Source organism: Olsenella uli, from assembly GCF_016899935.1.
GTDB lineage: Bacteria > Actinomycetota > Coriobacteriia > Coriobacteriales > Atopobiaceae > Thermophilibacter > Thermophilibacter uli_B.
This window is the reverse complement of sequence record NZ_JACJJK010000001.1, coordinates 171,026-228,696: the sequence shown is the minus strand read 5'-3', so window position 1 is coordinate 228,696 and position 57,671 is coordinate 171,026. Positions and strand designations below refer to the sequence as shown.

At 69.3% G+C, this 57,671-nt stretch carries 48 protein-coding genes and 2 tRNA genes (2 of these 50 running past the window's edge); 39 read left to right on the top strand and 11 right to left on the bottom strand.

Going from position 1 to position 57,671, the window contains the following annotated elements; genetic code table 11:
• Positions 1-2,003, bottom strand: the 5' portion of a protein-coding gene (locus H6A07_RS01045; RefSeq protein WP_204812475.1) for a class I tRNA ligase family protein. The gene continues 22 nt to the left of window position 1, outside the view; the window shows 2,003 of its 2,025 coding nt (coding positions 1-2,003); it begins with the start codon at positions 2,001-2,003; the stop codon falls past the left edge of the window.
• 414 nt (positions 2,004-2,417) lie between these two features.
• On the opposite strand from H6A07_RS01045, the gene H6A07_RS01040 reads away from it, so the two are divergent.
• The 5 genes from H6A07_RS01040 to queA all read left to right on the top strand — a co-directional run bounded on the left by H6A07_RS01040 (position 2,418) and on the right by queA (position 6,873).
• Entirely contained in the window at positions 2,418-2,954 is a 537-nt protein-coding gene (locus H6A07_RS01040; protein WP_204812474.1) for a metalloprotease family protein, read from the top strand.
• The gene (locus H6A07_RS01035) at positions 2,951-3,703 is read left to right on the top strand and encodes a nitroreductase family protein (RefSeq protein ID WP_204812473.1); all 753 of its coding nucleotides are present in this window, start codon (positions 2,951-2,953) and stop codon (positions 3,701-3,703) included. Before H6A07_RS01040 ends, H6A07_RS01035 begins: the two co-directional genes overlap by 4 nt.
• Complete coding sequence (locus tag H6A07_RS01030; protein WP_204812472.1) at positions 3,700-4,323, top strand: epoxyqueuosine reductase QueH; 624 nt, start codon at positions 3,700-3,702, stop codon at positions 4,321-4,323. The genes H6A07_RS01035 and H6A07_RS01030 overlap by 4 nt, the downstream gene beginning before the upstream one ends.
• Positions 4,324-4,417: 94 nt before the next feature.
• Positions 4,418-5,392: a magnesium transporter CorA family protein gene (locus tag H6A07_RS01025; RefSeq protein ID WP_204812471.1), complete on the top strand. Its 975-nt coding sequence runs from the start codon at positions 4,418-4,420 to the stop codon at positions 5,390-5,392.
• 314 nt (positions 5,393-5,706) lie between these two features.
• Positions 5,707-6,873: a tRNA preQ1(34) S-adenosylmethionine ribosyltransferase-isomerase QueA gene (queA, locus tag H6A07_RS01020; protein WP_204812470.1), complete on the top strand. Its 1,167-nt coding sequence runs from the start codon at positions 5,707-5,709 to the stop codon at positions 6,871-6,873.
• Positions 6,874-6,910: 37 nt separating this feature from the next.
• Here queA and H6A07_RS01015 read toward each other — a convergent pair whose 3' ends face one another.
• The gene (locus tag H6A07_RS01015; protein WP_204812469.1) at positions 6,911-8,131 is read right to left on the bottom strand and encodes a hypothetical protein; all 1,221 of its coding nucleotides are present in this window, start codon (positions 8,129-8,131) and stop codon (positions 6,911-6,913) included.
• A 209-nt stretch (positions 8,132-8,340) separates the two neighbouring features.
• On the opposite strand from H6A07_RS01015, the gene H6A07_RS01010 reads away from it, so the two are divergent.
• The 5 genes from H6A07_RS01010 to H6A07_RS00990 all read left to right on the top strand — a co-directional run bounded on the left by H6A07_RS01010 (position 8,341) and on the right by H6A07_RS00990 (position 16,553).
• A complete protein-coding gene (locus tag H6A07_RS01010; protein ID WP_087224934.1) occupies positions 8,341-8,613 on the top strand; it encodes an HPr family phosphocarrier protein in 273 nt (90 codons plus the stop codon).
• Between the two features lie 210 nt (positions 8,614-8,823).
• Positions 8,824-9,963, top strand: a complete 1,140-nt coding sequence (gene tgt, locus H6A07_RS01005; RefSeq protein WP_204812467.1) for a tRNA guanosine(34) transglycosylase Tgt — start codon at positions 8,824-8,826, stop codon at positions 9,961-9,963.
• A 221-nt stretch (positions 9,964-10,184) separates the two neighbouring features.
• Positions 10,185-13,478, top strand: a complete 3,294-nt coding sequence (gene recJ, locus H6A07_RS01000; RefSeq protein WP_204812465.1) for a single-stranded-DNA-specific exonuclease RecJ — start codon at positions 10,185-10,187, stop codon at positions 13,476-13,478.
• Positions 13,479-13,554: 76 nt separating this feature from the next.
• The gene (locus tag H6A07_RS00995; protein ID WP_204812775.1) at positions 13,555-15,918 is read left to right on the top strand and encodes a RelA/SpoT family protein; all 2,364 of its coding nucleotides are present in this window, start codon (positions 13,555-13,557) and stop codon (positions 15,916-15,918) included.
• Positions 15,918-16,553 (top strand): MBL fold metallo-hydrolase, encoded by a 636-nt coding sequence (locus tag H6A07_RS00990; RefSeq protein WP_204812463.1) that lies wholly within the window; start codon positions 15,918-15,920, stop codon positions 16,551-16,553. Before H6A07_RS00995 ends, H6A07_RS00990 begins: the two co-directional genes overlap by 1 nt.
• A 297-nt stretch (positions 16,554-16,850) precedes the next feature.
• Here H6A07_RS00990 and H6A07_RS00985 read toward each other — a convergent pair.
• Positions 16,851-16,935, bottom strand: a tRNA-Leu gene (locus tag H6A07_RS00985).
• A gap of 109 nt (positions 16,936-17,044) precedes the next feature.
• Between H6A07_RS00985 and H6A07_RS00980 the strand changes: the two genes are divergently transcribed.
• The 11 genes from H6A07_RS00980 (at position 17,045) to H6A07_RS00930 (ending at position 28,041) form a co-directional block, all read left to right on the top strand.
• Positions 17,045-17,563, top strand: a complete 519-nt coding sequence (locus H6A07_RS00980) for a ferritin (RefSeq protein WP_204812461.1) — start codon at positions 17,045-17,047, stop codon at positions 17,561-17,563.
• 293 nt (positions 17,564-17,856) lie between these two features.
• Positions 17,857-18,429: a translation initiation factor IF-3 gene (infC, locus tag H6A07_RS00975; RefSeq protein ID WP_204812772.1), complete on the top strand. Its 573-nt coding sequence runs from the start codon at positions 17,857-17,859 to the stop codon at positions 18,427-18,429.
• A 1-nt stretch (position 18,430) separates the two neighbouring features.
• Positions 18,431-18,628 carry a 50S ribosomal protein L35 gene (rpmI, locus tag H6A07_RS00970; protein WP_204812459.1) on the top strand — a complete coding sequence of 66 codons (198 nt, stop codon included), beginning with the start codon at positions 18,431-18,433 and terminating at the stop codon, positions 18,626-18,628.
• Between the two features lie 44 nt (positions 18,629-18,672).
• The gene (rplT, locus tag H6A07_RS00965) at positions 18,673-19,038 is read left to right on the top strand and encodes a 50S ribosomal protein L20 (RefSeq protein ID WP_204812457.1); all 366 of its coding nucleotides are present in this window, start codon (positions 18,673-18,675) and stop codon (positions 19,036-19,038) included.
• Positions 19,039-19,197: 159 nt separating this feature from the next.
• Positions 19,198-20,511, top strand: coding sequence for a LuxR C-terminal-related transcriptional regulator (locus H6A07_RS00960; protein ID WP_204812455.1), 1,314 nt, complete (start codon positions 19,198-19,200; stop codon positions 20,509-20,511).
• Between the two features lie 659 nt (positions 20,512-21,170).
• Positions 21,171-22,508 carry an ABC transporter substrate-binding protein gene (locus H6A07_RS00955; protein WP_342636532.1) on the top strand — a complete coding sequence of 446 codons (1,338 nt, stop codon included), beginning with the start codon at positions 21,171-21,173 and terminating at the stop codon, positions 22,506-22,508.
• A gap of 86 nt (positions 22,509-22,594) precedes the next feature.
• On the top strand, positions 22,595-23,437 hold the full coding sequence (locus tag H6A07_RS00950; protein WP_204812451.1) for an ABC transporter permease subunit: 843 nt from the start codon (positions 22,595-22,597) through the stop codon (positions 23,435-23,437).
• Positions 23,437-24,282: a carbohydrate ABC transporter permease gene (locus H6A07_RS00945; RefSeq protein WP_204812449.1), complete on the top strand. Its 846-nt coding sequence runs from the start codon at positions 23,437-23,439 to the stop codon at positions 24,280-24,282. Before H6A07_RS00950 ends, H6A07_RS00945 begins: the two co-directional genes overlap by 1 nt.
• Before the next feature lie 16 nt (positions 24,283-24,298).
• Positions 24,299-25,348, top strand: a complete 1,050-nt coding sequence (locus H6A07_RS00940) for a substrate-binding domain-containing protein (RefSeq protein ID WP_204812447.1) — start codon at positions 24,299-24,301, stop codon at positions 25,346-25,348.
• Positions 25,345-26,844, top strand: a complete 1,500-nt coding sequence (malQ, locus tag H6A07_RS00935) for a 4-alpha-glucanotransferase (protein WP_204812444.1) — start codon at positions 25,345-25,347, stop codon at positions 26,842-26,844. The genes H6A07_RS00940 and malQ overlap by 4 nt, the downstream gene beginning before the upstream one ends.
• 18 nt (positions 26,845-26,862) lie before the next feature.
• Positions 26,863-28,041 (top strand): ABC transporter ATP-binding protein, encoded by a 1,179-nt coding sequence (locus H6A07_RS00930; protein WP_204812442.1) that lies wholly within the window; start codon positions 26,863-26,865, stop codon positions 28,039-28,041.
• A 218-nt stretch (positions 28,042-28,259) separates the two neighbouring features.
• Here H6A07_RS00930 and ilvC read toward each other — a convergent pair whose 3' ends face one another.
• The 5 genes from ilvC to ilvA form a co-directional block, all read right to left on the bottom strand.
• Positions 28,260-29,258, bottom strand: a complete 999-nt coding sequence (gene ilvC / locus H6A07_RS00925) for a ketol-acid reductoisomerase (protein ID WP_204812440.1) — start codon at positions 29,256-29,258, stop codon at positions 28,260-28,262.
• A gap of 76 nt (positions 29,259-29,334) precedes the next feature.
• Entirely contained in the window at positions 29,335-29,814 is a 480-nt protein-coding gene (gene ilvN, locus H6A07_RS00920; protein WP_204812438.1) for an acetolactate synthase small subunit, read from the bottom strand.
• Positions 29,814-31,694 carry a biosynthetic-type acetolactate synthase large subunit gene (gene ilvB / locus H6A07_RS00915; RefSeq protein WP_342636522.1) on the bottom strand — a complete coding sequence of 627 codons (1,881 nt, stop codon included), beginning with the start codon at positions 31,692-31,694 and terminating at the stop codon, positions 29,814-29,816. Before ilvB ends, ilvN begins: the two co-directional genes overlap by 1 nt.
• A complete protein-coding gene (ilvD, locus tag H6A07_RS00910; RefSeq protein WP_342636521.1) occupies positions 31,691-33,355 on the bottom strand; it encodes a dihydroxy-acid dehydratase in 1,665 nt (554 codons plus the stop codon). The genes ilvB and ilvD overlap by 4 nt, the downstream gene beginning before the upstream one ends.
• 474 nt (positions 33,356-33,829) lie before the next feature.
• A complete protein-coding gene (ilvA, locus tag H6A07_RS00905) occupies positions 33,830-35,050 on the bottom strand; it encodes a threonine ammonia-lyase (protein WP_204812433.1) in 1,221 nt (406 codons plus the stop codon).
• Positions 35,051-35,146: 96 nt separating this feature from the next.
• On the opposite strand from ilvA, the gene H6A07_RS00900 reads away from it, so the two are divergent.
• Entirely contained in the window at positions 35,147-35,959 is an 813-nt protein-coding gene (locus H6A07_RS00900) for an ABC transporter ATP-binding protein (RefSeq protein ID WP_204812432.1), read from the top strand.
• A 157-nt stretch (positions 35,960-36,116) separates the two neighbouring features.
• Here H6A07_RS00900 and H6A07_RS00895 read toward each other — a convergent pair.
• Positions 36,117-36,192, bottom strand: a tRNA-Ala gene (locus H6A07_RS00895).
• Between the two features lie 362 nt (positions 36,193-36,554).
• Between H6A07_RS00895 and H6A07_RS00890 the strand changes: the two genes are divergently transcribed.
• The 15 genes from H6A07_RS00890 (at position 36,555) to H6A07_RS00820 (ending at position 53,774) form a co-directional block, all read left to right on the top strand.
• The gene (locus H6A07_RS00890; protein WP_204812431.1) at positions 36,555-37,754 is read left to right on the top strand and encodes a glycosyltransferase family 4 protein; all 1,200 of its coding nucleotides are present in this window, start codon (positions 36,555-36,557) and stop codon (positions 37,752-37,754) included.
• Positions 37,755-37,760: 6 nt separating this feature from the next.
• The gene (locus H6A07_RS00885; RefSeq protein ID WP_204812430.1) at positions 37,761-38,729 is read left to right on the top strand and encodes a 4Fe-4S cluster-binding domain-containing protein; all 969 of its coding nucleotides are present in this window, start codon (positions 37,761-37,763) and stop codon (positions 38,727-38,729) included.
• Between the two features lie 35 nt (positions 38,730-38,764).
• Positions 38,765-39,076 (top strand): hypothetical protein, encoded by a 312-nt coding sequence (locus H6A07_RS00880; protein ID WP_204812428.1) that lies wholly within the window; start codon positions 38,765-38,767, stop codon positions 39,074-39,076.
• A gap of 9 nt (positions 39,077-39,085) precedes the next feature.
• On the top strand, positions 39,086-40,576 hold the full coding sequence (locus H6A07_RS00875) for a nicotinate phosphoribosyltransferase (RefSeq protein ID WP_204812425.1): 1,491 nt from the start codon (positions 39,086-39,088) through the stop codon (positions 40,574-40,576).
• A gap of 72 nt (positions 40,577-40,648) precedes the next feature.
• Positions 40,649-42,493: an arginine--tRNA ligase gene (locus H6A07_RS00870; protein WP_204812423.1), complete on the top strand. Its 1,845-nt coding sequence runs from the start codon at positions 40,649-40,651 to the stop codon at positions 42,491-42,493.
• Between the two features lie 154 nt (positions 42,494-42,647).
• Entirely contained in the window at positions 42,648-43,325 is a 678-nt protein-coding gene (locus H6A07_RS00865) for a MarR family transcriptional regulator (protein ID WP_204812421.1), read from the top strand.
• 218 nt (positions 43,326-43,543) lie between these two features.
• Positions 43,544-45,463, top strand: coding sequence for a transcription termination factor Rho (rho, locus tag H6A07_RS00860; RefSeq protein WP_204812419.1), 1,920 nt, complete (start codon positions 43,544-43,546; stop codon positions 45,461-45,463).
• A gap of 230 nt (positions 45,464-45,693) precedes the next feature.
• A complete protein-coding gene (locus H6A07_RS00855) occupies positions 45,694-46,800 on the top strand; it encodes a hypothetical protein (RefSeq protein WP_204812417.1) in 1,107 nt (368 codons plus the stop codon).
• On the top strand, positions 46,801-47,271 hold the full coding sequence (locus tag H6A07_RS00850) for a VanZ family protein (protein WP_204812415.1): 471 nt from the start codon (positions 46,801-46,803) through the stop codon (positions 47,269-47,271).
• A gap of 113 nt (positions 47,272-47,384) precedes the next feature.
• Complete coding sequence (locus H6A07_RS00845) at positions 47,385-48,578, top strand: ABC transporter substrate-binding protein (protein WP_204812413.1); 1,194 nt, start codon at positions 47,385-47,387, stop codon at positions 48,576-48,578.
• 99 nt (positions 48,579-48,677) lie between these two features.
• Entirely contained in the window at positions 48,678-49,550 is an 873-nt protein-coding gene (locus tag H6A07_RS00840) for a branched-chain amino acid ABC transporter permease (RefSeq protein WP_204812411.1), read from the top strand.
• A gap of 11 nt (positions 49,551-49,561) precedes the next feature.
• Positions 49,562-50,725 (top strand): branched-chain amino acid ABC transporter permease, encoded by a 1,164-nt coding sequence (locus H6A07_RS00835; RefSeq protein WP_204812409.1) that lies wholly within the window; start codon positions 49,562-49,564, stop codon positions 50,723-50,725.
• Entirely contained in the window at positions 50,712-51,572 is an 861-nt protein-coding gene (locus tag H6A07_RS00830) for an ABC transporter ATP-binding protein (protein WP_204812407.1), read from the top strand. The genes H6A07_RS00835 and H6A07_RS00830 overlap by 14 nt, the downstream gene beginning before the upstream one ends.
• Positions 51,573-52,280: an ABC transporter ATP-binding protein gene (locus H6A07_RS00825; protein ID WP_204812406.1), complete on the top strand. Its 708-nt coding sequence runs from the start codon at positions 51,573-51,575 to the stop codon at positions 52,278-52,280.
• Between the two features lie 423 nt (positions 52,281-52,703).
• The gene (locus tag H6A07_RS00820; protein WP_204812405.1) at positions 52,704-53,774 is read left to right on the top strand and encodes a hypothetical protein; all 1,071 of its coding nucleotides are present in this window, start codon (positions 52,704-52,706) and stop codon (positions 53,772-53,774) included.
• Positions 53,775-54,014: 240 nt separating this feature from the next.
• On the opposite strand, the gene thrB is transcribed toward H6A07_RS00820, so the two are convergent.
• Positions 54,015-54,923 carry a homoserine kinase gene (thrB, locus tag H6A07_RS00815; RefSeq protein ID WP_342636520.1) on the bottom strand — a complete coding sequence of 303 codons (909 nt, stop codon included), beginning with the start codon at positions 54,921-54,923 and terminating at the stop codon, positions 54,015-54,017.
• On the bottom strand, positions 54,920-56,401 hold the full coding sequence (thrC, locus tag H6A07_RS00810) for a threonine synthase (protein WP_204812404.1): 1,482 nt from the start codon (positions 56,399-56,401) through the stop codon (positions 54,920-54,922). Before thrC ends, thrB begins: the two co-directional genes overlap by 4 nt.
• Positions 56,402-56,498: 97 nt before the next feature.
• Between thrC and H6A07_RS00805 the strand changes: the two genes are divergently transcribed.
• A complete protein-coding gene (locus tag H6A07_RS00805) occupies positions 56,499-57,629 on the top strand; it encodes a homoserine dehydrogenase (RefSeq protein ID WP_204812403.1) in 1,131 nt (376 codons plus the stop codon).
• Positions 57,630-57,647: 18 nt separating this feature from the next.
• Positions 57,648-57,671, top strand: partial view of an aspartate kinase gene (locus H6A07_RS00800; protein ID WP_204812402.1) — the 5' end (the start) only. The gene runs 1,308 nt beyond the window's last position; only the first 24 of its 1,332 coding nucleotides appear in the window; it begins with the start codon at positions 57,648-57,650; its stop codon lies off the right edge, out of view.

Below are 57,671 nucleotides of genomic sequence, written 5' to 3'. Positions count from 1 at the left end.
TGCTTCTCGAAGAAGTCGTAGCGCGGGGGGAGCGGCACGATCTTGTGGCTCTCCGGGGTCTCGCCGCAGGCGGCCGCCAGTTCGGCCGGGCCGTCGAAGGCGTGCTCCCAGCTAAAGAACAGCTCCGGCGAGAAGCCCATGTGCTCGCAGATCTTCTCGCACCCAAAGGGCACGGCCGGGTGCATGAGCAGCGCCGCCGTGCGCAGCGCGCAGAAGGCGTCGGCCAGCGCGGCCTCGTAGGCGGCGTCGTCGCCGCGAGCGGCCTTGGAGGCGTCGTCCCAGCGCTTGTTGGCCGCGCGGGTGAACTCCTCGGCCACCGCGAGCGCGCCGTGGGCGTCGAACTCGTAGGCGCGCCGCTCGAAGGCCAGCGTTGCCTCGCGCGCCGCGGAGACGGCCTCCGCGCTCGGCGCCGTAGCCGGCAGGTGCGCGTCGCAGACGTTGGCCGCGCCGTAGAAGCAGCTGCGGGCCAGGCGGTTGAAGATGTTGGTGAGGAAGGCGCTCTCCTTGAGGGCGGGGTCAACCACGCGCGGGTCGTCGCGGACAAGCACGTCCTCGCCGGTCGCCTTGTCCTTGTGGGAGACGGAGGTGTCAAAGGCCTTGGGGTTGAAGGACACGGCCTTCTGGTCCAGGCCGAGCGAGAGCCAGTGCGCGCGCAGCTGCTCGGGCGTGTAGGCGTCCAGCAGCTCGGCGGCCATCGGCGGGACGATCTTGCCGGAGCTCGAGGCCTTCTTGTTCATGAACAGGATGTGGTAGTTGGCCACGGGGATGTCCTGCGTGAGGTTCCAGCCGAGCGCCTCCCACATGGCCGGCTGCGCCACACAGTAGAAGTAGATGTTGTCCTGGCCGATGAACTGGTAGACGCGGGCGTCCTCGCTGCACCACCAGTCGTGCCAGTCGCGGCTGGAGTAGCGGCCGTCCTCGGCGAGGCCCAGCACCGTCTGCGTGAAGGAGATCGGCGCCCACAGGCTCTCCGGCCAGCACCAGACCGTGAGGCCGCTCGTGCCCTCCAGGTCCGGCGCGGGCACGCCCCAGTCGATGTTGCCGGTGATGCGGAACGGCAGCAGGCACTTGCCGGTGCGGAAGCGCACGCCGGCCGCCTCGAGCTTCTCGCGCGCCTCGTCGCGCTCCTCCCAGCCGGCAAAGGTGAGCGAGAAGGACTGCTGGCCCTTTTCGGCCTCCGCGAGCGTGTGGGCGGGGAGCTGGTCGGCCACCGCGTCGTAGGCCTCGCGGAACTTGGTCTGAATGTAGATCACGGGGTCCACGAGGCTCTCGCGCACGGTCTTGGTCACGACGGCGCGGACCTGTGGGTCGGCGTCCCACTCGTCCATGAGGCGCTCGAGCTCGTGGCGGAAGGCCGGCAGGTCAAAGTACCAGTTGTCAACCGGCCGCAGCTCGGGGGTGGTGCCGGTGACCTGCGAGACGGGCGCGATCAGCTCCTCGGGGTCAAACTGGTGGCCGAGGTCGCACTCGTCGGCGTAGGCCTTCTCGGACTTGCAGCCGCGCACCGGGCAGCGGCCCTGGACCTGGCGGCCGTTGAGGAAGGTGCCGGCCTCCACGTCAAAGAACTGGCGCGTGGAGCGCTTGTGCAGGTAGCCGCGCTCGTGGAGGCGGCGGATGAGCTCGTCGGTCAGCTGGGCGTGGACGGGGGCCGCAGGCTCCAGGCCCGAGCCCGCGAAGAGGTCGAGCGAGATGCCGTAGGCGTCCAGCGCGGCCTTCTGGCTCTCGTGGTTGGCGCGCACGTAGTCGACGATCGTGCCGGTGTAGCCCTCGGTCTCGACCTTCTTGCGGTAGCCCTCGGCGATGGGCGAGCCGTAGCAGTCCGTGCCGGAGACAAAGATCACGTTCTCGGGTCCGATGCGGTCGCGCAGGAAGCGCGCGAAGAAGTCGGCCGGGACAAAGACGCCGCCGATGTGGCCGAAGTGCAGGTTCTTGTTGCCGTAGGGCATGCCGCCGGTGATGACCGCGCGGCGAGGGAAGCTCGGGCGAGAGGAGGTCTCGGGCATGGGTGCTCCTTCGTGTCTGGGTACAGCCCTCCCATTCTCGCACTTCTCGCCCGCGCCCGCTCGGGGCGTGCGCGTTTCCGGAAAAGGCCGACCTTGTCCCGGCGGCTTCTAAGAAACGGGGACCGTGCACACCCGGTGGGCTCAAAAGACGCGGTTACGCGCGACAAGAACGCGGATTTGCGGACACATCCGGTACAAGCCTGGCGATTCTCGGAGACCCTCGGAACAACCCCGCCGATTCCCGGAAGCCCCCGGAACAAGGTCGGCCCTTCCTAGAACCCTGCGGAACAACCCCGCCGATTCCCGGAAGCCCCCGGAACAAGGTCGGCCCTTCCTAGAACCCTGCGTGACAGCCCCGCCGATTTCCGGACGCTCCCGCGCCGCCCGCCATGCGGATACAATCGGGACATGCACGTGATCGAGGACATAGACATCCTGGGGGCCGCCGCGCTGCAGCGGTGCGTGGCGCGGCTGTCGTTTGCGCTGCTCGGCGCGACGGTCCTGCTCGCCGTCCTGCTCGGCCTCGCGCTGGGAGGCGAGAGGATCGACGTCTGGTGGTGGCTTGCGCTGGCGGCGGGCTCGCTCGTCGCGCTGCCCGTTCACGAGCTCGTGCACGCGGCGGGCTTCAAGCTGCTCTGTCCCGGCTGCCGGGTGAGCTTTGGCTTCCAGGACGCCTTTCTCTACACCAGGACGGACGGCGCCGTGCTGGCGCGCGCTCGCATGGTCGCCGTACTGCTGGCGCCGGCGGTGCTGGTGAGCGGCGCGCTGCTCGTCGGCGCGCTTGCCGCCGCCCGCCCGGTGCTCGCGGTCCTGCTCGCCGGCATCCACCTCTCGGGATGCGCCGGCGACCTGCTCATGGCCGCGACCGCCCTCCGCGAACGCGCCTGCTCCCACGTTCGCGACACAAATACCGGCATCACCCTGCTCTCCGACCGCGAGGAGGTCGCATGAACGAGACCATCGCCCAGCTGCACGCCCGCCGCTCCGTGCGCGCCTACACCGACGAGCCCGTGAGCGCCGACGACGAGCGGGCCATCCTGGAGGCCGCGTGCCAGGCGCCCACGGCGGGCAACCAGCAGCTCTACTCCATCATCGTGGTGCGCGACCAGGCCGAGAAGGACGAGCTCGCCGTCACCTGCGACAACCAGCCCTTCATTGCCGCCGCGCCGCTCGTGCTCGTGTTCTGCGCGGACGTGCTCCGCTGGCACGAGGCGTTTCTCGCCGCTGGCGCGGAGGCGCGCGAGCCGGGCGTGGGGGACTTCCTGCTCGCGCTCGAGGACACGGCGATCGCCGCGCAGAACGCCGTGGTCGCCGCCGAGAGCCTGGGCCTGGGCTCGTGCTACATCGGCGACATCCTGGAGCGGCGCGAGGACCAGGCGCGCATCCTGGGGTGCCCGCGCCACGTGGTGCCGGCCGTGATGCTCGTGATCGGGCATCCCACCGAGGGGCAGCGCCGCCGCACGAAGCCGGCGCGGCTGCCGCTGGAAGACGTCGTCTTCGAGAACCGCTACGAGGAGCGCGACGGCGCGCGCCTGCTCGAGGACCTGCGTCCCAAGGCCCCCGCGAGCCGCGAGCTCGCCGACTGGGCGCGCGCGTTCTGCGAGCGCAAGTGGAACTCGGGCTTCTCGCGCGAGATGACGCGCTCGGCGGCGGCGATCCTCGCCGACTTTGCGACGGACGTCTCGGGGGCCGGACGATGAGCGGGACGGGGGAGCGCACGCCGCTTCTGCTCCACGCGTGCTGTGGGCCGTGCTCGCTCGAGCCGCTGCGCCTGCTGCGCGCGGAGGGCTTCGAGCCCACGATCTGCTGGACCAACCCCAACATCCAGCCGGTCCCCGAGTGGCGGCGCCGCCTGGACACGCTGCGCGCCTGGGCGGACGAGGTGGCCCACGTGGACGTAATCGTGGCCGGCGACGACCGTGCGGCGTGGGAGGCCGCCGTCGCGCCGGCGGGCTTTGACCGCGAGCGGCGCTGCCGGGCCTGCTACGCTCTGCGCCTGGCCGAGGCGTGCCGCGTCGCGCGCGAGCGCGGCTTCGTCCACGTCTCCACGACGCTCGCGGTCTCCCCGTACCAGCTCTTCGACGCCTGCGGTGAGATCCTTTCCGCCACGGCCGCGGCCCACGGCCTCACGCCGGTCTGGCGCGACTTCCGCCCGTACTACCCCGAGGCCACGCGCGAGTCCCGCGAGCTGGGCATGTACCGCCAGAACTACTGCGGCTGCCGCTTCTCCGCCGCCGAGGCCGCTCTCGAGCGCCACGCCGCCCGCGACGCGCGCAAGGCCGCCAAGGCCGCGGCGCGTTCAGGCGCCCTTCAGGTGTAAGGGTTTTGGCAAGACCACGGGTCCTCTCGCCCGCGCGCGTCGCCGCTGCTCTATCGTGGTGGTCCCAAACCGAGACGAAAAGGACGGTGAGAACATGATCCAGTGTCTGCTGACCGGCGAGAACGGAACCATCGAGAAGGTCGCGGAGCCCAGTCCCGGCTGCTGGGTCAACGCCGTCGCACCCACGGCCGAGGAGCGCGCCTGGCTCGAGCGCGAGCTCGGCGTGCTGCCGGAGTTCGTGGGCTCCGCCCTCGACGACGAGGAGACCTCCCGCATCGACTACGACGAGGACGCGCACCAGATCTTCGTCATCGTGGACTACCCGGTCGTCGGCGAGGACGGTGCGGGCGTCCGCCCGCAGAGCCCGCTGCAGTACGACACCATGCCGCTCTCGATGGTCTTTCTCCCCGAGCGGGGCCTCTTCGTCACGATCAGCCTGCTCGAGAACGAGGTCGTGAGCGACATGGCGAGCGGCCGCGTCCGCAACGTGGACACGCGCCTGCGCACCCGCTTCCTGCTGCAGATGCTCCTGCACATCTCCCAGCTCTACCTCGTCTACCTACGGCGCATCGACCGCCTCTCGTCCAACACCGAGACGCGCCTCCACGCCTCCGTGCGCAACGAGGAGCTCATCCAGATGCTCAACCTGGAGAAGTCGCTCGTGTACTTCTCCACCTCGCTCAAGTCCGACGAGGTGACGCTCAACAAGATCGCGCAGGGCCGCATCATCCCGCTCTACGAGGACGACCAGGACCTGCTCGACGACGTGCTCGTCGAGGTGCGCCAGGCCATCGAGATGGCCACCATCTACTCCAACACGCTCTCCGGCACGATGGACGCGTTCGCGAGCATCATCTCCAACAACCTCAACATCGTGATGAAGCTGCTCTCGGTCATCACGATTGTGATGGCGATCCCCAACATCGTCTTCGGCTTCTACGGCATGAACGTGGACCTGCCCTTCGACGGCGTCCCGCTGCTGGACAGCTGGGGCTTCCCGCTGCTTCTGGCCGTGGTCGGCTGCCTCGCGGCGGCGTGGATCTTCAACCGCAAGGGGCTCTGGCGCTAGGCGCGAAGAACGGGACGGTCCGGGGCTGCACGCGCTACCAGGAATTCCTGGTAGCGCGCTCTTCTCGCCGTGCGCTAGTCGGGATTCGTGGTTATTCGGACACGTTTTCCGGCTAGCGCGTACCGTAGGCGGCGTTTTGGCGCGCGCTACCCGGGATTTATGGCAGCAGGCCGTCGCAGGGGTCTGGCGAGAAGGTCCGCCGCGAGTTCCGCAGCGCGCGTCCTGTGCGCGCGAGGCTGTCCGAGCGCCGGACCTTCTCGCCAGACGTCCCGCAGCGGTGCTATCGTAGTGCGCTGGAAAACCGAGGAGGACCCATGCGCACCGACGACTTTGACTACCCGCTGCCCGACGAGCTCATCGCCCAGGCCCCGGCCGAGCCGCGCGACTCCTGCCGCCTGCTCGTGCTGCACCGCGAGGACGGCTCCGTCGAGCACCGCCGCTTCACGGACATCGTGGACTACCTGGAGCCCGGCGACCTGCTCGTGGCCAACCGGACGCGCGTCATGCCGGCGCGCCTCGTCGGGCACAAGCGCGGCACCGGCGGCGTCTGCGAGACGCTGCTGCTCAAGCGCCGCGAGGACGTGGACCCGCTCGGCGGCGTCTGGGAGTGCCTGGTCAACCCCGGCAAGCGCCTGCGCCAGCCGGGCATCGTGATCGAGTACCGCGCGGGCGGCCTCCACGCGCCGGAGTCCGCGCCCGTGGTGCTCACGGGCGAGATCATGGACTTCGTCGAGGGCAGCAAGGGCGGCCGGCTGGTGCGCTTCTCGCCGGTGGGCGAGAAGGACGACGGCTCGCCGCGCACCCTGGACGAGGCGATTCACGCCGCCGGCCACGTGCCGCTGCCGCCCTACATCACCCAGTACGAGGGCGACCCAGAGAAGTACCAGACCGTCTACGCCATGACGGAGGAGCACTCCGCGGCGGCGCCCACGGCCGGCCTCCACTTCACGCCCGAGCTCATCGAGCGGATTCGCGAGAAGGGCGTGGGCTGGGCGACCGTCGAGCTCGAGGTGGGCATCGACACCTTCCGCCTGGTCACCGAGGACGACCCGACCCAGCACGTGATGCACACCGAGCGCTACCACGTGTCGCAGGAGGTCGTCGACGCCGTGCACGCGACCAAGGCCGCCGGCCACCGTGTGATCGCCGTTGGTACCACCTCGGTGCGCTCGCTCGAGAGCGCGTGGGAGGCCGGCGCCGCGCCGAGCGAGCCGCCTGTGTCCGCGCTCCGCTTCGAGGCGGCTGCCGGAACCGGCGACATCGTCGCGCGCGAGAACGCCACGACGAACCTCTACCTCATGCCGGGGTCGAGCTTCCACGTGGTCGACGCCATGATCACGAACTTCCACGTGCCCCGCTCCACGCTCATGATGCTCGTCTCGGCCTTCGCGACGCGCGACCAGATCATGGCCGCCTACCACGCGGCCATCGAGGAGCGCTACCGCTTCCTCTCCTTCGGCGACGCGATGCTGATCGAGTAGGGCGGCCAGCCGGGCGCGGCCGCCGGCACGCGGGGACCTATCGCGCGGTCAGCACCAGCACGACGATCACCACGACGAGCGCCACCGCGCCCACCACGGCGCCGAGCAGCGCGAGGCGGGCGCCCCGGGTCCGCGTGCGCAGGCTGCGCTCGCCCTCGGCGAGCGAGTCGACCGATGCCTGCTGCTCCGTCACCGCGGCGCGCTGCTGGGCGATGCTGCGCCGCAGGCGCACGGTCTCCTCGGGCGTGGCGTGCACGTTCTCGGCCTCGTCGAGCAGGACCCGCGCCGCGTCGTGGCGCTCCGCCGCCTCGTCGTGGGCGGCCTTGGCGTCCTCGGCATCCTCCCGCAGCGCGGCGATGCGGTCCTCGAGCTCCTTCTCCGCGCCCTGGGCCTTCGACAGGAGGGCGTCGTACTCGCCCTTGCGCTCCTCGTACTCGCGCTTCGCCTCGTCAGCCTCGCGCTGGGCCTCCTCGAGGGACTGCTTCTGGGTCCACAGGTGGGTCTGCGCCGCGTCGACCGACGCCTGGGCCTCCCGCGTGACGACGCTCACCTCGCCGCGCGCGGACTCCACATGGGCGAGCTCGGTCGTGACCTCATCGTGGAGCTGGCGCACGGCCGCGGCGTCGGCGTGGCCGCTCTGGGCGCGCTTCAGCTCGTCCTGCACCTTGCGCAGGCGGGTCTGTGAGGCGTCGACGGCGCGGTTGGCGGAGGCGATGGACTGCTCGCGGCGCTCCGTGGCGTCCTTCACCTGGCCCTCGGCGCTCCGCACGGCGCGCTTGGCCTCGCCGACCGCGCGGTTGGCCTCCTCGGAGCGCCCGCGCGCGGTCTCCATGATCTGCTTGTAGGGGCGCAGCTCGCGCTCGTGCTCGGCGCGCATCTCGGAGAGCTGGCCGTCGAGGGAGGCGGCCTCCGCCTCAAGGCGCTCGACGGTCGCCTGCTGGCGGGAGATCTCGCCGAGCGCGTCCGCGATGACGGAGCGCTGCACGGAGACGATGTCGTCGTAGCCGGCCTCGACCTCCTCGCGACGGGCGAGGGTGGCCTCGTCGGCCTCGAGCGCGGCGGTGAGCTCCTTGAGACGAGCGCGCGCGGCGGAGTGGCGCTTCGCTGCGGCGTGCACGTCGCGGACGGCGGAGATCCCGCTCCTGAGCGTCTCGGCGGCGCCGGACGCGGCGCCCCGTGCCGCGTCGAGGACGTCAGCGCCGCGGTCCTCGGCGCGTCCCGGCTCCTCCGCGGCCCCGCGGTCCTTCTCGTCCGACATCGCGGCTCCTCTCGCCCGGCGTTTCGCAATCCCCTTCATTGTGCAGCAAGCGCGCGCTCATCCCGCCGATAAATCCGTTCAGCCCCCGACTTTGCATACTCGGCGGCATCCTCATCGCCGAGATTGCGCATGTTTGCTAGGATAGACCGCGTTTACAGGGAGGCCCGCTGGCCTTCCGGTTGTTGGGAATCTGGAAAGGAAGTCTACGCATGGTTTCTAAGCAGACGAGCATCATCAACGCCACCGGCCTTCACGCCCGTCCCGCGTCCGTCTTCGTGACCGAGGCCAAGAAGTACCAGTGCAACGTCACCATCAAGAACGTCGACAAGGACTCCGCTCCCGTCAACGCCAAGTCCATCATGATGATTCTGGCCGCCGGCCTTGGCACCGGCACCAAGGTCGAGATCGCGTGCGACGGCGAGGACGAGCAGGCCGCCCTCGACGCCCTCATCGCCCTCATCGACTCCGGCTTCGGCGAGTAGTCGCACTCACAACCGAGACTCGGTACGGCCCGGCGCCCTGCGGTGCCGGGCCGTTTTGTGTACGATGGGGTGCCGTGCCCACGGACACGCAGGCCGGCGAGAAGGACCGCGTGGCCCGCCGCGAGTTCTTGCCGCGTCCCGTGCGGCAAGCTGTTTGAGCGCCGGACCTCACGGTCCTTCTCGCCGGCCGACCCCACGAGCGGAGACAACATGGACCAGAGCCTCTTCACCTATGACATCGTCGCCGAGGACCCCGCCACCCATGCGCGCGCGGGCGTCCTCCACACTCCCCACGGCGACGTCCCCACGCCCATCTTCATGCCGGTGGGCACCAAGGCCACGGTCAAGGGCCTCATGCCGTCCACCCTGCGCGAGCTCGGCACCAAGATCCTGCTCGCCAACACCTACCACCTCTCCATGCGCCCCGGCGCGGACCTCGTGGCCGAGATGGGCGGCCTGCACGCCTTCATGCGCTGGGACGGCCCCATCCTCACGGACTCGGGCGGCTTCCAGGTCTTCTCCCACGAGGAGTTCTGCAAGCTCTCCGACGACGGCGTGCGCTTCCGCGCGGTGGACTACGACGGCAAATGGGTCTCCTGGACGCCCGAGGACAACATGGCCATCGCCCAGAAGCTGGGGAGCGACATCTGCATGCAGCTCGACCAGTGCGTGGGCTATCCCGCGCCGCGCGCCAAGGTCGCGCGCTCCGTGGAGCTCTCCAGCCGCTGGGCCGAGCGCTGCTACGCCGCGCACACCCGCCCCGAACAGGCGCTCTTTGGCATCGTCCAGGGCGGCATGCACCTGGACCTGCGTCTGCGCTCCCTGCGCCACCTCGAGGAGGTCGGCGACTTCCCGGGCTACGGCATCGGCGGCTACTCGGTGGGCGAGGACCACGAGACCATGTTCGAGACGCTCGCGCCGCTGGTCTCCGAGCACATGCCGCGTTCCAAGCCCCGCTACCTCATGGGCGTGGGCAACCCCACCACGCTCGTGCGCGCCGTGGCCTGCGGCGTGGACATGTTCGACTGCGTGCTGCCCACGCGCACGGCCCGCACGGGCTCGGCGTTCTCCAGCGAGGGCCGGCTCAACTTCCGCCACGCCCGCTTCGCCCACGACCCGCGCCCGATCGACGAGACCTGCACCTGCCCGGCCTGCGCGGGCGGGTTCAGCCGTGCCTACCTCCACCACCTGGTGCGCCAGAAGGAGATGCTCGCCGGCATCCTGATCTCGCAGCACAACATCCACTACCTGCTCGACCTCATGCGCCGCGCGCGCGAGGCCGTGCTCGCCGGCACCTACGCCGCCTTCCTCGACGACTGGATGGCCTCGCCCGCCGCCCAGGACTGGTAGGTGCCTAAAAGGGGTCAGACCCCTTTTAGACAACTTTTCGGCGGCGAGGGACTGACGGGGAGGCGTCCGGGCTCTCTGCTACAATCTGAGGCGATCAACAGACGGGCGCCGGGCGTCCCACCTCATGAGAGACCGTGACATGACAAACGAGAAGAACGGCGCGCTCGCGGGCGGGACCGCGCGCGCGACCACACCCATTTCCGCAGGGGAGGGCCGCTAGCATGGCCGGGCTCGCCGAGAGCCGGCGCTGGACGGTGCTGCCGGCGGACCCCGCCGCCGAGCGCGCGCTTGCCTCCGAGCTGCAGATCCCGCCGCTGGTGGCGCGCGTCCTCGTCGCGCGCGGCCATGCGGACCCCGCCGACGCGCGGGCGTTTCTGGACGCCTCGCTCGACGCCTCCTGGGCGGACCCGCTGTGCGTCCCAGGCATGGCCGAGGCCGCCGACCGCCTCGAGCGCGCCCTGGACGCCCGAGAGGCGATCGCCGTCTTCGGCGACTTCGACGTCGACGGCATGACGTCGACCTGCCTGCTCACGCTCGCCCTGCGCGAGCTCGGCGCCACGGTCCACCCCTTCATCCCGCACCGCTTCGGCGAGGGCTACGGGCTCTCCCGCGAGGCGCTCGCGCGCGTGCGGGAGTCGTGCGACCCCGACCTCGTGGTGACCGTGGACAACGGCATCGCGGCCGCAGGCGAGGTGGCATGGCTGCGCGACTGCGGCGTCGACGTGGTCGTGACCGACCACCACGAGCCGGCCGACCTCGTCCCCGAGGGCGTGCCGGTGACCGACCCCAAGCTCTCGCCCGACTGCTCCTCGCGCGAGCTCGCGGGCGCCGGCGTGGCCCTGAAGCTGGTCTGCGAGCTCGGCCGCCGCCGCGGCGCGCCCGAGCTCTGGCGCTCCTACACCGACGTCGCGGCGCTCGGCACCCTCTCCGACATGATGCTGCTCGCGGGCGAGAACCGCGCGCTCGTGGCGGAGGGCGTCGCCCGCATGCGCCGCCACACGCGCCCGGGCCTCGTTGCGCTCGCGGCCGCGGCGGGCTGCGACCTCTCCTGCGTGCGCCCGGACGACCTGCCCTTCTCGCTCATCCCGCGCCTCAACGCCGCCGGCCGCATGGGCTCCACGGACGTGGCGCTCGACCTCCTGCTCACCGATGACCCGGCCGAGGCCGCCGTGCTCGCCGCGCGGCTCGAGGCGGTCAACGCGGAGCGGCGCGAGGTGGAGGGGGCGCTCGCCGAGGCGGCGCTGGCCGAGGCGGCGCGCACCTACGACGGCGGGCGCGTGGTCGTCGTGGGCGGCGAGGGCTGGCACGAGGGCGTGAAGGGCATCGTGGCCTCGCGCCTCGTGAACCGCTACCACGTCCCCGCGATCGTCTTCTCCGTCTCGGACGGCGTCGCGCGCGGCTCCGGGCGCTCGGTCGGCTCGGTCGACCTCTTCCACGCCGTCGAGCAGTGCTCGGACGTGCTCGTGCGCTTCGGCGGGCACGCCGGCGCGGTGGGCGTCACCTGCGAGGCGTCGCGCCTGGACGAGTTCCGCGCGCGCCTGGCCCGCGTCCTCGCGGAGCTCCCCGCCGAGCAGTTCGAGGACGTCGGCGAGATCACGGCCGTGGTCTCCCTCTCCGAGCTCACCGTCGAGACAATCGACGCCCTCGAGCGGCTCCAGCCGTTCGGCCAGGGCAACAAGCGGCCGCTCCTCGCGGTCCGGGGCGTCACCACGCGCAACCGCGCCCTCGTGGGGGCCGACGGCGCCCACCTGCGCTTCGTTGCCACCGACGGCGTGAGCTCCGTCCCCGCCATCTACTTCCGCGCGCCGGACGCCGAGCGGGCCTGCGCTTGGGACGGCGTGGTGGACGTGGTCTTCGAGGCGGTCAACGAGACCTGGCAGGGGCGCACCAAGCCCAAGCTCATGGTCAGGGACCTTCTGCTGCGCGACGGCGGGGACGGGACGGCCGCCGCGCCCGAGGAGGGGCCCGCGCCGGGCGAGAAGGACGGCGCCGCCGAGCCCCCCGCGCCGGTCGCGCACGAGCGCCGCGCCGAGCTCGCGCGCCTCGGGGAGACCGGGCTCACCGACGCGCTGCGCCGCGACCTCATCGGCGACCGTCCGCTCCTGCCGGCGCAGGCCCGCGCGCTCGAGACGCTCGCCGCCGGCCGCTCGTGCCTGGCGGTCATGGCCACCGGGCGCGGCAAGTCGCTGGTCTTCCACCTCCACGCCGCCCGCGAGGCGATCGCGCGCGGCCGGGCGAGCGTCTTCGTGTACCCGCTCCGCGCCCTTGTCGCCGACCAGGCCTTCCACCTGCGCGAGCAGCTCGCGGGCGCGGGCGTGGTCGCCGAGGTCCTGACCGGCGAGACCCCCGGCCCCGAGCGGGAGCGCGTCTTCGGCGCTCTGGCCTCCGGCGCCGCCGACATCGTGCTCACCACGCCCGAGTTTCTCGCCATCCACCGCGCCGACTTCGCGCGCTCGGGCCGCGTGTCCTTCCTCGTCATCGACGAGGCCCACCACGCCGGCCTCGCCGCCCCCGGGACCCGGGGGGCCTACCTGGAGCTGCCCGCCATCCGCGCCGACCTCGGCGACCCGGTGACGCTCGCCGTCACGGCGACGGCCGCCCCGGACGTGGCGGAGCGCATCTGCGCCCTTGCCGGCATCGCGCGCGACGACGTGGTCTGCGACCTCGAGAGCCGGGAGAACCTCCTCGTGGACGATGGGCGCGACCTGCGCGACCGCGAGGCCGCGCTCGTGAGCGTCGTCGCCCGGGGCGAGAAGTGCGTGGTCTACGTGCCGTCGCGCGACCAGGCGGTCTCGCTCGTGCGGACGCTGCGGCACCGCGTGCCCGAGCTTGCCGCCCGGACGGCCTTCTATCACGCGGGGCTCTCCCGCGCGGTGCGCGGCCGCGTCGAGCGCGCCTTTCGCGGCGACGACCTGACCTGCATCGTCTCCACGAGCGCCTTCGGCGAGGGCGTGAACCTCCCCGGCATCCGCCACGTGGTGCTCTACGGCCTTCCGCTCGGCCGCGTGGAGTTCAACCAGATGAGCGGCCGCGCGGGGCGCGATGGGGCCGCCGCCACGGTGCACCTGCTCTTCGGGTCGCGCGACGTGGCGCTCGGTCAGCGCATCCTCGCCTCGGCCGCCCCCTCGCGCGACGACCTGGTGCTCGTCTACCGCACGCTGACGCGGCTCTTCCGCGCGGACGGGCCCGTGGCGCTCGACGACGCCGCGATCGCCGAGGTAGCCACCAGCCGCGCCTCGATCTCGCCGATCGACGCGCGCGAGGTCGCCACGGCGCTCTCGATCTTCTCGGAGCTGGGCTTCTGCTCGGTCGCGGGCTGGGGGGAGGCCCGCACGGTGAGCATGGCGCCCTCCCCGGAGCGCATGGAGCTCACGCAGTCCGCCTGCTACCTCGAGGGGCTCCGCTCCCGGGAGGCCTTCGACGAGTTCTGCGCCTGGGCCCTCCGCTCGCCCGCCGAGGAGCTTCTCGCCGGCATCCGGCGCCCCATCTCTCCGGACTTCGGTATCATCGTCTGATGGGGAAAGGGGGAGCGCGATGAGCATGAGCGAGAACGAGGTCCGGGCGCCGCAGCCCGCCTCGATGCAGGACGCGATGGCGAGGCCCTCGGCGCCGCAGCCCCTGTCCGAGCGGCCGCCCGCCAAGAAGGCGGCGCCCGACGCCGCGAACTTCCGCCTCCTCCAGTCCGCCTGCGCCGGCTACCTCGACGAGGAGGGCTGCGAGAAGGTCGACCGCGCGTACCGCTTTGCGGCGGAGTACCACCGCGACCAGCGCCGGCGCTCGGGCGAGCCCTACATCAACCACCCCGTGGAGGTGGCGCTCATCCTGGCGCACGACCTGCGCATGGACGAGGACACGATCTGCGCCGCGCTGCTCCACGACACGGTGGAGGACACCCCCGCGACCAAGGACCAGGTCGGCGAGCTCTTTGGCCCCACGGTCGCCGAGCTCGTGGACGGCGTGACCAAGCTCACCTCGATCCAGGTGAGCTCGATGGACGCCAAGCAGGCCTGGAACCTCCGCAAGATGTTCCTCGCGATGAGCCGCGACATCCGCGTCGTCATCATCAAGCTCGCGGACCGCCTGCACAACATGCGCACGCTCGCCGCACTGCCGCCCGACCGCCGGCTCTTCAAGGCGCGCGAGACGATGGACGTCTACGCGCCGCTCGCCGACCGCCTGGGCATCTCGTCGGTCAAGTGGGAGCTCGAGGACCTGGCGTTCTTCTGGCTCGAGCCCGAGGAGTACCAGCGCGTGGCGCGCATGGTGCAGGACTCGCGCGCCCAGCGCGAGGAGGACACCGAGGCCGCCATCAAGACGCTCGACGACGAGCTCAAGTCCGCCGGCCTCACCGGCTACCAGATCACCGGGCGCCCCAAGCACCTCTGGAGCATCTACCAGAAGATGACGCGCAAGGGGCGCGAGTTCTCCGACATCTACGACCTCATCGCCCTGCGCGTGATCACGCAGTCGGTGGGGGACTGCTACTCCGCGCTCGGCGCGGTCCACTCGTTGTGGAACCCGCTGCCGGGACGCTTCAAGGACTACATCGCCACGCCCAAGGCCAACCTCTACCAGAGCCTGCACACCACCGTGGTGGGCCCGGACGGCAAGCCCATAGAGATCCAGATTCGCACGGTCGAGATGCACGAGGCCTCCGAGTACGGCATCGCCGCGCACTGGCTCTACAAGAAGGAGGGCAACTCGCGCGGCCGCATGAGCGCCGAGGACCGCGCGATCGACTCCACGATCAGCTGGATCCGTAAGACCCTCGACTGGGCCGCCGAGGACGACATCGATGACCCGCACGAGTTCCTGGACAACCTGCGCGTGGACCTCTTCGAGCACGAGATCTTCGTCTTTACGCCCAAGGGCGAGGTCATGAGCCTCCGGCGCGACGCCACGCCGCTCGACTTTGCCTACGCCGTCCACACCGAGGTGGGCAACCACTGCGTAGGCGCCAAGGTCAACGGCTCGGTGGTGCCGCTGTCCTACAAGCTCAACATGGGCGACCGCGTGGAGATCCTCACCAACAAGAACGCCAAGCCCAGCCGTGACTGGATGCAGCTCGTGGCCATGCCGTCGAGCCGCGCCAAGATCCGCAAGTACTTCTCGACCCAGACCAAGAACGACGACGCCGAGCAGGGGCGCACCGAGCTCGCCCACGAGCTGCGCAAGCGCGGCTACGGCATCTCCACGCGCCGCACGGTCAAGGCCATCGAGCGGGTCTGCGAGTCCTTCGAGCTGCGCAGCGCCGACGACCTCTTCGCGAGCGTCCACACCGGCAAGGTTTCCGTCAAGCAGGCGGCCAACCGCATCGAGGAGATCCTCGAGGAGGGCTCGCCCGAGCAGCTCGCCGCCCAGGCGGCGCAGGCGCAGAAGCAGGCCGAGCACGAGCGCGCGATGACCTCCGGCGCGCCCGTCATGCAGTCCTACGCCATCACCCAGACCGCCAAGGGCAAGCGCAAGCGGAGCAACTGCGGCGTCGTGGTCAAGGGCGACCCGGACCTGCTCGTCCACCTGGCGCACTGCTGCAACCCCGTGGCCGGCGACGAGATCGTGGGCTTCGTCACGCGCGGGCGCGGCGTCTCGGTGCACCGCGCCAACTGCCCCAACGTGGCCGACCTCATGCGCAACCCCGACCGCATGATCGAGGTCGCCTGGGACACCTCAGGAGCCACGGAGTTCCGCGTGGAGATCGTCGTGGAGGCCACCGACCGGATGGGCCTGCTCAAGGACATCACCGTCGCGATCGGCGACGCGGGTGCCAACATCCTCTCGGCGGCCACGCAGACCAGCTCGCAGGGCGTGGCGCGCCTGCGCTTCCTCGTGGCGATCTCGGACGCGAGCCTGCTCGACGTGCTGCTCGCCGCCGTGAGCCGCGTGCCCTCGGTCTTCGACGCCCGCCGCATCATGCCCGGCGAGGGCGCCAACCAGATGAAGCAGAGGGTGAAGTGATGGGCGAGAAGAACGACGAGCTGCGGCGCTACGTGGTGACGCCGCTTGCGACCAACTGCTACGCCTACGTGAGCGCGGGGGAGTGCCTGGTCGTCGACCCCGGCGGCTCCGGCGACCAGCTGGCCACCGTCCTCGACGACGTGCGCGTCACCTGCGTGGCGGCCACCCACGGCCACGGCGACCACGTGGGCGGCGTCGCGGCCCTCGTGCGCGCGACCGGCGCCCCCTTCGCGATCAACGCCGCCGACGCCGAGCTCGCGCGCCACGCGGGCGAGATGAGCGAGGTCGGCCGCAGCTACGACGAGAACGCCCCCGCTCCCGACCGCACGCTCGCCGAGGGCGACGTCATCGCCGTGGGCACGGCCACCTTCACCGTGATGGAGACGCCGGGCCACACCCCGGGCGGCGTCGTGCTCGTGGGCGGCGGGTCCGCCGAGGGCGTGGCCTTCGTCGGGGACACGCTCTTCCCGGGCAGCCACGGCCGCACGGACCTCAAGGGCGGCGACGAGGCCACGATCATGGCGTCCCTCGCGCGCATGGCGGCCCAGATCGCGCCCGAGACCACGCTTTTCTGCGGCCACGGCCCGGCCACGACGATGGCCCGCGAGCTCGCCACGAACCCCTTCCTGCGCTAGCCGTCCTTCTCGCCGGCCCCTTCTTGGCCCGTCGGTCCTTCTCGCCGGTTCTTCTCGCCCGCTCCTCACCTGATCCGGGTTTGTCTGGGCAAAGATTCTCAACCATATCGACCCAGATAACGCCTCTCGGGAGCGTTTTCCCAGCTCAGGGCGACCCAGATAACGCCTCTCGGGAGCGTTTTCCCAGCTCAGGGCGACCCAGATAGGGAGGACGGGGCGAGTTGGTTTGAACTGTTTGCCCAGACAAGCCGGGGTCAGGGCCGGGGCTAGGGCCAGGGGGAGGCGAGAAAAAAGAGATGGTGCCCGAGGCGGGGCTCGAACCCGCACGAGTTTCCCCAACGGTTTTTGAGACCGTCGCGTCTGCCAATTCCGCCACTCGGGCAAGGGCGCGCACCAAACGCAAGAGGAACTATACCAGACCGCAGGTTTTTGTCGCCTGCGGGGTATATAGTGGGCGTGTTCGAACAACCTCCGACGAGAAGGGAACCCCCATGGCGCTGACGAGCGAGGTCACCTCGGTCCTGAACGAGCAGATCAACAAGGAGCTCTACTCCAGCTACCTCTATCTCACCTTCGCGGACTACTACGACGACCGCGGCCTCAAGGGCTTTGCCAACTGGTACGAGATCCAGGCCAAGGAGGAGATGGACCACGCCCTGGCCATCCGCCGCTACCTCCTGGACAACGACTTCAAGCCCACGATGGAGGCCATCGCCAAGCCGGACAAGACCTTCGAGAACGACCTCCAGCCGTTGGAGGCGGGCCTGGAGCACGAGGAGTACGTCACGGGCCTCATCCACCACTGCTACGAGGTGGCCCACGCCGCCCACGACGTCCGCACGATGAAGTTCCTGGACTGGTTCGTCTCCGAGCAGGGCGAGGAGGAGACCAACGCGCGCGACATGATCACCAACATGAAGCTCTTTGGCTGCGATCCCAAGGGCCTCTACGACCTGGACCGCGAGTACCAGGCCCGCACCTACGTGCAGTCCGCCTCCCTCAACCTCTAGGGGCATGCGGGGCGCCGGTCGCCCTCGGCCTGTGAAGAGTTTCTGAATCACGCGCGCGCCGGCCCCGGGCGAGAAAAACCTCTTGCCCGGGCCCGGCGCGCGTGCTATCTTTCTCCAGTGTGCGTTTTGCGAAGCGGGGCGAGAGCCCCCACCTACACGGCGCCTTCCGGCAGCTGTCTGGTCAGACAACGTAACCTCAGCCCGCGCACGGGCCCGCGATGTCTCCTGGATGCTGCATGGCGCCAGGGGCTTTTTTGTGCGGCGCGAGCCGCGACGAGAGGAAGGTGTGAACGATAGCCAGAAACGACGGTCCTCGCATCAATGAGGAGATCACATCCCGCACGTGTCGCCTGATCGGCGTCGACGGCTCCCAGCTGGGCCTGTTCGGCGTGCGCGACGCCCTGCGCATCGCGGGCGACCAGGGTCTCGACCTCGTGGAGATCGCGCCCAACGCCGAGCCTCCCGTCTGCAAGATGCTCGACTACAAGAAGTACAAGTACGAGCAGGACCGCAAGGCCAAGGCGGCGCGCAAGAACCAGTCCAAGGTCGAGGTCAAGGAGATGAAGTTCCGCCCCAAGATCGACGTGGGCGACTACGAGACCAAGAAGGGCCATGTCCTGCGTTTCCTGCGCAAGGGCGCGCGCGTCAAGATCACGATCATGTTCCGCGGTCGTGAGATGGCCCACCCCGAGCAGGGACGTCTCGTGCTCGACCGTCTGGCGGAGGACCTCAAGGACGTCGCCACCATCGAGCAGAAGCCGCTCATGGAGGGTCGCAACATGCACATGACCATCGCCCCGATCAAGGGAGCCTTCGAGAAGCTGGACGAGAAGGGCGACGAGCAAGTCACGGAGAAGGAGAACTAGCATGCCCAAGATGAAGACCCACAAGGGTACGGCGAAGCGCTTCCGCCGCACCGGCTCTGGCAAGATCATGCGCGCCAAGGCGTTCAAGAGCCACATCCTCACCAAGAAGTCGCCCAAGCGCATCCGCGGCTTCCGTCAGGAGACCGTCCTCTCCGACGCCGACGTCAAGACCGTCTCCCAGCGCATGGGCTCCAAGTAGCCCGCGCCCCCGAGTGAAGTTTCCCAGCAAGGAGTTGATCAGATATGGCACGAGTCAAGCGCGCCGTCGCCGGCCGTAAGAAGCGCAACACGCTCGTCGAGCGCACCAAGGGCTACTACGGGGTCCGTTCCCGCACGTTCCGCGGCATGAAGGAGCAGGCGCAGCACTCCGGTCAGTACGCCTACCGCGACCGCCGCAACAAGAAGCGCGACTTCCGCGCCCTGTGGATCCAGCGCATCAACGCCGCCGCCCGCATGAACGGCCTGTCCTACAGCAAGCTCATGCACGGCCTCAAGCTCGCCGGCGTCGAGCTCGACCGCAAGGTCCTCGCCGAGATCGCCTACTCCGACGAGGCCACCTTCGCCGACATCGCCGAGGTCGCCAAGAAGGCCCTCGCCGACGCCGAGTAGCGCCGCGCACCACGGCATTGTCGACGCCCCGGACTCCGGTCCGGGGCGTTTTTTTGCCGAGAAGGACCGTGTCGTGGGCACGTGCATAGCGTCCGTGACGTGACAGGCGCGCCCTGCGGCGCCTACGATGCTCCCGACGAGACGCGGATGGGAGGCGGCATGAGCGTGAAGAGGGCGATGCGCGTGGCGGTGTGGGTGCTGTGGGGAGCGGTCCTGCTGCTCGCCCCGGGCGTCGCGAGGACGATGGGGGAGGGCGCGCACCTCCCGTTCGAGTACTACCTCTGGACGTCGGCGATCCCGCTCGCGCTCGTGGCCGCCGCGCTCGGATGGGCGCTGCGCGAGCGTCTGGGGCGCCGCCGGCGGGCGCTCGTCGCTGCGGGCGTCGCGGCGCTTCTCAGCTACCTGGCCGTGCTGTTCGCGAGCTGCTCGGGGAGCATGAGCCTCGGCGCGGCCCTGCGCTGGCCCGAGTGGGCGCTGCGCTACGCGGCGTGGCTGCTCTGGGGCGTCGGGCTCGCGGCGTGGGCGCTCCCGAGGGCGTCGTCCGACGTCCCCGCGTCCCCGCTCGCGGGACGTCCCGGCGCCGAGGCGCTCACGGAGCGCGAGCGCGAGGTCGTCGAGGCGCTCGCCACGGGCTCAACGCAGGCGCAGGTCGCCGAGGCGCTGGCGATAAGCCCCTCGACGGTCGCCACCTACCGGGCCCGCGCATGCGAGAAGCTCGGCGTGGGCTCGCTCGAGGAGCTCGTGCCGCATGAGGTCGGGGCGGCCGCCGTGCCGCCCTCGCTGGACGTCACCTCCGCCGGCGCGCCCGCGCTCATGGTGCTCGCGCTCTGCGCGGGACTGACCCTGCGCCTGCTCACGCGCGTCCTCATGACGAGCGACCAGGCGCTCGCGCAGGCGACCGGCATCCTGCTCGTCCTGGCGGCGCTCGTCGTGCCCTGGCTCGTCCTTCTCGGCTACGCCCGCCTGCACGGGCTGCGGGTGCGTCCCCGCCGGCTCACGGTGGGACTCGCCGCGGTCCTGCTCGCGCTCGTCGTGGCAGGGGCGCTCGTGGGCGGCGGCTGGTACGGGCTCGAGGTGCGCCTTGACTCGGTCTCGATGAGCGTGAACGCGCTCGCGCCGGTGGGCTACGCGGTCGCGCTCGCGGCGCTCGCGCCGCACCTGCTGTGGCCCACGTCGCGCGAGGCGACGCGGCTCGACGAGGAGCGCTGCGTGCTCTACCTGCGCGGGCGCGGCGCCGGCGAGCTACAGGCGCACGTCCTGCTCAAGATCGCGCTCGGGCTCAGCACGCCCGAGGTCTGCGAGGCCCTGCACGTGGCGCCGGGGACCGTGAACGCCTACCGGGCGCAGGGCTACGAGCTTCTGGGCGTGCACACGAGCCGCCAGCTCGCCGATATTCTCGCCCGTGACGTGGGGCATGTGCCGTCCGCCGGCAAAAACCGACCGTCTGCGGACGACCCCGACACAAGTGCGTAAGGACGGCGCGCGCGGGAACAAGGTGAGTAAGCACAGGAACCGTCGCTACAAGCAAGCGACCGTCAGGAGGAGGCGAGTCCAGTGAACAGCGAAGAGAACGCGCAGTTTGGGCCCGCCGACCGTGCGACCGAGGTCCTATAACATCTGGGGCGAGCGCACTCGCCAACGTTCTCCGAAACGCATTTCGGAACGGACTGATGACAGGAACACTCGAAGCGGGTCCAGGTTGAATACCCAGTTGTCCGACATCAATACGCAGAGACACGGGTGATTCCAAAGTACAGACGAGGCGGGGCGGCGCAATGGGGCGCCGCCCCTTTTTGCGTGCGCGGAGACGGTCTCCCGCGCGGGCGCCCGGCCCGAAATAACGTACAGAATCAAGCACCACTATCTATATCCGCAGGTAAAAATAACGTACTTGTCGAATTCTGTACGTTATTTCTGGGCAGTCGGCGGGTCGCCGCTTGGAACCCTTTCCAATTTAGGCCGTTGTTTCGTGAGTGGTAGCAAATCGCCGCCAGCCGGTTCCTGAAAGAAATACCAGTTGAACGTCGTACTTTGGCGTGCCATAGTACAGCCAACGGAAATGAAACGTTTCCAAATCAAACGAGAAGAACCGGGAGCGTTTCGACAGAGACGGCAGGAGGGAGCACGTTATGTTGATGAAGCGGCGTCAGTTCGTGCAGGCGGGCCTCGGGCTCATGGCGGGCGCGGGCGCGCTCGCGCTCGCGGGCTGCGGCGGCGACCAGAGCAACGGCGGCGACAAGCAGGCCGCCGGCAAGGTCTACTACCTCAACTTCAAGCCCGAGCAGGACGCGCAGTGGCAGGAGCTCGCCGAGGTCTACACCGAGGAGACCGGCGTGCCCGTGACCGTCATGACGGCCGCATCCGGCCAGTACGAGACCACCCTCAAGTCCGAGATGGCCAAGACGGAGGCCCCGACGCTCTTCCAGGTGAACGGCCCGGTGGGCCTGGCGTCCTGGAAGGACTACTGCTACGACCTCGACGACACCGACATCATGGGCCAGCTCACCAAGGACGACTATGCCCTCAAGGGCGACGACGGCAAGACCAAGGGCATCGCCTACGTCATCGAGTCCTACGGCATCATCTACAACAAGTCCCTGCTCGAGCAGGCCGGCTACAGCGCCGAGGACATCACCAACTTCGATAGCCTGAAGAAGGTCGCCGAGGACATCACCGCCCGCAAGGACGAGCTGGGCTTCTCGGCCTTCGGCTCGGCCGGCATGGACGGCTCCTCCGACTGGCGCTTCAAGACGCACCTCGCCAACCTCCCGATCTACTACGAGTACAAGGCCGACGGCATCGACACCACCGACGCCATCAAGGGCACCTACCTGCCCGAGTACCGCCAGATCTGGGACCTCTACATCAACAACGCCACCTGCGACCCCACGCAGCTCTCCACCAAGACCGCCGACGACGCCACCGCCGAGTTCGTGACCGGCCAGTGCGTGTTCTACCAGAACGGCACGTGGGAGTACGCCAACGTCGCCGACGTCGGTGACGAGAACCTCGGCCTGCTGCCGATCTACATCGGCGTGGACGGCGAGGAGGACCAGGGCATCTGCACGGGCTCCGAGAACTACTGGTGCGTGAACAAGAACGCCTCCGAGGACGACATCAAGGCGACGCTCGACTTCATCAACTGGTGCGTCACCTCCGACACGGGCGTCAAGGCCATGTGCGGCTCCGAGGGCGCGATGCCCTCCGGCGAGGCCGGCATGGGCTTCGTGATCCCGTTCGAGGCCAACCTCGAGTCCACCAACGTCCTCAACAACCTCGCCGACGAGATCAACGCCGACAAGACCCCGGTGAAGTGGTGCTTCTCGACCATGCCCTCCGAGGAGTGGAAGAACGGCGTTGGCTCGGCGCTGACCACCTACGCGGCCGACCAGACCGACGCCAACTGGGACGCCGTCAAGACCGCCTTCGTCGACGGCTGGGCCACCGAGGCTGCGGCGGCCAAGGCATAAGCCCGTCCGCCCAGCGTTCCCGTCCCCTTTTCGGGCGGTGGGTGCTCCCTTCACCCACCGCCCCTTCCATAGGGAGAGGAGGTCCCGTGGAAAAGGCGATCAAGAAGTACCTGCCCATCTTCGTGCTGCCCACGCTGCTGGCGTTTCTCATCGGCTTCGTGGCGCCGTTTTTGCTCGGCCTGTGGCTGTCGCTGTGCGACTTCACCACGGTCACCGACGCGCAGTTCGTGGGCTTCTCGAACTTCGTCCTGGCGGTGCAGGACACCGTCTTCCAGCACTCGTTCTGGTACACGGCGCTCTTCACCGTCGTGTCCGTCATCGTGATCAACGTGGTGGCGTTCGCGATCGCCCTCGCGCTCACCAAGAAGCTGCGCGGCACCAACCTGTTCCGCACGGTCTTCTTCATGCCCAACCTCATCGGCGGCATCGTGCTCGGCTACATCTGGCAGCTCATCTTCAACGGCATCCTCGCGCAGTACTCGCAGGCGCTGAACCTCAACGAGTGGTACGGCTTCGTGGGCCTGGTCATCCTCGTGGCGTGGCAGCAGATTGGCTACATGATGATCATCTACATCGCGGGCCTGCAGTCCATCCCCGGCGACGTGCTCGAGGCGGCCGAGATCGACGGCGCGAGTGCGTGGCGTCGGCTCGTCGACGTCACCATCCCGATGATGATGTCGTCGATCACGATCTGCATGTTCCTCTCGCTGACCAACGGCTTCAAGCTCTTTGACCAGAACCTGTCGCTCACGGCCGGCGAGCCGTCCAAGATGTCCGAGATGCTCGCCCTGAACATCTACAACACGTTCTACGGCCGCGTCGGCTGGGAGGGCGTCGGCCAGGCGAAGGCGGTCATCTTCTGCCTCATCGTCGTGGCGATCGGCCTCATCCAGCTCCGTGCGACGCGCTCGAGGGAGGTGCAGCAGTGATGGCAACCAGGAAGGAGCGCCGCGCCCTCAACTGGGCCGGCTCGGGCCTCATGGCGTTTCTGTGCGTCGTGTGGCTGCTGCCCGTCGTGGTGGTGCTGTTCAACTCGTTCAAGAACAAGCTCTTCATCAACCTCGAGCCCTTCACGCTTCCCACCGAGGAGACGTTCATCGGGGCCGAGAACTACCTGACGGCGATCGACAAGTACGGATTTCTCGACTCCGTTGGCTGGACCGTGTTCATCACGGTGGGCTCGGTCGCGGTGATCCTCATCTGCTGCTCGATGTGCGCCTGGTACATCACGCGTGTGCAGAACCGCTTCACCAAGGCCGTCTACTACCTGTGCGTCTTCTCGATGGTCGTGCCGTTCCAGATGGTCATGTTCACGCTCTCCATGATCGCCGACCGCCTGGGCCTCTCCACCCCGTGGGGCATCATCGTCATCTACCTGGGCTTTGGCGCGGGGCTCGCGGTGTTCATGTTCTGCGGCTTCGTGAAGACCATCCCGATAGAGATCGAGGAGGCGGCGCTGATCGACGGCGCGGGCCCGATTCGCACGTTCTTCACCGTGGTCATCCCCATCATGAAGCCCACGTTCATATCTGTCGGCATCCTGCAGACCATGTGGATCTGGAACGACTTCCTGCTGCCGTACCTCGTGCTCGACACCACCGAGTACAAGACGATATCCATCGTGATCCAGTTCATGAAGGGCTCCTACGGCCGCGTGGACATGGGCGCCATCATGGCGGCGCTGATCATGGCCGTCATCCCGGTGGTCGTGTTCTACCTGTCGTGCCAGAAGTACATCATCAAGGGTGTCGCGGCGGGCGCCGTCAAGGGCTAGGACGAGAGGGGGCGTCGTGGACATCAGGGACATCGCGCGGCTGGCCGGCTACAGCGTGGGCACCGTCTCCCGCGTGCTCAACGACCACCCCGGCGTCAGCGACCGCGCCCGCGACCGCGTGCTCGAGGTGGTGCGCGAGGTGGGCTACGAGCCCAACACCAACGCGCGCCATCTCAAGATGCGCGGGCGCGCCTCCTTTGCCATCATGGTCAAGGGCATGCAGAACATGCTCTTCAACGACCTGATCGAGAAGGCCGAGGGCCTGTTCGCGGCGGCCGACGAGGAGGTCCGGGTCCACTTCGTGGACGAGGACGCCGACGAGGTCGCCCGCGCGGCGCATCTCGACCGGATCCGCCATCCCAAGGGGTTCCTCTTCCTGGGCGGCGACCCGAACAACTTCCGCGCGGGCTTCGACCAGATCGGCGTCCCCTGCGTGCTGCTCACCAACACGGCGGAGGACTGGGGGCTCCGGGGCCTCTCGAGCTTCTCGACCAACGACGTCGAGGCGGCGGGCGCCGTCATCGACTACCTCTGGGAGTGCGGGCACCGCCGCATCGGCATCCTGGGCGGCAACCGCGAGCTCAGCGAGGTCTCCACGCACCGGCTCGCGGGCGTCGAGCGCGCCTTCGAGCGCCACGGCGCCACCTTCGACGCCGAGCGCTGCTACGAGCCCTGCCGCTTCTCGATGGGGGAGGGCTATCAGGCGGCCATGCGCCTTCTGGAGCGCGCGGACGACCTGACGGCGGTCTTCGCCTTCGGCGACGTGATCGCCCTCGGCGCGCTGCGCGCGATCTCCGACCGGGGGTTCCGCGTTCCGGTCGACATCTCGCTCGTGGGCTTCGACGGCGTGGACGTCTCGCAGTACTGCGTCCCGCGGCTCACGACGGTCCGCCAGGACACCGGGCTTCTCGCCCGCAAGGGGGTGGGCGCGCTGCTCGCGGCCGCTCGAGAGGGCGAGCCCGCCGGCGTGCACGAGGCCGTGCCCTTCCGGCTGCTGCGCCGCGAGAGCGTCCTCTCCCTGGCGCCTGCGGCGCCCCGTCCCGCCCGTCAGGAGGTGGCGTCATGAGACGAGCCGGCATCCTGATGAGCGTGACCTCGCTGCCCTCCCCGTGGGGGATCGGCACGCTGGGCGCCGCCGCGCGCGAGTTCGTGGACTTTCTCGCCGCGGCGGGGCAGAGCGTGTGGCAGCTCCTGCCCGTCGGTCCCACCGGCTACGGCGACTCGCCCTACCAGACCTTCTCGGCCTACGCGGGCAACCCCTACCTCATCGACCTCGACGACCTCGCCGCCGAGGGCCTGCTCGAGCGCTCGGAGTACGAGGGGCGCCCCTGGGGCGACGACCCGCTCCGCGTGGACTACGGGACGCTCTTCCGCGAGCGTTGCCCGGTCCTGGAGCGGGCGGTCCGGCGGCTGCGCGAGACGCGCGCCGGCGAGCTCGCGGCCTTCTGCGCTCGCGAGGCGGCATGGCTCGAGGACTACGCCCTCTTCATGGCAATCAAGGACGGCCAGGGCGGGGCGAGCTGGGACACGTGGCCGGACGGCCTGCGCCGTCGCGACCCGGACGCGCTCGCCGCCGCACGCCGCGAGCTCGGCGAGAAGATCGAGTTCTGGAAGGGCGTCCAGTGCCTCTTCTTCCGGCAGTGGGAGCGCCTCCGGGACTACGCCGGGCGCGCCGGCGTCCTGCTCATGGGGGACATCCCGATCTACGTGGCCCCCGACGGCGCGGACGTGTGGGCGCGTCCCGAGCAGTTCCAGCTCGACGAGCGCCTCGTCCCAACGGAGGTGGCCGGCTGCCCGCCGGACGGCTTCGCGGCGGGCGGGCAGCTCTGGGGCAACCCGCTCTACGACTGGGCGCGCATGGCCGAGGACGGCTACGCGTGGTGGGTCGCGCGCGTCGCGCACCAGCTCAAGCTCTACGACATCCTGCGCATCGACCACTTCCGGGGCTTCGACTCCTATTACGCCATCCCCTTCGGCGCGCCGGACGCGCGCGACGGGCGCTGGCGCGAGGGGCCGGGCATGGAGCTCTTCGAGCGGCTGCGCGCGACGTGCGGCACCGAGCGCCTCGTCGCGGAGGACCTCGGCTACCTCACGGACTCCGTGGCGCGCCTGCGCGAGGAGACGGGCCTGCCGGGGATGCGTGTCCTGGAGTTCGCCTTCGACAGCGTGGACGGCAGCGGAAGCGTCTACCTGCCGCACTCCTACCCGCGCGACTGCGTGGCCTACGTGGGCACGCACGACAACGACACCGCGCTCGGCTGGCTTGGGCACGCCTGCGCGGACGACGCGGCGCGCGCCCGCAGCTACCTCGGCCTCAGCGAGGCCGAGGGCGAGGCCTGGGGCATGATGCGCGGCATCTGGACGTCGGTCGCGGACACCGCGATCGTGCAGATGCAGGACGTCCTCGCCCTGGGCGGCGAGGCGCGGATGAACACGCCCTCCACGGTGGGGGACAACTGGAAATGGCGGGCGCCCGCAGGCTACGCGACGCCCGAGCTCACGCGGCGGCTGCGGCGGCAGATGGAGCTCTGCGAGCGCATCCCCGCGCCCGGCGACCGATAGGGAAGGAGAGGGTCACACATGGCTCAGGTATCCATCAAGCACGTCGAGAAGGTCTATCCCGCCGCGACGGGCCACCGGCACAAGCCCAAGAAGGGCGCCAACCTCAAGGTCACCGACGAGGGTGTCCTCGCGGTCGAGGACTTCAACCTGGAGATTGCCGACGGCGAGTTCATCGTGCTCGTGGGCCCCTCGGGCTGCGGCAAGTCCACGATGCTGCGCATGGTGGCCGGTCTCGAGGAGATCACGCGCGGCGAGGTCTGCATCGACGGGCGCGTGGTGAACGACGTCATGCCGCGTGACCGCGACATCGCGATGGTCTTCCAGAACTACGCGCTCTACCCGCACAAGACGGTGCGCGGCAACATGGAGTACCCGCTCAAGCTCCGCAAGGTGCCCAGGGACGAGATGAACCGGCGCGTGGAGGAGGCGGCGCAGATTCTGGGCATCACCGCCCTTCTCGACCGCAAGCCCAAGGCCCTCTCCGGCGGTCAGCGCCAGCGCGTGGCCATCGGGCGCGCCATCGTGCGCGAGCCCAAGGTGCTGCTCATGGACGAGCCGCTCTCCAACCTGGACGCCAAGCTGCGCAACCAGATGCGCTCGGAGATCATCAAGCTGCGCCAGCGCATCAACACCACGTTCATCTACGTGACCCACGACCAGACCGAGGCCATGACGCTCGGGGACCGCATCGTGGTCATGAAGGACGGCATGGTGCAGCAGATCGGCACGCCGCAGGAGGTCTACGACTCGCCGGCCAACGTCTTTGTGGCGGGCTTCATCGGCGTGCCGCAGATGAACTTCTACGACGCGCGCCTCGTGCGCGACGCAGACGCCTATCGCGTGGAGCTCGACGGCATCTCCGTGCCGGTCTCCGCCGAGAAGTGCGCGCGGCTCGCGGCGCAGGGCGTGGGCGACTGCGACGTCACGCTCGGCGTGCGCCCGGAGAACATCGAGCTCGCTGATGCGGGCGACAGAAGCGCGCTCACCGGCACCGTGGAGGCCACCGAGATGATGGGCAGCGCCGTGCACCTGCACGTCAACGTCGACGGCAAGGACTCCATCATCATCCTGCAGAACGTCGAGGAGGACGGCCGGCACCCCTCCGACATCAAGGTGGGCGACAAGGTGTCGTTCGCCTTCGGCGGCTCGGTCGTGCACCTCTTCGACCGCGAGGCGGGGACCAACCTGGAGCTCTAGGATTGCGGGCGGCCCTTCAAGAGTGTCGGCCGGGAGTGTCGGCTCAGCTGACAGATTATGAGCGGGAGTGTCGGCCGGTTCTCGCCTTTCGTCAAGGAGTGTGGGGCCCGGTGCCCGCAGATGCCGACACATATGTGTGCGGGCAGGGAATCGACCGAAAAGGGGCCCGGTGCCGTGCGGCGCCGGGCCCCTGCGTGCCGAGAGGACGTTCTTATCGGCTAGTCCTTCTTGATCCAGCTGAACATAGAGCGGATCTTCTCGCCGGTCTTCTCGATGGGGTGGGAGTTGATCTCCTCGCGCTTCTCGAGCAGCCACTTGTGGCCGTTGTTGCAGTCGTCGACGAACTCCTGCGCGAAGGAGCCGTCCTGGATGCGGGCCAGGATCTCCTTCATCGCGGCGCGGGACTGCTCGTTGATCACCTTGGGGCCGGCGTAGTACTCACCGTACTCGGCGGTGTTGGAGATCGAGTAGTTCATGAAGTGGATGCCGCTCTCGTACATGAGGTCGACGATCATCTTCATCTCGTGGTAGACCTCGAAGTAGGCCAGCTCCTCGGGGTAGCCCGCCTCGGTGAGGGTCTCGAAGCCGGCCTTGACCAGCTCGACGAGGCCGCCGCAGAGCACCGCCTGCTCGCCGAAGAGGTCCTCCTCGGTCTCCTCCTTGAAGGTGGCCTTGATGATGCCGGAGCGGGCGCCGCCGACGCCCCAGCAGTAGGAGAACACGATGTCCCAGGCGTCGCCGGTGGCGTCCTGGTAGACGCAGGCGAGGTCGGGCACGCCGGAGCCCTCGGTGTACTGGCGGCGCACGATGTGGCCCGGGCCCTTGGGCGCGCACATGATGACGTTGACGTCCTCGGGGGCCTTGATGTAGCCGTAGTGGATGTTGAAGCCGTGGGCAAAGGCGAGGGTGTCACCGGGCTTGAGGTGGTCCTTGATGTGCTCCTCATAGACCTTGGGCTGGGTCTCGTCGGGGACGAGCATCATGATGACGTCGGCCTCCTCGGCGGCGTCGTCCATGCTCATGACCTTGAGGCCGGCCTCCTGGGCGGCCTGGGCGGACTTGGAGCCCTCGCGCAGGCCCACGCGGACGTCCACGCCGGAGTCCAGCAGGTTCAGCGCGTGGGCGTGGCCCTGCGAGCCGTAGCCGATGATGGCGACCTTCTTGCCCTGGATGACGCTCGGGTCCACGTCCTTCTCGTAGTAGATGTCGACGGCCATGTTCTTCTCCTTTGCTTGAGCCGTTGATGCCATTTCGTCCGCCGAGAAGATCGACGGGTGGTGCCGTTTTTGCGCCCTACTGCGCGCCGCGCGACATCGCGATCTTGCCGGTGCGCGTGAGCTGCTTGATGCCGTAGCTGCGGAAGAGGTCCTCCATCGCGTCGAGCTTGCTCGCGGTGCCGGTGGCCTCGATCGTGAGCGTGTTCTTTCCCACGTCGACGACCTTGGCGCGGAAGACATTGGCGATCTCGATGACCTCGTGGCGACGCTCCGGGGCGGCCTGCACCTTGAAGAGGACGAGCTCGCGCTCGACGGCCTCCTCGTAGGTGAGGTCGGAGATCTTGTAGACCGAGATGAGCTTGTGCAGCTGCTTGGTGATCTGCTCGAAGCCCACCTCGTCGGCCTCCACGATGATCGTCATGCGCGAGAGGCTCTCGTCCTCGGTGGGGGCCACGGTGAGCGACTCGATGTTGAAGCCGCGACGGCTGATGAGGCCCGTGACGCGGCTGAGCACGCCCGGCTTGTTCTCGACAAGAACCGAGAGCAGGTAGTTCATCACTCATCAACTCCTTCGTGGGACGGCTTGACGCGCGGGCGCCCGGCCTCGCCGAAGCCCTTCTCGCTGACGCGGACGCCGCCGAGCGTGACGTCGAGGGCGCCGATGATGTCGTCGATCGGGGCGCCGGGGGCGACCATCGGGTAGACGGTCTGCTCGGCGGGGATGCGCACGTCGAGGAGGTAGGGCTCCTCGGAGGCGAGCATCTCGTCGAGGGCGGCGTCGACCTCCTCGGGCTTCTCGATGCGCCGCGCGCGCCAGCCGTAGGCGTCGGCGAGCTTCACGAAGTCGGGGTTGTCGGCGAGCTCGGTGAACGAGTAGCGGTCGTGGTAGAAGAGGTGCTGCCACTGGTGGACCATGCCGAGGGCGCGGTTGTCGATGATGAGGACCTTGACGTTCACGCCGTTGATCTTGGCGGTGGCCATCTCCTGGCTGTTCATCTGGAAGGAGCCGTCGCCGGCGATGCAGACGACCTGCTCGTCCGGGCAGCCGATCTTGGCGCCGATGGCGGCGGGGAAGCCGAAGCCCATCGTGCCGAGGCCGCCGGAGGAGATGAACGTGCGGGCGTGCTCGCGGTGGATGTTCTGGAGGGCCCACATCTGGTGCTGGCCCACCTCGGTGGTCACGATGGACGCGTGCGGGTCGAGCTTGTCGGAGAGCGTCTCGAGAAGGACCTCGGGCGCGATCTTGCCCTCGTAGTCCGCGAAGTCAGGGGTGTAGAACGGCCAGCGCTCGCGCCAGGAGAAGACCTCGTCGCGCCAGGCCTCGCACGTCGAGCGGGCGTCCATCTTGGCCAGGCGCTCGTTGACGGCGCCGAGGACCACCTTGACGTCGCCGACGATCGGCACGTCGGGGTTCACGATCTTGCCGATCTCGGCCGGGTCGATGTCGATGTGGATGATCTTGGCGTGCGGGGCGAACTCGTCGACCTTGCCGGTCACGCGGTCCGAGAAGCGCGCGCCGCAGGCGATGATGAGGTCGGACTCGGTGACGGCCATGTTGGCGTACTTGGAGCCGTGCATGCCCACGGGCCCGAGGTTGAGCGGGTTGGAGCAGGGGATGGCGGCCTTGCCCATGAGGGTCGTGACCACGGGGATCTGCATGCGCTCGGCGAGCTCCACGAGCTCGGGGCAGGCGTGCGACGCCACGACGCCGCCACCGGCCATGATGAGCGGGCGCTCCGCCTCGCAGATGAGCTCGGCGGCCTGCTTGACCTGCTTCGCGTTGCCCTTGTAGGTGGGGCGGTAGCTCGGAATGCTCACGGTGTCCGGATAGTGGAAGACCATCTCGGAGCCGGAGAGGTCGCTCGGAATGTCGATGAGCACGGGGCCGGGACGGCCCGTCGAGGCGATGTAGAACGCCTCACGGAAGGTCCTGGTGAGCTCGTCGGTGGACTGCAGCAGGAAGCTGTGCTTGACGATGGGCATCGTGATGCCCACGATGTCGGACTCCTGGAAGGCGTCGGTGCCGATGACGCCGCGCGTGACCTGGCCCGTGATGACGACGAGGGGCACGGAGTCCATGTAGGCGGTGGCGATGCCCGTGACCGTGTTGGTGGCGCCGGGGCCAGAGGTGACGAGCACCACGCCGACCTTGCCCGTGGCGCGCGCGTAGCCGTCGGCCATGTGCGTGGCGCCCTGCTCGTGGCGGGCGAGCACGTGGTGGATCTTCTTGGAGTCGTAGAGGGCGTCGTAGATCTTGATGGCCTGGCCGCCGGGGTAGCCGAAGATAGTGTCCACGCCCTCGGCCTCGAGGCTGGCGATGATGGCCTGCGCCCCGGTCATGGTCTTGCCCTCGTGCTCGGTGTGGCTGCCCGGCCCGAACGGGCGCCCCTCGATGGCGCGCCGCCGCCGGGCGATCTTCTCCTCAACGGTGATCATGAGAGGTAGGCCCCCTTGTCTGCGCTCGTGACCAGCCTTGCGTAGCGGGAGAGGACTCCCGTGGTGTACTTGGGCGCGGGCGGCTCCCACGCGGCGCGGCGCTCGGCGAGAACCTCGTCGGGCACGTCCAGCGTGAGCGTGCCAGCCTGGATGTCGATGTCGATGACGTCGCCCTCCTGGACGAGCGCGATCGGGCCGCCGGCCGCCGCCTCGGGGGAGACGTGGCCGATGCACGGGCCCTTGGAGGCGCCGGAGAAGCGCCCGTCGGTGATGAGGGCCACCGAGCTCGCGAGCCCCATGCCGCAGATGGCGGAGGTGGGGGTGAGCATCTCGCGCATGCCGGGGCCGCCCGAGGGGCCCTCGTAGCGAATGACCACCACGTCGCCCGGGTTGATGGCGCCGCCGAAGATGGCCTGGCAGGCCGCCTCTTCGGAGTCGAAGACGCGCGCGGGGCCGCTGTGCCGCCACATCTCGGGCGCGACGGCGCTCTTCTTGACCACGCCGCAGTCCGGCGCGAGGTTGCCGCGCATGACCTTGAGGCCGCCGTCGGGGGAGTAGGCGTTGTCCACGCTGCGGACGACCTCGCCGTCCACGGGCGGGCAGGCGGCGACCCACTCGGCCATCGTGCCGTGGCAGGTCACGGCAGAGAGGTCGAGGTGCCCGGTGCGGCCGAGCTCGCCGATGATGGCCGAGACGCCGCCCACGTCGTTCAGGTCCTGGATGTGGAGCGGGCCCGCCGGCGCGATGCGGACGATGTTGGGGGTCTCCGCGCTGGCGCGGTCCCAGTCCTCCATCGTGACGGGGCAGCCGGCCGCCTGCGCGATGGCCGTGAGGTGGAGCATCGTGTTGGTGGAGCCGCCGAAGGCCATGTCGAGCACCATGCCGTTGTGGATGGCGGCCGGGGTGAGGATCTGGCGGGCGGTGACGTTCTTCTCGACCAGCTCCATGACCTTCATGCCCGTCTTCTTGGCGAGCCGGATGCGCTCGGAGTAGACGGCGGGCACCGTGCCGTTGCCGGGAAGGGCGATGCCCAGGGCCTCGGCGAGGCAGCAGATGGAGTTGGCGGTGAACATGCCGGAGCAGGAGCCGCAGGTGGGGCAGGCCGTACCCTCGAGCCAGTGGCACTCCTCCTCGGTCATGGTGCCGGCCGTGACCTGGCCCACGGCGTCGAAGAGGGAGTTGAGGTCGGTCTGGCCGCCGTCGCGGCCGCGCCCGGCGAGCATGGGGCCGCCGGAGACGAGCATTGTGGGGATGTCCAGGCGCGCGGCGGCGATGAGCATGCCGGGGACGATCTTGTCGCAGCTGGGGATCAGCACCATCGCGTCGAACTGGTGGCCCTGGACCGCGCACTCAACGCTGTCCGCGATGACCTCGCGGCTGGTGAGGCTGTAGTGCATGCCCTCGTGGTTCATCGCGATGCCGTCGCACACGCCGATGGTGTTCACCTGCAGCGGCGTGCCGCCGGCCATGCGAACGCCGGCCTTGACGGCGTCGGCGATCTGCTGGAGGTGGAGGTGCCCGGGGATGACCTCGTTCTGGGCGGAGATGACGGCGACGAGCGGCCGGTCGAGCTCCTCGTCCGTGAGGCCGTCGGCCTTGAGGAGGCTCCGGTGCGGCGCGCGTGCCAGGCCCCGCTTGATGGCGTCGCTTCTCAGTTCCACGTGTCCCTCGCTTTCTCTTGCGCGTGTCCTGCGTCTGGCGAGAAATGCGAGGCGTGGCCTCGAAGCCCGTCACGGTGGGCGCCGGCGCGCGGTACTTCTCGGCGCGGTGGCGGGGGTGGCCCGCCGGGCGGCGCGGAGGTTCTCGCGAGCTGCTCGAGGGAGTGTTCGGGGCCGTCCGGCGCGGGTTCTCACGCTGCCCGCTCGCTGTGGGACGGATGCGGCCCGTACTGGCCCTGTCATCGCATTTGCTCAGTGAGGGGTACTCTACGCGCGCCGTGTTTCCGGGACGTGACCATCCGTGAACGGCTTGTTTCCTCCCGCGAGCGGCGCCCGGGCCGCGCGCCCTTCTCGCCTGCGGTTTGTACCGGTGGCCCCTCCCGAGCATTCAGTCTGGCGAGAAAAACGTCCGTTTGGGAGGGGCTATCGAGATGCCAGGTGGAGTGCGGACCCAAGAGCGCCGCTGCCCCCGTTGCCTCACAGCGAGGTCTGCACCAGGGTGGGCGAGAAGCCCGCCGCCTCGAGGGCGTCCACGATCTGGGCCTTGTGGTCGGTGCCGAAGGCCTCGATCGTCACGCGCAGCTCCACGGCGGCGTTGCGGTTGGTGCTCACGAACTGGTTGTGCTCCAGCTTGATCACGTTGCCGTTCTTCTCGGCGATGACCTGCGCCACGCGCACGAGCATGCCCGGGCGGTCGGGGAGCAGCACGCTCACCGTGAAGATGCGGTCGCGCATGATGAGGCCGTGCTGCACCACCGAGCTCATCGTGATGACGTCCATGTTGCCGCCGGAGAGGATCGAGACCACGCGCTTGTTCTCGGCCGGCAGGTGCTTGAGGGCGGCCACGGTGAGCAGGCCCGAGTTCTCCACGACCATCTTGTGGTTCTCCACCATGTCGAGGAAGGCCACCACGAGCTCGTCGTCCGGCACGCAGACGACGTCGTCGAGGTTCTCCTGCAGGTACGGGAAGACCTTGTCGCCCACCTCGAGGACCGCCGTGCCGTCGGCGATCGTGTTGGCGCTCGGCAGCTTCACGGGATGGCCCGCCTCGAGGGCCGCCGTGAGCGAGGCCGCGCCCTTGGGCTCCACGCCGATCACGCGGATCTTGGGGTTGTAGAGCTTGGCGAAGGTCGCCACGCCGCAGGCCAGACCGCCCCCGCCCACCGGCACGAGGATCGTGTCCACGAGCGGCAGCTCCTGCACGACCTCCATCGCGATCGTGCCCTGGCCGGTGGAGACGCACGGGTCGTTGAACGGGTGGATGAACGTGTAGCCTTCCCGCTCGGCCAGGCGCAGCGCCTCCTCGCAGGCCTCGTCGTAGACGTCGCCGTGCAGCACGACCTCGGCGCCGTAGCCCTTGGTGCGCTCCACCTTGATGAGCGGGGTGGTCTCGGGCATCACCACGATCGAGCGGGCCCCGGCGCGCGTGGCGGCAAAGGCCACGCCCTGCGCGTGGTTGCCGGCGCTCGCGGTGATGATGCCGCGCGAGAGCTCCTCGGGAGAGAGGGTGGAGATCTTGTAGTAGGCGCCGCGCACCTTGTAGGCGCCCGTGCGCTGCATGTTCTCGGGCTTGAGCCAGACGCGGTTGCCCGTCTGCGCGGAGAAGTGCGGGCTCTCCACGAGCTTGGTCTCGAGCGTGACCTCGCGGACCTTCTCGGAGGCCTCCTCGAACGCCTCGAGCGTGAGCATCTCTGCCATGTGCAACTCCTTTGTGACGGCCGTCCGCGCCCAGGCGCGATTTACCTATAGTAATCCTTGCGACGCCGACGGGCGCCGCCGGACGAAGGGAGCCCCATGAGCGACAGCGACACCGAGCAGCCGACCCCGCTCTTCCAGATCCACGACGCGAGCGTGGTGCGCGGCGGCAAGACCATCCTGCACGTCTCGGACTTCTCGCTCGCGGAGGGCGAGCACGTGGCGCTCCTGGGCCCCAACGGCGCGGGCAAGTCCACGTTCATCCAGCTGCTCACGCGCGAGGTCTTCCCCCTCTGGCGCGAGGAGCCGCCGGTGCGCTTTCGCGGCCAGGCGCGCCCGCAGCTCGCCGACATCAAGCGCACGCTCGGCATCGTGAGCTCCACGATGCACGACCAGGTGCGCGTCCACCTGCCGGTGATCGACATCGTGGTGGGCGGCCTCTTCGGCACGCTCGGGGTGCCGCTGCGCGGCGAGGTGAGCGCCCAGGACCGCGCGCTCGCCACCGACGCCCTCGAGCGCCTGGGCATCGCCGAGCTCGCGGGCCGCGACGTGATGACGCTCTCCACCGGGCAGGTGCGCCGCGTGCTCGTGGCGCGCGAGCTGGTGCGCGACCCACAGGTGCTGATCTTCGACGAGCCGTGCACGGGCCTCGACCCGGAGGGCATGTACCACGTGCGCAGGACCATGGGCACGCTCGCCGCCGAGGGCCGCTCGGTGGTCCTGGTGACGCACTACCCCGAGGACATCATCCCGGAGATCGGTCGCGTGCTGCTCATCAAGGACGCCGAGGTCTTCGCTGACGGCGCCAAGACGGACCTGCTCACGAGTGAGGTCATGAGCGGGCTCTTTGACGTGCCGCTCGTGGTGGGGGAGTCGGACGGCTGGTACTCGCTGCGCGGCGCGTACGCGTGAGGCGTGCCGTCGCCAGCGGCCAGCCAAAAATAACGTACATAATTCGACATGTACGTTATTTTTACCTGCAGATATAGAAAGCGGTGCTTGATTCTGCACGTTAACGCCGGCACGAAAAAGGGCGGACGTCGAGAAGGACGCCCGCCCGTCACGTTCATGGTGGAGACGAGGGGATTCGAACCCCCGGCCTCTGCCTTGCGAAGGCAGCGCTCTCCCAGCTGAGCTACGTCCCCGTGCAGTGCGGTGGATATTGTGGCAGCGCCGACGAGGCGTGTCAAGCAGAAATCCTCCGCGACGGAACGTGGAAAAGGGACGGTCCCCTTTCCACATAAAAAGCCGTCCCCTGCGGTGCGTCAATGAACCCACCTCTCAGAAGGTGGGTGTCCCCATCGCGCGTTCCGGCTTTCCCAGCAACGGGGAATCTCCGTACTGAACACGAGATATCGGACTCCCAAGTAACGCTTGTCGGTTCACCCAGTTAGCCCGCAGGGGAACGACAGCTCAACTATAGGTCTGTGGACGAGAAATACCAGTCTTGACTTGTGTGGCGCACTCGGCAAAAGTGGGTGTGTACGTGCGTCTGGCGGAAGGGAGCATGGTGGTTCCGAACGGGGTTCCCTACCTCTGTCTCTTCTGCGCGGCGCTGCTCGTCTCGATGGCCACCACGCCGATCGCCCGCCGCATCGCCGTCCGCGTGGGCGCCGTCGACTACCCCAACGCCCGCCGCATCAACAAGACCCCGATCCCGCGCATGGGCGGCATCGCCATCTTCTGCGGGATCGTCGCCGCCTTCGTGGTCCAGTACCTTGGGACCACGTATCTGGGCTGGCCGGTCGTGCTCGTGCCCTCGCCGCGCCTCGCGGTCAACTACTGGCTGCTCGTGCTCGCCTTCGTCATCATCTTCACCACCGGCGTCCTCGACGACTGCCTCTCCCTGAGCCCGCTCAAGAAGCTCGCCGGGCAGACGCTCGCGGCGGTGGTCGCCGTGGCCGGCGGCCTGGTGATCGGCGACATCTCCAACCCCCTGGGCGGCGGCTTCGTCAGCCTCGGCTGGCTCGCCTATCCCGTCACGGTGGTCTACCTCGTCGCCTACACGAACATCATCAACCTGATCGACGGGCTCGACGGCCTGGCGGCCGGCATCTCCGCGCTCGCGAGCCTCACGATGTTCGCGCTCTCCGTCCTGGCGGGCCGTCTCGACGCGGCGGCGCTCTCCATCGCCGTGGCGGGCTCGGCGCTCGGCTTCCTCCGCTACAACTTCAACCCCGCGTCCATCTTCATGGGGGACTCCGGCGCGCTCACGCTCGGCTTCGCGCTCGGGTCGGTCTCCCTGCTCTCGGTGACGCGCTTCGCCGGCCTCACGACGATCATCGTCCCGCTCGTGATCGCCGCCGTGCCGATCATCGACACCTTCTCCGCCATCGTGCGGCGCCTGCGCGGGCACACCGGCATCAGCCGCGCCGACCGCGGCCACATCCACCACCGCCTGCTGGCGGAGGGCTTCGACCAGCGCCAGGCGGTCCTGCTCGTCTACGGGTGGACCGCGCTGCTGTGCGTGGGGTCGCTCGTCATGACGCAGGTCGACACCATCCCCCGGATCGTCATCTTCGTCCTGCTCCTGGTGGTGTCGTTCGCCTTCGCCCATCACCTGCACCTGTTCGACCCCGTGCTGCTGCACCACTACGACCCCAAGACGGGCGAGGACGAGCTCGTCACGCCCGCGGACGCCGCCTTCGAGGAGGAGGCCGAGCGCCTGCGCGAGCACGGCCCCCTCCACCGTCGGGGCAGGCGGTAGGGCGACATGGCGCCCGCGCTGACGCATGCCGCCTACGAGGCGTGCGAGCTCTGCCCGCGTCGCTGCGGCGCGCGCCGCGCCGAGGGGCGGCCGGGGCTCTGCGGCATGAGCTCCGAGCTCAGGATCGCGAGAAGCGCGCTGCACCTGTGGGAGGAGCCCCCGATCTCCGGCGAGGCGGGCTCGGGCGCCGTCTTCTTCTCCGGCTGCCCGCTGCGCTGCGTCTTCTGCCAGAACCACGAGATCTCGAGCGAGGGCTTCGGCCTGCCGGTCACGACGGCGCGCCTGGCCGAGATGTTGCTCGAGCTGCAGGGCCAGGGCGCCCTCAACGTCAACCTCGTCACGCCGCTCCACTTCGCGCCGCACGTCTGCGAGGCCGTCTCGATGGCGCGCGCGGCGGGCCTCACCCTGCCGATCGTCTGCAACACGTCCGGCTACGAGCGCGTCGAGGTGGTCCGCGCGCTCGCGGGCGTCGTGGACGTCTGGCTCACCGACTTCAAGTACGCGAGCGGGACGCTCGCCGGCGAGCTCTCGGCGGCCCCGGACTACCCGGAGGTGGCGGCCGCCGCGCTGGCGGCGATGGTCGAGTCCGTCCGGGCGGCGGGCGGGCGCCTTCTCGCCGAGGACGGCGCGATGCGGCGCGGCGTCATCGTGCGCCACCTCGTGCTGCCCTCCCACGCGGACGACTCCTGCGCGGTGCTCGACCGCGTGTGGGAGATCGCCGGCAACGAGGTCGACCTCTCGGTCATGAACCAGTACACGCCCAACGAGGCCTGCCGCCGCGCCGGCGGGGCCCTCTCCCGCGCCGTCTCGGACGAGGAGTACGAGATCGTGCTCTGCCACGCGGACGACCTCGGGTTCGAGCGGATCTGGTGGCAGGAGGGGGGCACGGTCTCGGAGAGCTTCGTGCCCGCCTTCGACGCCACGGGCGTGGAGGGCCCCGAGCTCGCGTGCCCCGCTGGCCCGCAAGCGCTATAACTATGGGGACTGCCGACCCGACGGACGGAGGAGACATGGCGGACAACTCTGGCCTCACCGACCAGGAGCGCGCCGAGCTCGAGGAGCTGCGCGCCGAGAAGGCCGCGCGCCAGCAGGCCGAGAAGGACGCCGCCGAGCGCGCCGAGCTGGAGCGCCTGCGCGCGCAGCGCGCCGAGAGCGAGGCGGCCCGCGCCGCCGAGGCCCGTGACGCGGCGGCACGCGAGCGCGGCCGCAAGCTGATGCAGCCCGACGAGGACGACCTCCGCATGCCCCTGGGACAGAAGATCGTCATTCTCGCCGTCGTGGGCGTCGCCGCCATCTGGCTCGCCGTCACCGTTCTCGGATAGGAGCGCGTCATGTCCCTCACCGATCGCACCAAGCCGACCGACGTCTGCCTCAACACCGACCTCTACGAGCTCACCATGGCCCAAGGGTTCTGGGAGGCAGGGCTCGTCGACGCCCAGGCGTGCTTCAACGCGTTCTTCCGCGACTGCCCGTTCGAGGGCGGCTACGCGGTGTGCTGCGGCACGGGGCAGATCGCCGACCTCGTGGAGAACTTCGTCTTCGAGGACGACGACATCGCCTACCTCGCGAGCATCCAGGCGCCCGGCGGCGGCCCGATGTTCAAGCCCGCCTTCCTGGAGTACCTGCGCGACCACCACCTCGACCTCACGATCCACGCCGTCCCCGAGGGGCAGGTCGTCTTTGGGCGCGAGCCGCTGGTGCGCGTCGAGGGCCCCGTCATCGACTGCCAGCTCATCGAGACGGCCCTGCTCAACCTCGTGAACTTCCAGACGCTCGTGGCCACCAAGACCGCCCGCGTCGTGCGCGCCGCCGAGGGCCACCCGGTCTCCGACTTCGGCCTGCGCCGCGCCCAGGGCCCCGACGGCGGCCTCGCCGTGGCGCGCGCCTCCTACATCGCTGGCGCGTCCTCCACGTCCAACGTGCTCGCGGGCAAGATCTACGGCATCCCGGTCTTTGGCACGCACGCCCACTCCTGGGTCATGGCGTTCCCGAGCGAGCTCGAGGCCTTCCGCGCCTTCGCCAAGTCGAGCCCCAAGAACTGCGTGCTGCTGCTCGATACCTATGACGTCCACCAGGGCATCGCCAACGCCATCACCGTCGCCAAGGAGATGGAGGCCGCCGGCGAGCGCCTCTCCGCCGTGCGCCTGGACTCCGGCGACCTCGCCCGTCTCTCCAAGGAGGCGCGCGCCGCCTTCGACGAGGCCGGCCTCCCGTACGTCAAGATCTCGGTCTCCAACGACCTCGACGAGTACACGATCCAGTCGCTCTTCGCCCAGGGCGCACCGATCGACTCCTTCGGCGTGGGCACCAAGCTCGCCACCTGCGACCCGCAGCCCTCGCTCGGCGGCGTTTACAAGCTCTCCGCCGTGCGGCGCGGCCCCAATGACCCGTGGGCGCCGGTAATCAAGCTCTCCGAGCAGTCCTACAAGCGCACCATCCCCGGCATCCAGCACGTCCTGCGCTACTACGACCAGGCCGGGCGCCCGACGGCGGACATGCTCGTCGTGGACGAGGCCGCCCGCGGGGGCGTCGCCCGGGAGATGGTCGACATCGTCGACCCCTATCTCGTGCACCGCCTCTCCGGCGAGCCGGAGGAGCTGCTCGTGAGGATGGTCGAGCACGGCGCGCGCTGCGGCGAGCCGGAGGGCATCGAGGCGGCCCGCGAGCGCTGTCGTGAGGCGCTCATGCGCCTCGACCCGGCGGTCGCGCGCTTCCTCAACCCGCAGACCTACCCCGTGGGCCTGGAGGAGGGCCTGGCCGAGCTGCGCAGCCGCCTCGCCCGCGAGGAGCGCGCGGAGTCCGGTCGCCCCACGGCGCAGTAGCGCGCCTGGCGCCCGCTCTCCCGAGTCTGCTACACTGGGCCGGTTGCAACGAGCCTTTGAACAGGAGACAAGATGCCCGAGAAGATCGAGGAACTCGTACGCGCCGCCATCGCCGCCGCCCAGTCGGCCGGCGAGCTGCCGGAGTTTGACGTTGAGGACCTCGGGCTCGAGCGCCCGGCCGACCCGACGAACGGCGACTGGAGCTCCACCGTGGCCATGCGCTCGGCCAAGCTCGCCCGCCGCGCGCCGCGCCAGATTGCCGATGCCATCGTCTCCCACATCCCCGCTGACCCCTCGATCGAGCGCGTCGAGGTCGCCGGCCCCGGCTTCATCAACTTCTACCTGGCGACCGCCTCGGCCAACGAGGTCTTCCGCACCGTCCGCGAGCGCGGCCGCGACTTCGCGCGCTCGGAGATGGGCGCGGGCGAGAAGGTCCAGGTCGAGTTCGTCTCGGCCAACCCCGTGGGACCGCTGCACGTCGGCCATGGGCGCTGGGCCGCGCTCGGCGACTCGCTCTGCCGCGTCCTGGAGCTCGCGGGCTATGACGTGGAGCGCGAGTACTACATCAACGACCACGGCTCCCAGATGGACGTCTTCGGCCACTCGGTCTCGATGCGCTACCGGCAGCTTCTCGAGGTGATGGGCGAGCGCGGCTGCGACCTCGACGCGGCCCGCGCGGCGCTGCTCGCCGACCGCGAGGCCTTCGTCGCGGACGAGAACGACGAGCGCCCGGAGACCCACCCGCTCACGGACGCCTTCAACGAGGCCCTCGGCGGCAACGCCTACGGCGGCGACTACATCGTGGACATCGCGGTGCGCTTCCTGCGCGAGGACGGCGAGAGGTGGGCGGACGCGTCCGAGGACGAGCGCATGGCGGAGTTCCGCGAGCGCGGCTACCGCTGGATGCTCGACTCTATCCGCGACACCTGCCACGAGGCGCGCTGCGACTTTGACGTCTGGTTCTCCGAGCGCAGCCTCTACGTCAAGGACGAGACCGGCACCTCCGCCGTGGACCGCGCCCTCGCCGCGCTCGACGAGCTGGGCCACCTCTACCGCGACGAGGCGGGCGCGCTGTGGTTCCGCTCCACCACCTTCGGGGACGACAAGGACCGCGTGCTGATCAAGACCAACGGCGAGTACACCTACTTCGCCTCCGACGTCGCCTACCACTGGAATAAGTTCCAGCGCGTGGACCACGTGATCGACATCTGGGGCGCCGACCACCACGGCTACATCCAGCGCGTGCAGTCCGCCTGCGAGGCGCTCGGCTACCCCACGCAGTTCGAGGTTCTTCTCGGCCAGCTGGTGAACCTGCTGCGCGACGGCCAGCCGGTGCGCATGTCCAAGCGCAAGGGCACGATGGTCACCTTTGACGAGCTGCTCGCCGAGGTGGGCGCCGACGCAACGCGCTACACGCTGATCTCCAAGTCCTCCAACCAGATGATCGACTTCGACATCGAGCGCGTGAAGCGCCAGGACAACACCAACCCGGTCTACTACGTGCAGTACGCGCACGCGCGCATCTGCTCGATCCTGCGCCGCGGCGCGGGCGTCACCGTGGAGGAGGCCGCCGAGCTGGGCATGGACGAGGTCGCGCGCCGCGCGGTGGGGGAGACCTACGACCTGGGCCTGCTCGCCGAGCCGGCCGAGGCGGCGCTCGCCCGCAAGATCGCCGAGCTGCCGGGCCTCGTGGAGAGCTGCGCGCGCGACCGGGCGCCGTTCCGCCTCACGCACTACGCCGAGGAGCTGGCCGCGGAGTTCCACTCGTTCTACGCCGCCTGCCAGGTCCTTCCCGGCACTGGCCGGCCGCTCGACGAGGGCCTCTCCCACGCGCGCCTGGCCGCCTGCGACGCCACGCGGCGCGTGCTCGCGCTCACGCTCGAGCTCGTGGGGGTGTCCGCGCCGCAGAGCATGTAGGGGCGCGTCTCTGTCGGTTTTATAAAAGATGTGATTGCGCTATCGTGGGAACGATTTCCTCCGCTATACTCCGCTCATCGGCGCGACTGGTCCGGAGGGGTCCGTGGCCTGCGCTTCGTTGACACTATCGGTTCCGTGAAGCAGGGGGCGCAACTTGGACCTCAAGGAGTACATGTCCGTTCGCAGGGCGTATAACGTCGTACGTCAGATGGTCGGGTCCGAGGAGCGCCTCACCTTCGAGGAGTTCGCGATCATCTGCCACCTCTGCGACGCCCCGGAGCCGCTCAAGACCTCCGCGATCGCCGAGTACCAGGGCGCGCTGCGACCCACGATGACGCACCGCACAAACCACCTCGAGGGGCTCGGGCTAATCGAGCGCAGCGAGGGCTCGAGCGACCGCCGCAACGTCGTCTGCTCGGTCTCCGAGCGGGGCCGCGAGCGCGCCTTCGAGCTCGCCCGCATGACCTGCGAGCAGATCCCCAACGGGCACGCCCTCTCGCGTACGACGCCCCAGCGCCTCCTCAAGTACGTGGACGCGATGGGCGCCTTCTTCTGCAAGGCGGGCGACCTCGTCCTTCTCGGCCTGCGCTCGCTCGAGGGCGAGCAGGTCACCATCATGCGGCTCGTCGACGTCCTGGGGCTCCTGCAGCCCACGGTCTCGATGTCCGTCGCGACCCTCGCGGACCTCGGCCTGGTCTCCCGCGACCGCTCGGCCGCCGGCGCCCACACGACGAGCGTCCGCCTCACGCGAGAGGGGTCGCTCGCGGCCGACGAGCTCGTGAGGACCATCGACTCCCTCGTCGTGCGCCGCAAGCCGCGCGCCTCCGCCTAGCCTCAACCCCGCTCGGGACGCCCCGGGCGGGGTTCTTTCGTTTTTGACGGGGTCGTGCTATACTCTGCGCTGCTCAGGCGACCGAGGGCGTCGCCGAGAAACCCCGTACTTCTGCGAGCAGAGCTCGAACGCGCGTCGCGGCGACCAGGTCGCCCCGGCCGACCCCGCCGTGTCGGGGCGGCGCCGCGCGCACGCAACCAACGAGAGGTAGACAACACATGACGGATGACGTGACCCCCGCTTCCCCCGAGGCACCCGAGGCCGCCGCCGAGGCGCCCGTCCAGAAGCCCAGGCGGAAGCGGCGCACGAAGGCCGAGATGGAGGCCGCCCGCGCCGAGGAGGCAGCCGCCCGCGCGGCCGCCGAGGCGGCGGGCGAGCCGTGGCCGCCCAAGCGCCGTCGCGGCCGCCCGCGCAAGACCGAGCAGGTCGAGGCCGCCGAGTCGACCCCGTCCGCCGAGGCCGCGCAGCCCACGCCTGCCGGCACCGCCGACGCGACCGCATCCGTGTCCGCTGAGTCCGCGCCCGCCGAGGCCGCTCCCGAGGCCCCCAAGCGCCGTCGCGGCCGCCCGCGCAAGTCCGAGCAGACGGCGGCGACCGACGAGATGACCAAGATGACGAGCGACGCCACCGTGGCGAGCTCCGAGCCCACGGCCGCCCCCTCCCAGACGCTCGACGCCCCCGCCGAGCCCGGTGAGCCCGCCGCCCAGCAGGCCGAGGGGGGCCGCTCTTCCCGGCGCCACCGCCATCCGGGCGACCGCGCCGCCGCCCCGGCCGCGTCCGGCGCCCCCCAGAAGGGTCAGGGCCGCCGCCAGAACGGCCAGGGCCGCCGTCGCAACCGTCACCAGCAGAACGCCGTCTCCGAGCCCTCCGTCTCTCGCGAGGAGCTCGCGGCGATGAAGGTCGCGGAGCTGCGCGCCAAGGCGGCCGAGCTCGGCGTCGAGTACGCCGGCGTCCGCAAGGGCGACCTCGTCGAGGCCGTCTACGAGGCCGCCGCCCGCGCCGAGGGGTTCCGTCCCGTCGAGGGCGTCCTGGAGATCGGCAACGAGGGCTACGGCTGGATTCGCACCGGCAACTACATGGAGGGCGACGAGGACGCCTTCGTCCACCAGCAGCTCATTCGCTCGCTCGGCCTGCGTGCGGGCGACCTCGTCTCCGGTACCGTGGGTCCCGGCCGTGCGAACGGCAAGTACCCGCCGCTCCAGAGCGTGATCGCCGTGAACGGCCGGGCGCCCGAGGGCCTGAAGGCCCGCCCGCGCTTCCGCGACCTCACGCCCGTCTATCCCAACGAGCGCCTGTCCATGGAGTGCGGCAAGGAGTCCATCACCGGGCGCGCCATCGATCTGGTCTCGCCGATCGGCAAGGGCCAGCGCGGCCTCATCGTGAGCCCGCCCAAGGCCGGCAAGACCACGGTCCTCAAGAAGATCTGCCAGTCCATCGCCGCCAACAACCCCGAGGTGCATCTCTTCTGCCTGCTCGTGGACGAGCGCCCCGAGGAGGTCACGGACATGGAGCGCTCCATCAAGGGCGAGGTCGTGGCCTCGACCTTCGACATGCCGGCGGACAACCACACCCGCGTCTCCGAGCTCGTGATCGAGCGCGCCAAGCGCCTCGTGGAGCTCGGCGAGGACGTCGTGGTGGTGCTCGACTCCATCACGCGTCTCGCGCGCGCCTACAACCTCGCGCAGCCGGCGAGCGGTCGCATCCTCTCCGGCGGCGTGGACTCCGCCGCGCTCTACCCGCCCAAGAAGTTCCTCGGCGCCGCGCGCAACATCGAGAACGGCGGCTCGCTCACGATCATCGCCTCCGCGCTCGTGGACACGGGCTCCAAGATGGACGAGGTCATCTTCGAGGAGTTCAAGGGCACCGGCAACATGGAGCTCAAGCTCGACCGCGAGCTCGCCGACAAGCGCATCTTCCCGGCCATCGACCCGGTGGCGTCCGGCACGCGCAACGAGGACCTGCTCATCGAGCCGGACTACCAGCCGCTCGTCTGGGGCATCCGTCGCGTGCTCGCCAACATGAACAACGTGGAGCGCGCCGCCCGCGCGCTGGTGAACGGCCTCAAGGGGACCGAGAACAACCGGGAGTTCCTGATCAAGAGCGCCCGCAAGGCACAGCAGTCCGACTACATCGCCTAGCGACGAGGGGCGGGTCCGAGCACGCGGGCCCGCCCCTCAACTTTGCCGGAAAGACGCTTGCCTTTCTCGGGGGGCAGCGGGTATATTCAAGACTGTCCGAGCAATCGGGCAAGGTCACGGTACACACACCTGAAACGCAGCCTACGCCGTTGACGCATCCAGTGGTCCCCTTGGGGGCCGGTCTCTTGGTATAAGGCTCGTTTCTCCGTTTTCGGGAGGGCGAGAAGATCATGGGGGAGAGAAGGCACCCTGTCGTTGCCGCCGGGCTGCTCGGGGCGACGCCGCTCGCGCTCGCGCTTCCTGACGCCGCGCAGGGCCTCTCGCTCGTCCAGGTCGTCGACGACGCGTTCGTCTCGCCCTCCGCAGCACTGCTCGTCGGCGCCGTCGGCGGGGCCGCGCTCACCGGGGCCTCGGTCGCCGTCGTCTCGGCGGTCCGCCGCTCGCGCGCCCGCGCGCGCGAGGAGGCCCCCGCCCGACGCCCGCCGCGCCACCTGCGCGTCGCGGACGAGGCCCCGGCCGCCGAGGAGCGTCCCGCGCACGGGCCGAGCCATGCGGCGACCAGCTACGAGCAGATCGCCGAGAACTACGTCGGGCGCGCCACCTTCCGCGAGCGCATGGCCCGACGCGCCGAGGGCGTCGCCGCCACGCTGCGCGAGCGCATGGGCGCGAACATGATGGACGGCCTGCCGGTCATCGAGCGCGCCGACGGGTCGGTCGGCGACGTCGGCACCACCTGGTGGCGCGACGCGGTGGGCGCGGGCTCGATCATCCGCGACTCGGGCTTTGCCGCCGAGGCCGACTCGGCCATCCCCTCGGACTTCTCCGTCTCTGACCGCGACCGCCTGGTCGCCTCCGCCAGCGGGTGCCGCGCGAGCATCGCCGATCGCATCGCCTTCGTGGACGAGGGCGCCTATCCTGAGCGCAGGACCCTCGAGGACCTCGACGGCAACGACGCGTGGGAGCGGGCGCTGCGCTCGCTCGACGAGAAGATCGCGTCGGTCGCCCCGCCGCAGGACCCGATCGGCTTCATCGACAGCGTCGGCGGGCCCGACTCGCTCGACGAGCCGGACAACATGGAGCCCAACACCGCGTTCATCCCGTTCAAGACCCCGGGCGGCCACCCCGAGGTCGTGGACACGGAGACCTACGTCGACTACCTGATCGAGGACGAGTTCTCCAAGAACTCCTCGACGGCGGCCCGGCGGAGCTCCCGCCGCTTCCTGCGCCTGCTCGAGGGCGGCACCCAGCCCACCTCGCGCCACCTCGCCGACACGGCGGCGACGCGCCCGTCCTACGCGGGGAAGCACTTCTCCGTCCCGTGCGCCGCAGAGGCGTAGATGGGCCCCGGCTCGCACGACTCGGCGCGACGGCCCACGCTCGTCCGGTGGGTCGTCGCGTTCTGCTGCTGGGTCCTTCTCGTCTGGGGGCACTCGCTCGTCCAGGGCCCGCAGTCCTCGCTCGAGAGCGGGATGGTGGTCGCGCTCGTGCGGCCGCTCTTCGAGGCGCTGGGCGTGACCGACGTCGACCTCATGACGCTCATTGTGCGCAAGGGTGCGCACTTCTCCGAATACGCCGTGCTCGGCGTCCTCGCCTGGGGGCTCTTCTCGGCCCGTCTGCGGGAGCGGGGCCGCGCGCCCCTTCCCGCCGCGTACCTGATCGCCCTGGTGCCGGTCTGCGACGAGTGCCTCCAGCTCCTTGTCCCCGGCCGCTCGGGCCGGCCGACGGACGTCCTGATCGACCTCGCGGGCCTGTGCGCCGGCGTGCTTCTCGCCACGGCCGTCTCCGCGCTGCGGCGACACCGAATTTGACCATCTGGTTACAGCTTACTTAACAGTTTCTCCATATGCGTGACGTTATGTCGCTCTGGGGCTAGCCTAGGTCGCATCTCCCCGGCAGAGGGGAGCGACGGGAGGAGAAAGCTATGTTCGAGAACGTTTCCAGGCGTCAGTTCGTGACCGGCTCCGCGGCGGCTACCCTGGCCCTCGGCCTTGTGGGCTGCGGCGGCGGCAACGGGGGCGGCTCCAGCGACGGCGCCATCAAGGTCGGCATCATGGGCCCGCACACCGGCGACAACTCGTCCTACGGTCTCGCGTGCCTGAACGGTGCCCAGCTCTACTTCAAGCAGCTCAACGCTGACGGCGGCGTCAACGGCAAGCAGGTCGAGCCGGTCGTCTACGACGAGAAGGGCGACGCCACCGAGGCCGTCAACGCCTACAATCGTCTTGTCCAGGAGGACGGCGTGACCGGCATCGTCGGCGACGTCACCACCGGCCCGACCATTGCCGTCGCCAAGGCCTCCGTGGCCGACAACATGCCCTGCGTGACCCCGTCCGCCACGGCCGCCGACGTCGTCACCTACGGCTCCAACTACTTCCGCGCCTGCGTGACCGACCCCGAGCAGGGTCGCGTCATGGCCAACTTCGCCGCGGAGCAGGGCTACAAGAGCGTGGCCACGCTCTACCTCAACGGCTCCGACTACTCCGAGGGCGTCAACGCCGCCTTCTGCGAGGAGGCCGAGGCGCTCGGTATCGCCATTACCGCGCAGGAGTCCTATGCCGAGGGCGACGTCGACTTCAACTCCCAGCTCACCAACATTATCGGCACCAACCCCGACGCCATTCTCGTCCCCAACTACTACCAGGACGACGGCATGATCGTGAACCAGGCACGCGCCCAGGGCTACGACAAGGTCTTCCTCGGCGTCGACGGCTGGTCCGGAATCTACGGCGGCTCCGAGAACTACGCCGACGCCGCCAACCTCCACGACTGCTACTACTGCTGCGCCTTCAGCTCCTCCAACGAGTCCGAGACCGCGACGAAGTTCGTCGAGGACTACGAGGCCGAGTACGGCGAGACCCCCACGAACTTCTGCGCGCTCGGCTATGACGCCGCCATGGTTCTTGCGAACGGCCTCGCCGCCGCCGAGGAGGCTGGCCTCGAGCCCGGCTCCGAGGACTACAAGCAGGCCGTGATCGACGGCATCGCCGACGGCACCGTCGAGGGCGTCACGGGCTCCATCGCCTACGAGGGCACCGGCGACCCCGTCAAGTCCTCGCTGATCATTACCTTCGCCGAGGACGGCGCCGAGGAGACCTTCGAGGTTCTCGAGGCGTAAGTCTCGTCCTTCTCGCCCCATTCGGGGCAAGGCCGTGCGCCTTGCCCCGATTTTTGCTAGACGCGGTCTCTCCCGCGCAGATTTGAGAGGAGCTCTTCCTTGTTCATCACGCAGGTGCTCAACGGCCTGCAGCTCGGCAGCATCTACGCGCTCGTCGCCCTGGGCTATACGATGGTGTACGGCATCATCCTCCTGCTCAACTTTGCCCACGGTGACATCATCATGGTCGGCGCGTATGTGTCGTGGCTGGTCATGGCCCAGCTGGGGCTTCCCCCCGTGCTCGCGATCGTGCTGTCGGTCGCGGCGTGCACGCTCATGGGCGTGCTCATAGACAAGGTCGCCTACGCGCCCTTGCGCAACGCGCCGAGGCTCTCGATCCTCATTACCGCCATCGGCGTGTCGTACTTCCTCGAGAACGGCGCCCAGCTCGTCTTTGGCGCCGACGCCAAGGTGGTGCCGGCCTACACCGACCTCACGACGATCCAGCTCGGCGGCCTCTCGCTGTCGTTCCCGTCGGTGCTGACGGTCCTCGTGACCATCGCCGCCACGGTGGCGCTCACGCTCGTCGTGCAGAAGACCAAGCTGGGCAAGGCCATGCGCGCGGTCTCCGAGGACATGGGCGCGGCTCGTCTCATGGGTATAAACGTCAACTCCACGATTTCGTTCACCTTCGCCGTGGGCTCGGCGCTCGCGGGCATTGGTGCGGTCCTCTACGCCATGGCCTACACGCAGGTGAACCCGACGATGGGAATGATGCTTGGAACCAAGGCGTTCGTCGCGGCGGTCCTCGGCGGCATTGGCTCGATCCCCGGCGCCGTCGTGGGTGGCCTGCTCGTCGGCTTTGCCGAGGTCTTCGTGACCGCGATTGGCCTTTCCGTCTGGAAGGACGCGGTCGTGTTCCTACTGCTCATAATCGTCCTCGTCGTGCGCCCGACTGGTATCTTCGGCCGCACCATGAGCGAGAAGGTCTAGGGGGTGTGAGCATGAGACACGAAAAGACCGAGGATAAGCCCGTCATTTCCGCCAGCGCCTCCAAGGGCGACACCGGCGTGTACCGCCGCCTCCCAATGCCCGCGCGCTATGCGATTAACGCCGTCGTGGTGCTCGTCCTTCTCGTCCTGGGCGAGCTCATGATCGACGGCGGTGCGATCAACCGCTACCAGTCCACGGTGCTCGAGCAGGTGGGAATCTACATAATCCTCGCTGTCTCGCTGAACATTGCGACCGGCTACCTGGGCCAGCTGCCGCTCGGCCACGCCGGCTTCATGTCAATGGGCGCCTATGGCTGCTCGATCTTCATAATCCGCATGAGCGAGGTGCTCGGCGTCGGCGCGCGCGACTTCGTGACCGGCACGCCCATGGCGCTGGTCCTCGTGATCGGCGGCCTTGTCGTCGGCGGTTTGTGCGCGGCGGTGGCCGGCATCGTCATCGGCATTCCCGCCCTGCGTCTGAAGGGCGACTACCTCGCAATCATTACGCTTGCCTTTGCGGAGATCATTCGCGTCGTCATGCTCAACATTGACGACGTGCTGGGCTTTGAGCTCACGGGCGGCGCGGCCGGCCTCACGGGCATTCCGGGCTTCTCGAGCTTCCTGCTCGTGTTTGGCTGCGTCGCGGTGGTGTGCTTCCTGATCCACACCATGATGAAGTCCCGGCACGGCCGCGCGATCCTGGCGATTCGCGACAACGAGATCGCGGCCGAGGCCACGGGCGTCAACACCACGTACTACAAGACGCTCGCCTTCGTCGTGTCCGCGTTCTTTGCGGGCGTGGCCGGCGGCTTGTACGCGGGCTGCGTCGGCGTGCTGCAGCCGGCGGTCTTTGGCTTCATGAAGTCGATCGAGATCCTGGTCATGGTGGTCCTCGGTGGCATGGGCTCCATGCTCGGCTCTGCGCTCTCCGCCACGGTCCTCACGATCCTTCCCGAGGCGCTGCGCGCGTTCTCCGAGTACCGCATGATTGCCTACGCCGTGGTGCTGATCATAGTCATGATCTTCCGGCCGCAGGGTCTTCTCGGCTCCTACGACTTCTCGCTCTCCCGCGTGATCGAGCGCGTCATGAACCGGGACTTTCCTTGGAGAAAGCGTGACGACGCTCCCGCCGATGCGGCGGGGGAGAAGGAGGTGAGCGCCGATGCCGAGCGATAAGGGCACCAAGCGGCACCGTCCCGTCCTCGTGCAGGTCGAGACGCCCAACCTCATCCCCGAGCGCGACCTCGGCAGCATTCCCGTGCTGCAGGCCGAGCATCTGGGCATCGACTTCGGCGGCCTCACCGCCGTGGACGACTTCAACATCGCGATGGGCAGGACGGAGATCTCCGGCCTGATCGGTCCCAACGGCGCCGGCAAGACCACGATCTTCAACCTGCTCACCAACGTCTACAAGCCGACGCGCGGCACCGTGCTCATCGACGGCTACGACACGGCCGGCAAGTCCGTGGCCGAGGTCAACCGCATGGGCATCGCCCGCACGTTCCAGAACATCCGCCTGTTCTCGCAGATGACGGTCGAGCAGAACGTGCTCGTGGGCTTTGGCAACACGATGAAGACGCACCTGCTGACCGACATGCTGCGCCTGCCCGGCCACTGGAGGCAGGAGGCGGAGTTCCACGACCGCGCGCTCGAGCTGCTGGACATCTTCGATATGCGCAAGTACGCGGACACGCAGGCGGGAAACCTCCCGTACGGCGCCCAGCGCCGCCTGGAGATCCTGCGCGCGCTGGCCACGGGCCCGAAGGTGCTGCTGCTCGACGAGCCGGCGGCCGGTATGAACCCGGCCGAGACCGAGGAGCTGATGGAGAACATCCAGAAGATCCGCGACGAGTTCCAGATCGCCATCCTGCTGATCGAGCACGACATGTCGCTCGTCATGGGCGTGTGCGAGGTCGTGGGCGTGCTGGACTACGGCAAGATCATCGCCAAGGGCACGCCCGAGCAGATCCAGAACGACCCGCGCGTCATCGAGGCGTATCTCGGCAAGCAGGGGGTGAAGTAGATGGCCCTTCTCTCCGTACATGACCTGCACGTCTCCTACGGTGCGATCAAGGCGGTGCGCGGCATCTCCTTCGACATCAACGAGGGCGAGATCGTGACGCTGATCGGCGCCAACGGGGCGGGCAAGTCCACCACGCTCAACACCATCGCGGGCCTCATCAAGCCCGAGTCAGGCTCCGTCGAGCTCGAGGGCTCCTCGCTCGTGGGGCTGCGCGCCCACAAGATCGTCGAGCGCGGGCTTGCCCTGTGCCCCGAGGGACGGCGCGTCTTCACGCAGATGTCCGTGGCCGAGAACCTCGAGATGGGCGGCTACACCCGCTCCGACGCCGAGAACAAGGAGACGCTCGAGAAGGTCTACGCGCACTTCCCGCGCCTCAAGGAGCGCCGCAGCCAGGTGGCCGGCACCCTCTCCGGCGGCGAGCAGCAGATGCTGGCGATGGGCCGCGCCCTGATGAGCCGCCCGCGCCTGCTCATGCTCGACGAGCCCTCCATGGGCCTCGCGCCCATCCTGGTGGAGGAGATCTTCGCCATCGTGAAGCAGCTCAACGAGGCTGGGACCACGATCCTTCTGGTAGAGCAGAACGCCAACATGGCGCTCTCCATCGCGGACCGCGCCTACGTGCTGGAGATCGGCACGATCAAGAAGACCGGCACCGGCGCCGAGCTCCTCGTCGACGACGACGTGCGCAAGGCCTACCTCGGCGGCTAGCGTCGGGACACATACGGCGTCAGGCGGCGACGGACCTATCCTCCTCCCAGGTCCGTCGCCGTTTTTTTTTCTATGTCGAGGTTCTTCTCGCCTGCCGACGTCCTTCTCGCCTGTCCTGTCCCCCTCGCCACCTCCCCCTCTCGTTATCTGGGCAAACAACTGAAACCATCTGACCGCCGGGGACTTATCTGGGTCGCCCTGAGCTGGCCTTCTCTAATCGGATGGGCTTATCTGGGTCAAACTGGTTCCATATGTTTGCCCAGGCAACGAAGGGGGAGGGTGGCGAGGGGAGGGGCGCGGGCGGCGGACGAGAAGAACGTCTTGCTGTTCCCTGACACGAAGCTGTCGTTTAGGTTTGCGTCGGTTTGGGACGTCGGCGACCTGAGCGGCTTTCTCCCGCACCGTTATGGGAGGGAGGCTGCCATGGACGAGCTCTGCATCGGATATCACAGCGGCGTCGCGCTCTGGAGGGAGGCCCGCCGTGCCGTGGATCGCCAGACGCGCTGCGATACGCTCATCGACCTGCTCTTTGACGAGGGAGCGCTGGTCGACCGCTCGGCGCTGCCCGTCCCCACGTCACTGATCCGCGCGCCGGAGCGCGTCAACGGCGGCGTGCTCGGGCGCGTCCTTGATTCGGAGCGGCTCCTGCTCGACGGTCCCGTGGACTGTCTGGTGTCCCGGCAGGCCGGTCGGGCGCACGTCCCCGGGGCGGTGCGCCACCTCTGCGGCGGCGCCTACCCCGCCGGCTCGTTCTGTCGGACGGCGGAAGGCGCGCTCGTCGCGTGTGCGCCCCTCTGCATCGTGCAGGTCGCGCCCGCGCTGGGCGACGTCGCCGTCATCGAGCTGCTCAGCGAGTTCATGGGCTACTTCGTGCCGGATGCCGCGTCCCCGACCGGCCTTCGACACGCGCCTCCCGCGTTCACTGCGGCCGAGTTCAGGGCCTGGTTCTCCGAGCTGGCCCGCGTGCGGGATGCGGCCGGACAGCGGCTTCCCCGGGGCGCCCGGCGCGTCCGCTCGCTGCTCGAGCTGGCCGTGCAACGCGCCGCGTCCCCCGGCGAGGCTCGCGTGGCGCTCGTGCTCTCCCTCCCGACCAAGATGGGCGGCTACGGCCTCCCCGTGCCCCGGCTCAACGCCGCGATCTGGCTCCCGGCGGCCGCGACCCGCGCGTACGGGGTGGACCGCTTCGTGTGCGACCTCATCTGGGACGACGGGACCATCGTGGAGTACAAAGGCGAGGCCGTCCACAAGCAGCCGTCCCGGCGGGCGACGGACGCGCGGAAGGAGAACATCCTCAACCACGTGGGCAACCGGGTGATCGTGGTCGAGAAGTACCAGCTCGCGTCCAAGGCGATGACCGATGAGGTCGCGCTCATGGTGTCGGAGCGGCTGGGGGTCCCGGTCGACCTGGAGGACCCGGACTTCCGGTGTCGGCAGCCGCTTCTGCGCCGCGACCTTCTCAGCTCCTGGGTGACCTGCGAGCGCCCCGCCGCGTGACGGCGCCGTCGATTCCGTGTTGGCGGCCACCCCCGCCGTCCTTCTCGTTGTCTGGGCAAACATGTGGAACCACTTCGACCCAGATAGCGCCAGCTTTTCAAGAAAGGCCAGCTCAGAGCGACCCAGATAGCGAAAGGGGCAGGAGATGGTTTCAGATATTTGCCCAGACAAGGAGGGGCGGGAGCAGAACGGGGGGCGGGAGAAGGACAGCCGAGAAGGACGGCCGAGAAGGACGGACACCTAGTGGACCTCGACGGTGGTGCCGAGAGTGTTGGCGGGCAGGGTGCGCAGCCAGTAGCCGGGGCACGTCGCGGCGAGCGCGTCGGCCACGTGCGCCGCCGCCTCGTCGCCGTCGGCCACGGCGAGCATCGTGGAGCCCGAGCCGGAGATCATGAACGCGCAGGCCCCGGCGCCCAGGGCCGCCGCTCGCAGCGCCTCGTAGTCGGGGATGAGCTGCGCGCGGTACGGCTCGTGCAGCCGGTCGTGGCACGCCGCGCCGAGCAGCACCGCGTCGCCGAGCTCGAGCGCGCGCACCGTGGCCACGACCCGGCCCATCTGCCAGACGGCCGTCTCGCGCGAGACCTCCTCGGGAAGCACGCGGCGCGCGTCGGCCGTGCGGACCTCGTAGGGCGGCGCGATGGCAACGAAGCGCAGGTTGTCGGCTACGTCCATGCGGGTCGAGGTGGTTGCGTCGCCGTCGACGAACGAGCTCACGAGCCCGCCGAGAAGCGCCGGCGCCACGTTGTCGGGGTGACCCTCCTCCGCGCAGGCGAGCTCGAGCGCTCGCCTGCGGTCAAAGCCGTCGCCGGCGAGCGCCATCGCGGCGGCGATGCCGGCAATCACGCACGCGGAGCTCGACCCCAGGCCGCCGGAGAGCGGGATGGGGGAGAGGATCGTTATGTGGAGCGGAAACGCCTCCACGCCCAGCCGCTCGCAGGCGCCGAGGTAGCTCTGCCAGACGAGGTTGTCCTCGCCGCGAAAGCGCTCCTCGCAGCCTACGATCTCCAGACGCTCGGCGGGCGCCATGAGAAAGGTCGCCGTGAGGTCGAGCGCGATGCCCAGGCAGTCAAAGCCCACGCCCACGTTCGCGCTCGTCGCGGGCACGCGCACGATCGCGACCGGGCGCTCCTGTCCGTCGGCCCCGATCACAGAAACACCCGCGCGCAGGCGGACTCCACATACGCGCCCACGCGGTCGGGGTCGCAGACGTCGTCGTGCAGGACCTCACCGGCGCGCAGGCCCGAGAGCTGCGGCGGCGCCACGGTGCCCGTGAGGCGCTCGAGGGCGTCCATGCAGGCAAAGCCGTTCATGCCGTCGGTGACCTCGCCGAGCGCGGCCAGGACGTCGGCGCAGAACTTGTAGGGACTCGCCGTGGAGAGGCAGACGCGCTCCGTGCCGTCGCTCGGCGTCGCGTCCAGCACGTGCTTGGCCACGGCCGTGTGCGGGTCGATGAGGACGTCGAGCTCGCGCCAGGCGTCGCGGATGGTCGCGCGCGTGGCCTCGTCGTCGGCGCGCCCGCAGGAGAAGACGGAGCGAATCTCGTCCATGACGCGGTCGGGCACGGTGTAGACGCCCTTCTCGGCAAGGTCGGCCATGAGGGAGGCCACGAGCTCGCAGTCGCCGTCGGAGGCAAAGTAGAGCAGGCGCTCCAGGTTGGAGGAGACGAGGATGTCCATCGAGGGCGAGATGGTCTTGTGGAAGTCGCGCCGGCGGTCGTAGGTGCCGGTCGTGAGGAAGTCCGTGAGCACGTCGTTGGCGTTGGAGGCCACGATGAGGCGGCGCACGGGCAGGCCGAGGCGCTTGGCGTAGTAGCCGGCGAGGACGTCGCCGAAGTTGCCGGTGGGCACGCAGAAGGTGACCTCGTCGCCGGGGCGGACGGCCGCGCGGCGCACGAGCTGCGCGTAGGCGTCGAAGTAGTAGGTCACCTGCGGCGCGAGGCGGCCCACGTTGATCGAGTTGGCGCTCGAGAGCGCGACGCCGCGCCCGGCGAGGCGCGCCGCGAGCTCGCGGTCGGCGAAGACGCGCTTGACCTGGCCCTGGCAGTCGTCGAAGGTGCCGTTGACGGCGCACACGGCCACGTTGCCCCCGAGCTGGGTCACCATCTGGAGGCGCTGGATGTCGGAGACCTTGCCGGCGGGGTAGAACACCGTGACGCCCATGCCCTCCACGCCCGCGAAGCCGTCGAGCGCGGCTTTGCCGGTGTCGCCGGAGGTGGCGGTGACGATCATAATCTTCTCGCCGTCCGCGCCGCGCGCCACGCGCATGAGCTGGGGCAGCATCTGCAGCGCCACGTCCTTGAAGGCGCAGGTGGGGCCGTGGTAGAGCTCGAGCAGCCAGTCGGTGCCGAGCGGCGTCACCGGGCAGACGGCCTCGTTGTCCCACTGCGCGCCATAGGCCGCCTCCACGCAGCTCGCGAGCTCGTCTTCCGTATAGTCGTCCAGGAGCGTCCCCAGCACGAGGCGCGCGGTCTCGTGGTAGGTCTGGCCGCACACGGCCTCCAGCGAGAGGCGCTTCTCGCCCAGCTCGTCGGAGACGTAGAGGCCGCCGTCCGGGGCGATCCCGGCGAGGATAGCTTGCTTGCTTGTTACGGAATTCGCGCCCGAGCGCGTGCTGTGATAGAACGACATGGTGCTCCTTGCGTCGAGGCGTGCCGGCACCTAGCTATCATAGCCGCAGCGCAGGGCGCACGCCCCGACGGACACACACTCGAAAGATTGGACGCCCATGAAGATTGCCATCCTCGGCTACGGGACGGTCGGCCGCGGCGTTGACCGGATCATCGCCGAGCGCGTGGACGGCGTCGAGGTGACGCGCATCCTCGAGCTGCCGGACCGTCTGAGCGACCCCCGCATGACCGCGAGCTACGACGAGATCCTCGCGGACGAGAAGATCGAGCTTGTCGTCGAGTGCATGGGCGGCCTGGAGCCGGCGCGCACCTACGTCATGGCCGCGCTTGAGTCCGGCCGGCACGTGGTCACGTCCAACAAGGCCGTGGTCGCGGCGCACTTCGCCGAGTTCGCGGCGGCGTCGGCGGCCTCCGGCGCGGGCCTCTACGTGGAGGCGGCGGTCGGCGGCGGCGTGCCGTGGATCGCGAGCGTCGAGAAGGTCCGCAGGATCGACGAGGTCACGTCCTTCTCGGGCATCATGAACGGCACGACCAACTACATCGTCGACGCCATGCGCCGGCAGGGCGCGGAGTTCGACGCGGTGCTCGCCGAGGCGCAGCGCCTGGGCTACGCCGAGCGCGACCCCTCTGCCGACATCGACGGCATCGACGTCCTCAACAAGACGATCATCTCGGCCTCCGTGGCCTTTGACGTGGCGTGCGAGAAGAACCTCCCCGCGTCGGGCATCCGCAACCTCACGAAGGCCGACCTCGAGCTCTTTGCCGCGCACGGGCGCACGGTGAAGCTGCTCGGCCACGGCCTCGCCTCCGAGGGGCGCTACGCCGCCGCCGTGGAGCCGGTGGCCGTCGCGGCCGACTCGCTCGAGGCCAACGTCCCCGGCAACTTCAACCTGCTCACGCTCGAGGGCACGACGGTCGGCGAGCTGAGGTTCTACGGACAGGGGGCGGGCAGCCTCCCCACCGGCAACGCGATCGTCCAGGACGTGCTCGACTGCGCGACCGGCGCGCGCCGCCCCGTCTACGACTTCTCGCGCCCGCTCGCCTACGACCCCACGCTGCTGCGCGCGGACTACGTGCTGCGCACGACCGCCGAGCTCGGGGACGCCGAGGCATACGGGTCGGGCGCCCTTCTCGTCCGCGACCTCACCGCCGAGGCGGCGCGGGCCCTGCTCGACGAGGCGCTCGCCGCCGACCCCACCACGTTCATGGCCGCGCTCCCCGCGGCATAGAAAGGCCAGGTTCACCGCATGATCAAGATCGCCAAGTTCGGA

What these genes read in the sequence shown, in the direction of transcription:
- H6A07_RS01035 (WP_204812473.1), top strand. Translation starts at nt 2,951, where the DNA reads ATGAACGAGACCATCGCCCAGCTGCACGCCCGCCGCTCCGTGCGCGCC.
- H6A07_RS01030 (WP_204812472.1), top strand. Translation starts at nt 3,700, where the DNA reads ATGAGCGGGACGGGGGAGCGCACGCCGCTTCTGCTCCACGCGTGCTGT.
- H6A07_RS01025 (WP_204812471.1), top strand. Translation starts at nt 4,418, where the DNA reads ATGATCCAGTGTCTGCTGACCGGCGAGAACGGAACCATCGAGAAGGTC.
- queA (WP_204812470.1), top strand. Translation starts at nt 5,707, where the DNA reads ATGCGCACCGACGACTTTGACTACCCGCTGCCCGACGAGCTCATCGCC.
- H6A07_RS01015 (WP_204812469.1), bottom strand. Translation starts at nt 8,131, where the DNA reads ATGTCGGACGAGAAGGACCGCGGGGCCGCGGAGGAGCCGGGACGCGCC.
- H6A07_RS01010 (WP_087224934.1), top strand. Translation starts at nt 8,341, where the DNA reads ATGGTTTCTAAGCAGACGAGCATCATCAACGCCACCGGCCTTCACGCC.
- tgt (WP_204812467.1), top strand. Translation starts at nt 8,824, where the DNA reads ATGGACCAGAGCCTCTTCACCTATGACATCGTCGCCGAGGACCCCGCC.
- recJ (WP_204812465.1), top strand. Translation starts at nt 10,185, where the DNA reads ATGGCCGGGCTCGCCGAGAGCCGGCGCTGGACGGTGCTGCCGGCGGAC.
- H6A07_RS00995 (WP_204812775.1), top strand. Translation starts at nt 13,555, where the DNA reads ATGGCGAGGCCCTCGGCGCCGCAGCCCCTGTCCGAGCGGCCGCCCGCC.
- H6A07_RS00990 (WP_204812463.1), top strand. Translation starts at nt 15,918, where the DNA reads ATGGGCGAGAAGAACGACGAGCTGCGGCGCTACGTGGTGACGCCGCTT.
- H6A07_RS00980 (WP_204812461.1), top strand. Translation starts at nt 17,045, where the DNA reads ATGGCGCTGACGAGCGAGGTCACCTCGGTCCTGAACGAGCAGATCAAC.
- rpmI (WP_204812459.1), top strand. Translation starts at nt 18,431, where the DNA reads ATGCCCAAGATGAAGACCCACAAGGGTACGGCGAAGCGCTTCCGCCGC.
- rplT (WP_204812457.1), top strand. Translation starts at nt 18,673, where the DNA reads ATGGCACGAGTCAAGCGCGCCGTCGCCGGCCGTAAGAAGCGCAACACG.
- H6A07_RS00960 (WP_204812455.1), top strand. Translation starts at nt 19,198, where the DNA reads ATGAGCGTGAAGAGGGCGATGCGCGTGGCGGTGTGGGTGCTGTGGGGA.
- H6A07_RS00945 (WP_204812449.1), top strand. Translation starts at nt 23,437, where the DNA reads ATGGCAACCAGGAAGGAGCGCCGCGCCCTCAACTGGGCCGGCTCGGGC.
- malQ (WP_204812444.1), top strand. Translation starts at nt 25,345, where the DNA reads ATGAGACGAGCCGGCATCCTGATGAGCGTGACCTCGCTGCCCTCCCCG.
- H6A07_RS00930 (WP_204812442.1), top strand. Translation starts at nt 26,863, where the DNA reads ATGGCTCAGGTATCCATCAAGCACGTCGAGAAGGTCTATCCCGCCGCG.
- ilvC (WP_204812440.1), bottom strand. Translation starts at nt 29,258, where the DNA reads ATGGCCGTCGACATCTACTACGAGAAGGACGTGGACCCGAGCGTCATC.
- ilvN (WP_204812438.1), bottom strand. Translation starts at nt 29,814, where the DNA reads ATGAACTACCTGCTCTCGGTTCTTGTCGAGAACAAGCCGGGCGTGCTC.
- ilvB (WP_342636522.1), bottom strand. Translation starts at nt 31,694, where the DNA reads ATGATCACCGTTGAGGAGAAGATCGCCCGGCGGCGGCGCGCCATCGAG.
- ilvA (WP_204812433.1), bottom strand. Translation starts at nt 35,050, where the DNA reads ATGGCAGAGATGCTCACGCTCGAGGCGTTCGAGGAGGCCTCCGAGAAG.
- H6A07_RS00900 (WP_204812432.1), top strand. Translation starts at nt 35,147, where the DNA reads ATGAGCGACAGCGACACCGAGCAGCCGACCCCGCTCTTCCAGATCCAC.
- H6A07_RS00890 (WP_204812431.1), top strand. Translation starts at nt 36,555, where the DNA reads ATGGTGGTTCCGAACGGGGTTCCCTACCTCTGTCTCTTCTGCGCGGCG.
- H6A07_RS00885 (WP_204812430.1), top strand. Translation starts at nt 37,761, where the DNA reads ATGGCGCCCGCGCTGACGCATGCCGCCTACGAGGCGTGCGAGCTCTGC.
- H6A07_RS00880 (WP_204812428.1), top strand. Translation starts at nt 38,765, where the DNA reads ATGGCGGACAACTCTGGCCTCACCGACCAGGAGCGCGCCGAGCTCGAG.
- H6A07_RS00875 (WP_204812425.1), top strand. Translation starts at nt 39,086, where the DNA reads ATGTCCCTCACCGATCGCACCAAGCCGACCGACGTCTGCCTCAACACC.
- H6A07_RS00870 (WP_204812423.1), top strand. Translation starts at nt 40,649, where the DNA reads ATGCCCGAGAAGATCGAGGAACTCGTACGCGCCGCCATCGCCGCCGCC.
- rho (WP_204812419.1), top strand. Translation starts at nt 43,544, where the DNA reads ATGACGGATGACGTGACCCCCGCTTCCCCCGAGGCACCCGAGGCCGCC.
- H6A07_RS00855 (WP_204812417.1), top strand. Translation starts at nt 45,694, where the DNA reads ATGGGGGAGAGAAGGCACCCTGTCGTTGCCGCCGGGCTGCTCGGGGCG.
- H6A07_RS00850 (WP_204812415.1), top strand. Translation starts at nt 46,801, where the DNA reads ATGGGCCCCGGCTCGCACGACTCGGCGCGACGGCCCACGCTCGTCCGG.
- H6A07_RS00845 (WP_204812413.1), top strand. Translation starts at nt 47,385, where the DNA reads ATGTTCGAGAACGTTTCCAGGCGTCAGTTCGTGACCGGCTCCGCGGCG.
- H6A07_RS00835 (WP_204812409.1), top strand. Translation starts at nt 49,562, where the DNA reads ATGAGACACGAAAAGACCGAGGATAAGCCCGTCATTTCCGCCAGCGCC.
- H6A07_RS00830 (WP_204812407.1), top strand. Translation starts at nt 50,712, where the DNA reads ATGCCGAGCGATAAGGGCACCAAGCGGCACCGTCCCGTCCTCGTGCAG.
- H6A07_RS00825 (WP_204812406.1), top strand. Translation starts at nt 51,573, where the DNA reads ATGGCCCTTCTCTCCGTACATGACCTGCACGTCTCCTACGGTGCGATC.
- H6A07_RS00820 (WP_204812405.1), top strand. Translation starts at nt 52,704, where the DNA reads ATGGACGAGCTCTGCATCGGATATCACAGCGGCGTCGCGCTCTGGAGG.
- thrC (WP_204812404.1), bottom strand. Translation starts at nt 56,401, where the DNA reads ATGTCGTTCTATCACAGCACGCGCTCGGGCGCGAATTCCGTAACAAGC.
- H6A07_RS00805 (WP_204812403.1), top strand. Translation starts at nt 56,499, where the DNA reads ATGAAGATTGCCATCCTCGGCTACGGGACGGTCGGCCGCGGCGTTGAC.